Here is a 57,671-nt window from a genome sequence, read left to right as displayed (position 1 = left end):
GGGCTATGTTCAGGGGCTGTTGTGGGGTTCCGGATGGGTCTACCCTTGAAGCCATGAAGACCTTCCTCATCGCAGCAATGGCAGGGCTCATGATGTCACTCGGCCTCAGCCGGAACCTCCTGAATACTGGTGAAGGTCAGGACGGCTGGATCAGTCTCCTGGTGGCCGGGTTACTGGTTATCCTGATCGGGGTGATCACCGTGGCAATGTCCAAACCAGCGAAACCAGCTGGCTGAAGAACTCCCCGTCCAGACAGGGACGGCAGCAACTTTCAAGTCTGTCCCGACAGGAAGTTTCTGGTCTAAGATCCTGAGGTATGGATCTTCACCCGAATGTGCAGCCCTTTGAGTTCCTCATCGGCATCTGGACCGGCGAGGGGCGGGGAATGTATCCCACCATCAGCGAGTTCGCCTACTCCGAAACCTTGAATTTTGCCGCTGTCCCGGGCAAGCCCTTCCTCTCTTATGGACAGAAGACCATGGGCCCGCAGGGGCCGATGCACACTGAAGTGGGTTACCTCCGCCCAGTGAGTGAAAACCGCCTGGAGATGGTCCTGGCGCAGCCAACCGGGCAGACCGAACTGCTCGAAGGTGAGGTTCGTTCGGAGGGCCTGCTCTTTGTCTTTGAGAAGTCGGTGGTAGCCAGCTCATCCACTGCCAAGCAGGTGGAAGCCACGACGCGGTCCTACACCTTCAATGCGGAGCGCACCGAGGTGGTCACCAAGTTCGGAATGGCAGCCGCCGGGCAGCCGATGCAACAACACCTGCACAGCCGATTGGTTAAGGAAAAGTAGCGGCATTTGGGAAAACCGCGGGTCTTGGTGGGCGGGAAAATGCCTGAGGCCGACCCGCCACTATTTCCCTGAGATCAGCGGCATCGGTCTTGAGATGGACCCTCAAGCACTGCGGATGTCTCTCTGAGCTTCCCACTGGGGTGAGCTTGCCGCAGTGGGAAGCGTTTCTCCCCTAACTCAGCTCCAGGCCCTCCCGACTCACCGCGAAACTGTAGAAGTCGATCGCACACATCACGCGAACCTCACCTTCCGGGACGGCGCAGCTGACTGGGCCATGAACAAGCCGGGATCCGGGCTGGAGCACCTGGGTCCGCTCATGGGGAAGGAAGATCCGGTTGACGTTGTGGGTGGTCGCTGGCTCACCCTGGTGGACCGAGACCGCATTGATGTCCCCCTCACCCTCATGGGCACACATGGCGAGGGGATCCTCCTCGGCGTACATCTCGCAGTAGGTGCCGTCCGGGCCCTGGAACTGCAGGCCCGGTTGCTCGGGGAAGATCAGTGCGGAGGAGAAGGGGGCGGGATCGGTTTCGTGGACCTCGGTGATCTCCCCGACAAAACGGCTACCGGGGATTCCTACCCAGGTATCAGAGGTTTCCACCGGATCTCTTTCAGGGGTGGTGGCTGAGGTGGGACCTGCAGTGACGGTTTCGGTGGTCTCTTCGCTGGCGCAGCCGGCAAGGGCGGTGGCTCCCAGGATGAAGGCTGCCAAGGTCGTCTTGGTTGGGAAGGGTCGGAAGTATTTCTTCACGCTGATCACGCTCCTTGGGAAAAGCCTAAACCAGAGCTCGGGTGCTGCCGGCCCTGCTGGCCAATCGATATGACATCGTCATCAGCGCTCGGGGCACCTTCAGCACGACTTTCCAGTTAGCGAAGGACACCGGTTCTCACCTCAAGTACCGCGGCGCCGCACCGCCCCGGGAAGCCAGCATCACCGCGGTCGTCGATAAGCACCCCCGATCGGCGTATCCTGTGGGGTATGGCTTTTGCTGCTGAACATCCTGTGTTGTCCCATTCCGAACATCGCCCGGTCGGTGAGATTGAGCGCTCTGATGCGAAGTTCGAGGTCATCTCGGAGTTCCAGCCCGCCGGTGACCAGCCTGCCGCGATCAAGGAGCTCGATGAGCGGCTCAATCGTGGCGAGGAGGATATCGTCCTGCTGGGTGCCACCGGTACCGGTAAGTCCGCCACCGCTGCCTGGTTGATCGAGAAGCAGCAGCGGCCCACTCTGGTGATGGCACCGAACAAGACCTTGGCGGCACAGCTGGCTAATGAGCTTCGCCAGCTGCTGCCCAATAACGCGGTGGAGTACTTCGTCTCCTATTACGACTACTACCAGCCGGAGGCGTATATCGCGCAGACGGACACCTACATCGAGAAGGATTCCTCGATCAACGAGGATGTCGAGCGGCTGCGTCACTCGGCGACCTCCTCCCTACTTTCGCGTCGCGATGTCGTGGTGGTGTCCTCGGTGTCCTGCATCTATGGCCTGGGCACCCCGCAGTCCTACCTGGACCGTTCGGTGGTGCTAAAGGTGGGGGAGGAGGTCGACCGTGACCGTTTTCTCCGGTTGCTGGTGGATATCCAGTATGACCGCAATGACATCGCCTTCACCCGTGGTGCCTTCCGGGTCAAGGGCGATACCGTGGACATCATTCCGGCCTATGAGGAATTGGCGGTGCGGGTGGAGTTCTTCGGTGATGAAGTGGACGCGCTGTACTACATCCATCCGTTGACCGGTGACATCATCCGCCAGGTTGAGGAGATCCGCATCTTCCCGGCGACCCATTATGTGGCTGGTCCGGAGAAAATGGAGAAGGCCGTTGCAGAGATCAAGGCGGAGCTCGCCGAGCGCTTGGCCAGCCTGGAAAACCGGGGCAAGCTGCTGGAGGCCCAGCGGCTGCGGATGCGTACCGAATATGACCTGGAGATGATCGAACAGGTCGGTTTCTGCTCGGGTATCGAGAACTACTCCCGCCATATCGACGGACGTGGAGCGGGCACCTCACCGGCCACCCTGATGGACTATTTCCCCGAGGACTTTCTTACCATCATCGATGAGTCCCATGTGACGGTGCCACAGATCGGCGGTATGTTCGAGGGGGATATGTCGCGAAAGCGTAACCTGGTGGAATTTGGATTCCGGTTGCCCTCAGCCATGGATAACCGCCCGTTGACCTGGGAGGAGTTCGAGGAGCGCAAGGGACAGTGCGTGTATATGTCCGCGACCCCCGGCAAATACGAGATGGCTGCGGCCGGCGGTGAGTTCGTGGAGCAGGTGATCCGTCCGACCGGTCTGGTGGATCCGAAGATCACCGTCAAGCCCACCAAGGGGCAGATCGATGATCTGATTCACGAGATCCGTCAGCGAACGGAGAAGAATGAACGCGTGTTGGTGACCACGCTGACCAAGAAGATGTCGGAGGATCTCACCGAATATCTCATGGAGAATGGTATCCGGGTGCGTTACCTCCACTCTGATATCGATACCCTGCAACGCGTGGAGTTGCTGCGGCAGCTGCGCCTGGGCGAGTACGACGTGCTGGTGGGTATCAACCTGCTTCGCGAGGGCCTTGACCTGCCCGAGGTGTCGCTGGTGGCGATCCTCGACGCCGACAAGGAGGGGTTCCTCCGCTCGACGACCTCCCTGATCCAGACCATCGGCCGTGCCGCCCGAAACGTCTCCGGCGAGGTGATCATGTACGCCGATAAAATCACCGACTCCATGCAGAATGCCATCGAAGAGACCGATCGCCGACGCGAGAAGCAGGTCGCCTACAACACGGAACGCGGTATCGATCCGCAACCCCTGCGGAAGAAGATCGCCGATATCCTCGACCAGGTCTATGAAAACACCGGGGCGGGTGGGGAGACGTCCGCGGGTGGTGACGCCGCGGTGGCGGAGAAGGCCGATATCTCCAACATGCCCACGGAACAGGTCCAGAAGCTTATCGACGACCTGAGCGCCCAGATGGGCGCTGCCGCCCGGGAGCTGAAGTTCGAGCTCGCCGGCCGCCTCCGAGATGAGATCGTGGAGCTGAAGAAGGAGCTGCGCGGGATCAAGGATGCCGGTATCTAATCGCTCACACCAGTGACAGTCGGTCAGGCAAACCACCGGCACCGAGGGCCCTCGCGGCGCTAGGATGATCCAGAAGAAACTTCAACAACAGGAAATCAGAGGAACATGAAGAAGTACAGCACAATTGCAGTGGGCACCGATGGATCCGATTCTGCACTGGAGGCAGTCAAGACCGCGGCCAGCCTGGCCACTGTCTATGAGGCTGAGTTGGTTATTATCTGCGCTTACTTCAACAACACCGGTTCACTGCTGGGATCCCGCCAAGCTGATGCCACCTCCATCCCGGTGGTCAGTCAGGAGAACGCGCAGGAATTCCTGCGCGAGGCTCAGCAGGCCGCTGAAACTGAAGGCGCACAGCGGGTGACACTGCGCGACGTGTCCGGAGTTCCGGTGGAGGCGCTGCTCCACACCCTCGATGAGGTCAAGGCTGACCTTCTGGTGGTGGGGAACCGGGGTGTCAACTCACTGACGGGACGTGTCTTCGGAAGCATCCCGACGGGAGTGTCCCGTAAGGCACACGTGGACGTGATGCTGGTCAACACCTCTGATGGGCGTTAGTTGCGTCTATTCTCCGGTTGATTCTGAGGATACTTGATAGACTTATCAGCTAAAGAACACCCACCATAATTTCACGAGGGAAAGGGTCCCATGAGCGAGACTTACCGAAAGATTGTCGTCGGCACCGACGGCTCCAAGTCCTCCCTGCTGGCAGTTGAGCGTGCCGCCAAGATCGCCGCAGCATTTGATGCGACCCTCATTGTCGGCGTTGCCTTCTACGAGACCAAGGAGGATGCCTCCAAGACCCTGCGTCAGGATTCCATCACCGTGCTCGGTGATGAGGTCGCGAACCAGAACCTTGCGGCCGCCGCTGCTCATGCCAAGTCCTTCGGTGTCGAAAAGATCGAGACCGCCGTCCGCTCCGGCACCCCGGTGCAGGCGTTGATGTCGATCGTCAACGATCACCAGGCTGATCTCCTGGTGGTGGGCAATCGTGGTATCAATTCCCTGACCGGCCGTCTGCTGGGTTCCGTTCCGGCGGATGTCGCACGCCAGTCGGACTGTGATGTGATGATCGTTCACACCGTCAGCTAATTCATCCCCGGGGGGGGATCTGGTAGACAACCGCAGCTCCCGTGGCGCAGATGCCGAATTCGGTATCTGACCACGGGAGCTGCGGTATTTCGCGGGCGGGAGAAGTCAGGCGGCCCAGTCGCCGAGGGCGCCCTCGAGCGCGCCCAACGCGGCGTCGATAAGCGCCCAGCGGGCGTCTTCCGTGCAGCCCTGGGAAGCCCAGTGCGCACCGGCGCTGTTGAGAAAACCGAGGTAGCCATGCAGTGCGAATTCATGGCGCAGTTGTTGACTGGGGTTGAGCTCGGAGTGCAGCAGCTCGATGAGCTCAGCCTCGGATTCAGCACGGAGTTCAGTGGCACCAGTGGGTTCGGCTCCGGACTTATGGAGTGGGATCTGCCCCGGGATTCCGGCGAGGTGCTCGAGATGAACTGCGGTGACCACCTGGATCCGGTCCCGGATCGAGCTGCCCGCAGGTTGTTGGCTCAACGCCTGATCGCGATGTCGGGAAAGCTCCTCGAGTGCCTGCTCCAGCACTGATTCGTAGAGTCCTTCCTTGCTGCGGAAGTAGCGGTAGATCAGAGCGTCCGAGGCATCGGCCTGCTCGGAGATCGCGGCTATTTTCACCCGGTCATAGGGGGTGGTGGCGAACTGGGAGGCCGCCGCCTCGAGGATTGCGGCGCGTCGGGCATCTGGATCGAGGCGCTTTCTGGGGCGGCGGTCAGTGCGGGTCATGCTTGCCAGAATAGCACTAGTGAACTATTCTCACTAACGTTAGTGAACTGGATTCAATAGGAGGGGCTTCATGGACTGGAGCGAGCACACGATCTTCTGGCACGTCTATCCGCTGGGCTTTTGCGGCGCGCCCATCAGGGAAGTGGATGTATTTCCCCAGCCACGGCTGCGAAAGTTGCTGAACTGGCTTGATTATGTGGTGGATCTGGGCACAAATGCGCTACTTCTTGGCCCAGTCTTCACCTCCCAGACCCACGGCTATGATCTGCTCGATCAATTCCAGATCGATCCGCGCCTGGGGACCGAGGAAGACTTCACCGAACTAATCGCAGCAGCCAAACACCGGGGGCTGCGGGTGATCCTCGATGGAGTGTTCAGCCATGTGGGCCGGGAGCACCCTGATGTGCAGCAGGCGCTGCGAGAGGGTCCCGGCAGTGCCAAAGCCGCCCGTTTCGACATTGACTGGGAAGCCGATGGAGGACCTAAACCCCGGGTATTCGAGGGGCATGAGACCCTGGTTCGGCTCAACCACGACGACCCCGGAACCCGCGAGCATGTGGTTGAGGTGATGAACTACTGGCTTGATCGTGGCATCCACGGGTGGCGGTTGGATGCCGCTTACTCCGTGGATCCGGAGTTCTGGGCGGAGGTGCTCCCCCGGGTTCGGGAGAGCCATCCTGATGTCTGGTTTCTGGGTGAGGTCATCCACGGCGACTATGCAAAAATCAGCTGGGACGCCAAAATCGATTCCATCACCCAGTATGAACTCTGGAAGGGCATCTGGTCCAGCCTGAAGAACGCTAACCTCTACGAACTCGACCATGCGCTGCAACGGCATGACCACTTCCTGGAATCTTTTGTCCCGCAGACGTTCATCGGTAATCACGATGTCACCCGCATCGCCAGTAACCTCGGGCCGCAGGGTGCGGTGACGGCACTGGCGATCCTCATGACTGTCGGCGGGGTGCCCTCGATCTATGCCGGAGACGAACAGGGCTTCACCGGAGTCAAGGAGGAGCGTGTCGGAGGCGATGACGCGGTGCGGCCGGCTTTTCCGGATCATCCCTCGGAGTTGAGCCCGTTGGGCTCGGAGATCCACCGGGCACATCAGGAGCTGATCGCCCTGCGGCGCCAACACCCCTGGCTGCATGATTCCATGTTGGAGATGCAGGATCTGGATAACACCCAGTGCCGCTACCAGGTGGTGGGCACCGATCCCGCCGAGGTAATCGAGGTCTCCCTCAACCTCAAACCAGCCAAGGGTGAATCCCGGGTACTCATCCGGGATCACCAGGGAAAGGTGCTCTGGCGGCAGTCCGCCTCATAGCGGCAGGCTGAACCGGAGTGCCCACCCCAAGAGCCGGGGAGCCTAGAGTTCCGGAATATCGCCGATCAGGGTGAGCGTCTGCGTGGTACGGGTGACCGCTACATAGAGGTCTTGCCAACCCTGCGGGCTCTGTTCGATGAGGGCGAGGGGATCGACGACGATCACGTGGTCGAACTCCAAGCCCTTGACCTCGGAGACACCGAGCACCGAAATCGCGGGATCCACACCGGGGGGAGTGGCCTGGCGGCGCTCATCAGGGATGATGATCGCGACCATACGCTCGGCATCCTCTGCCAGGAGCCGGGCCGCCACCTCCCACGGATCGGTGCCCACCGGAAGCTGCTCCGGATGGCGGCCGGCCTCCCGGATCGCGGTTGCCGGCTGGGCCATCGGATCGATGACGGCCAGAATCTTATGCGCCACCGCCATGATCTCCGCCGGAGTCCGGTAGTTGACGGTGAGCTCATGATGCCGGAAACGGGTCTTGACGTAGGGCGCCAGGGCCTCATGCCAGGAATCGACCCCCGCGGGGGAGCCGGTCTGGGCGGTATCGCCCACCAGGGTCATCCAACGGGAGGGACTCCGACGCATGACCATCCGCCAATCCATGGGACTGAGCTCCTGGGCCTCATCAACGATCACATGACCATAAGCCCAGGTATGGTCGATCTTCGCCCGGTCAGCGGTGGAGCGGATATCGCGGACCTCCTGACGCTGGGCCAGGGTCTCGGCATCAATAACATCATGGGCACTGAGGATCTCGGCCTCGTACTGGTCATCATCATTATCGGTGGAGGCGGAACCGCTCAAGATATCCAGGGCGTCCTGAGCATCCTCGATCATCTCCCGGTGCCGACTCTCAGCCTGCACGCGGGCCTGCTCCGGATCAGGCATTCCGATCAGCACCGCCAGTTCATCGAGCAGGGCGGCATCCGAAGGTGCCCACGTCGAACCCTCATCACGGTGGAGCGCATCCTGGGTTTCCTCGTCATAATCACGGGCGGCACTGCTGATGGCATCACGATCCTCCAACAGTCCCCGGAGCACCTCGGTGGGCTCGAGTTCGGGCCAGAGCTCGTCGAGCAGGGATTCCACGGCGGGTTCCGCCGCCAACTCATCATGGAGCTCATCAATGTCGGCGCGGCTGAGCAGATTCTTACCACCCAGCGGGTCGGCGCCGATCTTCTCGGCCAGCTGCTGTGCCAGTTGCTCGAGCAGGTGCTCATTGAAGATCTTGCGGGCGTCATTATGGGGCTGGCGGGAACGCCGCGCCCGGGTGCGGGAGGACTTGACCATTGCGGCGTCGCACAGCAAGGTCAGGGAACCCACCCGCAGCTCCACGGGCTCATCGGGCAGGAGCTGGTGGTCCTTGACAGCCTCGCGCAGGATCTCGACCATCTCCAGTGATCCCTTGATCTCCCGGGCAAGGAGTGGCTCCTGGGCGGTACCGGACACCCCGGGATAGACCTCGCCGAGGGTGGCCAACACCACGCCGGTTTCCCCCAGCTCCGGCAGCACCCGGGAGATGTAGTCGAGGAAGGTGCGGTTCGGCCCGATGATGAGTACGCCGGACTTCGCGAGCTGATCGCGGTGGGTATAGAGCAGATAGGCAACCCGGTGCAGGGCGACGGCGGTCTTGCCGGTTCCCGGACCACCCTGGACGACCATCACACCGCGGGTGGTGTCGCGGATGATTTCGTCCTGTTCCCGTTGGATGGTCTCGACGATATTGCGCATATGGCCGGAACGGGCCTGTTGCATCGCCCGGAACAGTGCGGATTCAGAACCAACCCCACTGCGTTCCACACCGGCACCCTCACCAGCGAGAAACTCATCATCAATCCCGAGGACCTGGCGGCCCCGGGTGCGGAGATGCCGACGGATCTGCACACCCTCCGGGTTGGCGGTGGTCGCCAGATAGAAGGGACGAGCCTGATCAGCCCGCCAGTCCAGAAGGAGAGTGCGGTAGTTGTCTTCCCGGTCGAGCAGTCCCATGCGACCTATGTAGCGGCGCTCCAGCCCGGGATGCCCGGGCACCGGATTCTCGACATCAGCAGTTTCCACGTCAATGCGACCGAACACCAGACCCAGTTGGGCGATGTTGAGCCGGTCGAGCCGGGCATTGAGCCCGTGGTACTCGGTCTCGCGCTGCACCAGCGCCTCAGGATCCGGGTTCGAGGGATCGACCCGCAGCATCACTTCCTGCATCCGGGCATTAGCCTGGGTCACCTCATCATCAAGCCGGGTGAACAGGTCATCGACATACGCCTGCTCGACCTTCAGCTCTTCCTCCGCAGCCAAGTGGGATCCTCTCTCAAAGAAAATATTCGGGATGTGGAGTCCCGAATGTGGGCTATCAGTCTACAACGTTGCACCGGACCGAAGGATTCCTCGGCTGCCTTGAAAGGAAACCTGGCCCCAGAGACCTCCGGCGGTGCTGGACGGAAACAGCAGTCTGAATGGTGGAAGCGAAAAATACACCCCCTTTCCCGAGGCCCAATTCCAGGGCTTTCAGGGAAGGGAGTGCACTGTCCTTCGGCTGCTTCCGCGGACGTATCGCGGCTGCAGAAGTGTCAGATCCGGAAGCTAGAACTTGCCCTCGAGCTTGTTCTGGGCGAGCGAAATAACCTTGTCAGCCTGGACCTGGAGCTGGGTGGCTTTCTTATCGGCACGCTTCTTGGCGCGACCACTGGCATCCTCGGCCTGGGCCAGAGCGAAGTCGGCACGGTCCTGAGCCTTGGCAGCGGCCTTGACCACACCCGTCTTAGCGGTCTTGGCATTGTCCTGGGCGCGGGTGAGCCAGTCATCCTTGTTCTCGCTCCAGTAGTCCTGTGCCTTATGTGCGTAATCGGACACCGAATCGGAGACCTTGTGCACGCCAGCCTGCGCCGTGGTCAGCCAGTCTTCCTTGTTTTCCTCGTAGTAGCCCTGCGCCTTATCGGCGTAGTCAGTGACCTTGGTGGAAGCCTCATCGATCCAGTCGCGGGCGGTGCCGCTCAGGTTCTCGGCGGTCTTCTCGGACTCGGACTTGGTGGGCAGCGCAGCGTGAACCTTCTTGTTGGCGGTCTCGGCGGCCTTGGAGGCACGCCACTTCAGGCCCGGCTTGCCGGCGGTATCCACGCTGGTGATTGCGAGGCCACCCAGCAGCGCAACGTTGGTGATGAATCCATTGCGGCGGGCCTGCTTCTCATCCTTGTCCTGGGTCTCCCAGAACGCGTGGCGGGCGAGGATCGTCGGGACGGTCAGGATCGCCAGCGTGGAAGCAGCCAGACGCGGGGCCTTGCCCAGCGCCAGCAGAGCACCGGCGCCGACCTTGGAGCCACCGACGGCACGGGCAACCAACTCCGGATCGCGGGGCAGACGCTTGGCGTAACGGCGGGGCAGGACGGAGCGGACGCGCTTGAGGAGAACCTCGGTGCCCTCGACATGCGCATCGGTGTTCAAGAGGGTGTCCGCACCGTCAAGCACATAGACAGAGGCGAGCATCGGTCGGGCGACTTTACGGATCATAAATTTTGCTCCTTTAAATGAATTAGCTGCCTTATATCTTTTCAATTCTAACGACTTTGAGGCCACCACGAGTGGTGATCCACAAAGAGCACCGCTTACCAGCGACGCTGGAACCACTCATCCAGGTGCGGACGTTCTGCGCCGAGGGTGGTGTCCTTGCCGTGTCCGGGGTGGACCACGGCCTCATCCGGGTGCACCTCAAAGAGCCGGGACTTCACGTCATTGTAGAGCCGGATGAAATCTCCCTCGCTGGAGGTTTTGCCCAATCCCCCGGGGAAGAGGCTGTCGCCGACGAAGAGGTGGGGCATCCCGTCAATCTCCACGGCAATGGCCGCACCGCCCGGGGTGTGACCCCGCAAGATGCTCACCGGGAACTCATGGCCGGCGAAGGGCAGGACATCGCCTTCCTGCAGGTCCACGTCCGGGGCCACCGGAAGGGCAGGGGAGTCGAGGAAAGAACCGTAATGGGTGGCTCCGGTGGCGTCGAGGACCTCCTTGAGAGCGCGGACGTGGTCAGCGTGGCGATGGGTGGTCAGCACGGCGGTGATCTTCACACCGGCCTCCTCGGCGAGCTTCAGCAGAGCTGGAGCGTCAGCCGCGGCGTCGATAAGCAGTCCTTCCTCGCCAGCGGCGAGAAGGTAGCAGTTGTTGTCCATCTCGGAGACGGAGACCTGGTGCAGGGAGAGTTCATTGCTCATGTGACCCAGCGTACCGACGCCGCAGACATCCGGCGAGGGGATTGGCAGGGATAGGCTGTGGTGAGTAGCGGAACCCTCCCAATCGTTGATATGTTCGACTAGGTTTTCCGCTGTACATTCCCTCAGAAAGGTTGGATCCTGCCGTGGCTGATCGTCTCATTGTGCGTGGAGCACGTGAACACAACCTCAAGGGCGTCGACGTCGACGTGCCCCGTGATTCCCTGGTGGTGTTCACCGGCCTCTCCGGCTCCGGTAAATCCTCCCTCGCCTTTGACACGATCTTCGCTGAAGGGCAGCGCCGCTACGTCGAATCGCTCTCCAGCTATGCGCGTCTCTTCCTGGGGCAGATGGACAAGCCGGATGTGGACTTCATTGAAGGACTGTCCCCCGCGGTGGCGATCGACCAGAAGTCGACCAACCGCAACCCGCGTTCCACTGTGGGCACCATCACCGAGGTCTATGACTATCTGCGACTGCTCTATTCCCGCGCCGGGACCGCGCACTGCCCAGTCTGTGACGCCCGGGTGGAACGTCAGACCCCACAGCAGATCGTCGATCAGGTCATGCAGCTGGCGGAGGGGCTGAAATTTCAGGTCCTGGCCCCGGTGGTGCGCACCCGCAAGGGGGAGTTCGTTGACCTCTTCGCTGACCTGGCATCCCAGGGCTATTCCCGCGTCCGGGTCGACGGACAGGTGCACCAGCTCGCCGATCCGCCGAAGCTGGAGAAGCAGATCAAGCATGACATTGATGTCGTCGTCGACCGCCTCCAGGTCAAGGAGACCCAGAAGCAGCGACTGACCGACTCCGTGGAAACCGCGCTCGGTATCGCCGATGGTGTGGTGGTGCTGGAGTTCATCGACCTGCCTGCGGATGATCCCCAGCGGGTGCGCCGCTTCTCGGAGAAGATCTCCTGCCCGAACGGCCACACCCTGGCCATCGACGAGCTTGAGCCGCGCGCCTTCTCCTTCAACTCGCCCTATGGCGCCTGCCCCACCTGTGATGGGCTGGGCACCCGCACCGAGGTCGACATCGACCTGATCATCCCGGATCCGGATGCCCCGGTCACCGCCTCGGTGCAGCCCTGGAATTCCAGCCCGAACCACGGCTACTTCGAAAAACTCATCGAGGGTCTGGCCACAGCCCTGGACTTTGAACCCGATGCCTCCTATTCCTCGCTGACCGCAGTCCAGAAGAAAGCCCTGGTCTACGGCACCAAGAAGGAGGTCAGCGTCCGCTACAAGAACCGCTACGGCCGGGTTCGCAGCTGGACCGCCCCCTTCGAGGGAGTGATGGGCTGGATCGACCGCAAGCTGGAGGAAGCCGAATCAGAGAAGGCCAAGGAGCGTTTCCTCGCCTACACCCGCGAAGTGGCCTGCCCGACCTGTCAGGGCAGCCGCCTCAAGCCGGAGATCCTGGCCGTGCGCCTGGACTCCGGTTCCGAGGGTGAGCTCTCCATCGCCGGGCTGACCGATCTCTCCATCGAGAAGGCCGCCGATTTCCTGGACAGCCTGAAGCTGGGCCACCGCGAGCAGGTCATCGCCGGTGCCGTGCTCAAGGAGATTCAGGCACGGCTGCGCTTCCTCAATGATGTGGGACTGTCCTATCTGACCCTCAACCGGGCCGCCGGCACGCTCTCCGGCGGCGAGGCCCAGCGCATCCGACTGGCCACCCAGATCGGTTCCGGCCTGGCCGGAGTGCTCTACGTCCTTGACGAGCCCTCCATCGGGCTGCATCAGCGCGACAACAAGCGGCTGATCACCACCCTCGAGAAGCTGCGCGATATCGGTAACACCCTGATCGTCGTCGAGCATGACGAGGACACCATCAAGGCTGCCGACTGGCTGGTCGACATCGGCCCCCGGGCCGGCGAATTCGGCGGTGAAGTGGTCTACCAGGGTGAGCCTAAGGGGCTCCTGGAAGCCGAGAACTCCCTGACCGGTGACTATCTCTCCGGCCGCCGCACCCTCGGGGTCCCCGATACCCGCCGCGAGATTGATCCGGAGCGAGTGCTCAAGGTGGTCGGCGCCCGGGAGAACAACCTCCGCGATATCGATGTCACCCTGCCGCTGGGTGTGCTCACCTGCATCACCGGGGTCTCCGGTTCCGGTAAGTCCACCCTGATCAACCAGATCCTGTCCAAGCAGCTGGCCAACACCCTCAACCGGGCCCGCCAGGTCCCCGGTCGCGCCAAGCGGGTTGAAGGCCTGGAGCATCTGGACAAGCTGGTCCAGGTCGATCAGTCACCGATCGGGCGTACCCCGCGCTCCAACCCGGCGACCTACACCGGTGTGTTCGACAAGATCCGCAACCTCTTCGCTGAAACCACCGAAGCCAAGGTGCGTGGCTACAAGGCCGGACGCTTCTCCTTCAACGTCAAGGGCGGCCGCTGTGAAGCCTGCCGCGGTGACGGCACCCTGAAGATCGAGATGAACTTCCTCCCGGATGTCTACGTTCCCTGTGAAGTCTGCGGCGGTGCCCGATACAACCGGGAGACCCTCGAGGTGAAGTACAAGGGCAAGAACATCCACGAGGTACTGGATATGCCCATCTCCGAGGCCTCGACCTTCTTCGAACCGATCACCTCAATCCACCGCTACCTGGCGACGCTTGTTGACGTCGGACTCGGCTATGTCCGCCTGGGACAGGCGGCCACCACGCTCTCCGGTGGTGAGGCGCAGCGCGTCAAGCTCGCCGCTGAGCTGCAGAAGCGTTCCAACGGACGCACCATCTACATCCTCGATGAGCCGACCACCGGCCTGCACTTCGAGGACATCCGGAAACTGATGCTGGTCATCCAGGGCCTGGTGGACAAGGGCAACTCGGTCCTGGTCATCGAGCACAACCTTGATGTCATCAAGGCCGCTGACTGGGTGGTGGACATGGGGCCAGAGGGCGGTTCCGGTGGCGGCACCATCGTCGCGGAGGGCACCCCGGAACAGGTCGCCGAGGTTGCCGGTTCCTACACCGGGCAGTTCCTCAAGGAGGTCCTGGCACGCTCGGGGACTGCCGTAGCTTCTGTCTGAGGTGAGGTGGGGTGGCGCTCCTCGCGCTTTGCCGGAATACCGGCTGGATTTCCTTGATCGAGTGACCCGGTGCAGGGGGAACACTGCTCAACGTGAGGCTTCTCTTCCTCAGCGGTGGTGAACAACGTAGATGACCTGGGGGCCCCGGTGGCTTCGGCCAGCTGATCGTGGCGGGTCCAGCACCATCGGTATCGACGAACCGTGTGGCGATCGGCCACACCGTTTCTGGCGGGGGTCCGATGCGTGTTGAGCTCCGGGGTCGGCACAGTGTTCTCGGGAGCACCGTTATCCAGGGAAAAGGGGACTTTCGGCCGCATGATCATCGAGGCTGGCTGAGGGCGCTGACGGTGGTGATCTTGTCCCGGTTGCTCAGATCAGAAGCACTCACTGCGCTGAGGTTCCTCTTCTGCGTGGGCCTCGAAACACCAATCCTGATCTGGTGGAGCGTGAAGGAAGCCCTGTTCAGTCGACATCTCACTCCATGGTGCGCCGAAGAGCCATGGCGAGATCCATGGCGAGATCAAGGGCGAGATCAAGGGCGAGAGATTCGTTTCCGCCTGAACTGCCACCACAACTGGCGCGATACCAGGTGCCCCAGGAGGTAAACTCCGGAAGGCCGCCTGTGCGGCACTTTGATCGGGCGAGCCCCGAGCTTCTGTGTAGTTGTTCTGCGGAACCCAAATTGATGAGTGGAGGCCTTGAGTCCCTTGAAAATTGCTGTAGCTGGTCTAGGTTATGTAGGCATCTCAAATGCCGCTTTGCTCTCGAAGCACCATAGTGTTTTCGCAGTCGATATTGATCAATCGCGGGTGGATTCAGTGAACCGCTTCGAATCCCCAATTCAAGATGCTGATCTTGATGAGTACCTGGCAACCAAACCGTCAAACCTGAGGGCAACGACAAACCCGCAGGAGGGTTACGCGGAGGCCGAATTCGTCATTGTTGCGACGCCGACTGACTACGATCCCACCACCAATTTCTTCAACACCTCGAGTGTCGAGGATGTCATCACCACAGTTCTCAGCATTAACCCTGAGGCAAATATTGTGGTGAAGTCCACGGTCCCTGTTGGCTATACCGAAGACCTGCAGTCGCTCCACCCAGATGCAACGATCATTTTTTCCCCGGAGTTCCTTCGCGAGGGCAGAGCGCTCTTCGACAATCTCCATCCCTCAAGGATCGTCGTTGGCGACCGAACCGAAGTGGGGCAGAAGTTCGCGGAGCTTCTCCTCGAAGGAGCTGAAGAGGACAACGTTCCGATTCTTCTGACGAATTCCACCGAGGCGGAGGCCATCAAATTATTCGCCAATACCTACCTGGCACTTCGCGTGGCCTATTTCAACGAACTCGACACCTATGCCGCTGTCCGTGGTCTGGATACCAAGCATATTATTGAGGGAGTGGGCCTCGATTCCCGGATCGGAACACACTACAACAACCCGTCGTTCGGATACGGCGGCTACTGCTTGCCGAAGGATACGAAGCAGCTACTCGCGAACTACAGCGATGTTCCCCAGAACCTCATCTCAGCTGTGGTGGATGCAAATACCACGAGGAAAGACTTCATCGCCGAAGATATTTTGCGCCGCGATCCGAAGATCGTCGGAATCTATCGGCTCGTCATGAAATCGGGTTCCGATAACTTCCGGTCATCTTCGATCCAGGGAATCATGAAGCGCCTTAAGGCCAAGGGGATCCCGGTGGTCATCTATGAACCGAACCTCGATCAGGACGAGTTCTTCAATTCTGAAGTTGTCCGCGACCTCGAAGAATTCAAGGAGCGTTGCGATGTGATAGTGGCAAACCGTCCCACCAAGGAATTGGATGAGGTAGCAACCAAGGTCTACACACGCGATCTATTCCAGCGGGATTAGTCGGCCGGTGCCACTGGGTTGGCCGGGCAATCCCAGAGAACCGGCCAACAACGAGTTGATCGCACCCCATCGGGGCGGCTGAATGAACTTCGTGTAGGTTGCTACCCGCCCTGGCTCGGTCCAGGGGAAGTTCATTGATCCGAAGGAGCGAGAGGGAAGCGACACCATCTCGTGCCCCGGTCAAGAGTGAGGACAGTCCACCGGGTCCCGTGGCTTGAGTTTCGCGGGCCCTAAGCCCCGGGGTCCAGCTGCTGCGGGGGAGTCGGAGGGGTAGTCCCGGTCGGCTGGTTCTGGGGTGCAACCGGAGCCGTTGAGGGGTCACCTGTCAACGCCGGGGAGCGTCGACTGCGCATGGTGGCGATCACCAGCAGTGCCACACCACAGACCAGGAAGGCGCTGACCCGTGGCACCCCATCAAGGGCACTGAGGTCGAAGAAGACCAGCTTCAGCGAGGCCGCCGAAGCCAGGATCACACCGATGCCGAGGCTGGTGCGATCACTGAGCGAGGTATGCGCCAGCAGCATCCAGGCGGCCAGCACCATCCAGATGATCGAGATGACCGCATGGCCGATGAGATATCCGAGCCACATACCCTCGTTTCCACCGAGCAGCTCGCCGAGATAGGTGGCCAGCGTGACGATCACCAGCATGGACAGGAAGAGCGCAGCCACCCCGCCGAGCACCTGCTGCCAGGTGTCGAAGATGGTGAAGGAACCGGCGCTCATCAGTACCCGGGCGATCAACGCCGCCAGCAGGAGGGTGAGCACCAGGGCCGGGGTACCGGTCAACCACAGCGGGGTTTTCGCGACCACATCAAAGCCCCACCCACCGGTCATCAGCAGGAGGGCGAATAGCCAGGCGGCCCAGGGGGCCGCACCGAAGGTGTTCTTCGTCGACATCCACCAGACCATGCCGATCGCGATGACGAGGAAGACCGCCAGCACCGGGGAAGCACCCCAGGAACGCAGCGCTTCGGCCATGGTCGGCGGATTCCACCACAGCGGCAGGAAGCTCAGCGGTAGGGCACACAGGCCCACCAGGGTGGTGGCCCGATCCTTCAACTGCACTCCGAAGAGGATGAATCCTGCGGAGACCACAGGAGTCAGCCAGCTCCACAGGGTATCCGGCGCAGTGAATGCGAGGACCGCCAGGAGCACGGTGGCGAGTGCCAGCTGAACCAGGGAATGGTTCCAGGACGTGGTTTCCGCAGCCATCGCCCACCGGGAACTAGTAGCGCTCCGGGTGTCCTCTTCCGGAAGCGGGTCCAGGACATTGGCCGCCGCCAGGGCGAGCGCGGACACCGCAGCCAGGCCAGCTGCAAAGGCGGTCAGGCCCCCCGACCAGGGGTCGAGGAGGAATAGGTGCAGCACAACAATCGTCACCGAGGCGATCAACCGGGTCCAGTGCCACCCGGAACGAAGAGTCGCGGCCAGGCTGAGCAGCGGTAGCACCAGGATCGGCCAGGTCACGGGCTCCGGCTGGAAGTTGGCCATTGCCAGGAAACCGCCCACCACCGCCACCGCATAGGAGATCCAGACCAGGTCAAGTTTTCGGGATTGCGCCAGGTAGCAAATGTGGATCAGGATCAGCACCAGTGCACCGATGAGCTCCGGCCACCATTCCAGCCAGTGCACCAGGGCCACCACCAAGAGTGAAAAGACCAGGTAGGACGTGGTGATCAGGGCGGTGACACCAGTGGTGGCCTCATTTTTCCGGGTGCTCAGCCACAAGCCGATACCCAGCAGGGCCGCGCCAAAGATGGCCGTTCCGAGGACTCTTCCCAGCGGACCGAGCCAACCGTTCTGGATGGCCAGTGCGATGAGCAACCCCACTCCGATGACGGTGATCAGGGCACCACCGATGGCAATTCCGCGCACCACCTTCTGCTCCAAGGTCAACGGCGGGCGGCTGGAGATGCGCCGAGGAGGTGGAGGCTCCGGTCTATTTCCAGGGTAGGGAGTGGGCCAGGGGCGCACCGGGATGCCACCGTCTGCTGCCGAAGCCACCGCCGGCGTCGGCGTCGGGGCGGGCCAGCCCCCGGAAGGGGGCTGGATGGGTGGGGGCGCAGATAAGCGGGGTTCAGCCGGAGCTGCCTGCAGCGTCTCGAGCGTCTCCAGCGTGCGGCGGACATCTGCGATGGCATGTTCGGCGGCAGACAGTTTGGCAAGAGCGGTGCGCAACTCCAGACTGCTGATATTTTCCTTACTCATAATTCAGGACGCTAGCGCGAAAACCACCGGTCTGGGCCACATCCGTGGACATCTTTTCAGAATCGAGATGATATTCATTAGAATCGCGGTATGCCGATGAACCAGAATTTTCCGGAGGATGAGCTGCAGGGGCCAGAGACCTCCGATGCTCGGTTCCGATACTCGGTGGCCTCGCCACCCAATCCCTGGGATCAGAGCCCAAAAGCGCAGGCAGTGGGCGCTCGGGCCGGGGCCAGTCGCAGCATCGCACTGCTCATCCTCCTGCTTGGGGTCATCGTCCTGTCTACCGCCGTGCTCTATGGCAAATTCATCGGATTCTCCGGTGCCGCCGAGGACCTGATGTCCCGCGGAACGGAGGAGGTACAGGCCGCGCAGCCTCCCGCCCCGGCTCCACCGCTCAGCAGTGCGCCTGCCCCCTTGCCCAACGTCCCAGCCGCCACCGTGGAAAGCCGCGTATCGACGCCCACCTCAGCCGCGAGCCCGGCCCCCTCGAGCACCGCGGAAACGACCTCTCCGAAAACAACCGAGCCGGCAGCTCCGACCACTTCATCGGCAACAGAGGTCCCAGCTTCAGCTACCGTGCCCCGGGCTTCAGCCACTGTGCCCCCGGTGGAGGTGTTTGAGGCGCCTTCTTCGGCGACACAGTGTGCGGCAAATGTGAACTGGCGGATTTTCCAGGCCAGTGGGGCCACCAGCTGTCCCTTCGCTGAAAACGTCGCCATCGCCATGAAACCCAACGCCGGCACGACCAGTGTCCAGCAGGTGCAGGCCATCAGCCCGGTGACCGGTGAAAGCTATCAGATGAACTGCCGTCCGGTGGGGCAGGGGTCCTTCACCTGCGAAGGCGGGGAAGGCGCCACGGTAGTGCTCGAACACCGGCACGATCTGCGGCCCGGGCCGCAGGATTGAGACCCGTTCTGAGTGGCGATTTTGTGAATCAACAGCGGGGATGTTAAAGTGTGGGTCACTACCGCCTGGGCATTCTCTCCATTATCGCCTGGGCAGCAAGAGGAGATCTTCCCACCTTGAGCCGCCGGTGTGAATCGGTTGGACACAGGTCAAAGCCAGTAGTTGAGTTATCAGACCCAATGGTCTGGTTGATTCAGTTGACCGGCATAGATGGGATCTCCCGTGCACCTTGAGGTGTGCGGGATTTTTCTGTGGAGTCCTCCCTTGTGATGAGGTACGTGAATCTTATCCCGCTACTTGAGGAGTACACATCAGCGCTGAAGCTCGCATTAATGAGCGAATCCGAGTCCCCGAGGTCCGTCTGGTCGGACCGAATGGTGAGCAGGTTGGCATTGTCCGCACCGACGACGCCCGCAAGCTCGCATACGACGCAGATCTCGACCTGGTTGAGGTCGCACCTGACGCGAAGCCGCCGGTCGCCAAGATCATGGACTTCGGAAAGTTCAAGTACGAGCAGGCTCAGAAGGCCCGCGAGTCCCGAAAGAACCAGCAGCAGACTGTCGTCAAGGAGCAAAAGTTCCGTCCCAAGATCGACCAGCACGATTATGAGACGAAAAAGAGTAACGTGATCCGGTTCCTGGAGAAGGGATCCAAGGTCAAGGTGACCATCATGTTCCGTGGCCGCGAGCAGTCGCGCCCGGAGCTCGGTTACCGCCTCCTGGAGCGTCTGGGCAATGACGTCGCCGAGTACGGCATCGTCGAAACCCGGGCAAAGCAGGACGGCCGCAACATGACCATGGTTCTCGGTCCGGTGCGCAAAGGCAAGAAGTAAAATTTAACTACTACAGGGATTAAGGACTTAATTCTCATGAAGCAGAAGACCCACAAGGGTACCGCCAAGCGCGTGAAGATCACCGGCTCCGGCAAGCTTCGTCGCGAGCAAGCAGGTCGTCGTCACCTGCTCGAGGGCAAGCCTTCCACCCGTACCCGTCGTCTCAAGGGCACCGTCGATGTCGCTCCGGCCGACGTCAAGCGCATGAAGCGTCTTCTGGGCAAGGCTTAATAAAGCCGCTTGCCCCACCAACCCACCACCAACGTTTTAAGGAAGTATCACCGTGGCACGTGTCAAGCGGTCAGTTAACGCCCAGAAGAAGCGTCGTGAAATTCTAAAGTCCGCCAAGGGCTACCGCGGCCAGCGCTCTCGCCTTTACCGTAAGGCAAAAGAGCAGTGGCTGCACTCCATGACCTACGCTTACCGGGACCGTCGCGCTCGCAAGAACGAGTTCCGTAAGCTGTGGATCCAGCGCATCAACGCTGCAGCCCGTATGAACGACATCACCTACAACCGTCTCATCCAGGGCCTGCGCCTTGCTGGGATCGAGGTGGACCGCAAGATCCTCGCCGAGCTTGCTGTCAACGATTTCGCAACCTTCTCCACCATCTGCGAGGCAGCCAAGGCTGCCCTGCCGGAGGACGTTAACGCTCCTAAGGCTGCCTAAGACTCCAGTTCGCTACGGCGTTCGAGATCTTTCAGAAGACACCATGTGACCGGGAAACCGGAACACATGGTGTTTTTCTGTTCGGTTGAGGTTTCTAGGGTGTGGTGGGGGATGCCTCCCGAGGTTCCGGAACCGGGAATGACGGGTAGGTCTCGAGGATCGGCCCAATGACCTCTCCAGAGATGCAATCTGGCCGATCCTCGAGACCTACCCGTCAGGCCCCTGCGAGCCCTTCGGAACAATGCCTGGGCGGGTGATGTGCCTGCTATCACTTCTACTTGAAGCCAAGGGCTTGATAAGGCAGAGTTAAGTAGATTCTGAGTCTGGCCTCTGAGCTGTTGGAGGCCTCACCGGAGTGTGAGAGTAGTGAAAACTCAACAGCAACCGACGGGTGAAAACCCAGCCGGAAAGGACTATTTATGAGCAACCAGTACGGAAACCAGCAGTACAACCAGGATGGCCTGCCCATCACCGGCGGCCAGCCCTTCAACCAGGGCTACCCGTCCCCGCAGCCGGGCTATGCGCAGCAACCTTATAGTCAGCCGGCATATAACCAGCAGCCATATGCCCAGCCAGCGTACGGCCAGCCGCAGGGTTTTGTCGGCGGTCCCGTCAACTCCTACGGTCAGCAGATGCCCGCCCATGTTGAGCAGAAGTCCTGGGTTCTCACTGCGGTGCTGGCGTTCTTCCTGGGTGGCCTCGGCGTCCACAACTTCTATCTCGGCTACACCGTTCGGGGTGTGGCCCAGCTCGCCATGAACATCATCGGCTGGTTGCTGACCGCCACCTTCTTCGGTGCGGTCATCGGCCTTCCGTTGCTGAGCATTCTGGGTATCTGGGTGCTGGTCGAGCTCATCATGATTCTGGTCCGTAGCGGTTCCTACCGGTCAGATTCCCGCGGAGTTCCGCTCAAGTAGGTCGGAATCCAAGGGCCCCTCGGACAGCGCTTATCGACGATCGCGGTGGAGCACCCCGGATGGTCCGTGGGCAGGTCCCTCAGACTTTGCCGGGGGAGTGCCCCGCCCCTGCCGCCGGAGCGGCCGGCCCTGGGGGCTATCCTGAAGGCATGAATCTGGATTTCACCGAAGCCTTCACCGAGCGCACCCCGCGCATCGTCAACGCCGCCAAGCTACACCGCGCCGCCGCCCGAAAGAAGGCCGGAGTCTTCCTCGTCGAGGGTGAGAACAGTGTCGAGGCAGCAGTTGCTACCGGAGCGGCGAAGGATGTCTTCGTCACCGAGTCAGCTGCCGAGCGCTTCGATGAAATTCTCATCACCGCCGGCCACATGGGTGTCTACGTGCACCCGATCACCGAGAAGGCAGCGAGCCACCTCAGCGATACGGTCACCACCACCGGAATTTTCGCCACCTGCGAGCCGGTGCTCTGGACCGTGGGCAAGGCCCTGAAGGGCCGTCCGAAGCTGGTCAGCGTCCCAGTGGCCACCTCGGAGCCGGGCAACGCTGGCACTCTGATCCGGGTCTCAGATGCCATGGGGGCCGACGCTGTGGTCTTCGCCGGTGAGACCGTGGATCCGCTGGGCGGCAAGGTGTCCCGGGCTTCCGCCGGATCGCTCTTCCACATCCCGGTGGCCCGGCAGACCAATATCGATGATGTTCTCGGGCAGCTGCGCTCCAAGGGGCTGAACATTCTGGCCACCGCCGCTGACGGCGAAGTGGATCTTGATGATGCTGAGGAGCTGCTCGCACAGCCCACCGCCTGGCTATTCGGCAATGAAGCCCACGGACTGGGCGATGAGCTGCTGGCCAAGGCAGACTACCGGGTGAGAATTCCGATCCGGGGTCGCGCGGAGTCACTCAACCTGGCCACCGCAGCCTCGATCTGTCTCTATGAGTCCTCTCGCATCCAGAGTGCGGCGGCAGAAGCTGCACAAGCGGCGAAAGAAGCTGCACAGGCGGAGTAATGCTGCGTTGATCACCCAGGCACCGAACGGACATTATTCCGCTCGGTGCCTGAGTTCTGGGAGCCCGGTTGCCACGCAGGTGGTGGTGATAAAACCGGGTGTCCGGGGCGGTGGGTATGATGATCGGGTCAAGAGTGGGAATAATCGAGTAGTGAAGGGTCGGAAAAGACACGGTGTCTGAGAACAAGTCTGAGAACCCCGGAATCGAATTGACCGAGGAGGGGCTCAACGGCGCCGCCGAGCAGGCCCTGGCCGCCTTTGATGCGGCCGCCAACCTCGCGGACCTGGAGGAGGCTCGCCGGGCACATCTGGGCGAGTCTGCCCCGATCCCGCAGGCCCGTCGTGCCCTGGGCACCATTCCCAAGGCACAGCGCAAGGACGCCGGCCGCCTGGTGAACATGGCACGTGGCCGCGTCGAGAAGCATTTTTCCGAGGTGAAGGTGGTCCTGGAGGCCAAGCACCTTGAGGAGTCCCTGCGTGCGGAGCGGGTTGACGTCACGGTGTCCACCACCCGTCGCCAGACCGGTGCGCTGCACCCGATCACCACGCTGAGCGAACAGATCTCGGACATCTTCGTCGGCATGGGCTGGGAGATCGCTGACGGCCCAGAGGCGGAGGCTGAGTACTTCAACTTCGATGCCCTGAACTTCCTGCCGGACCACCCGGCCCGCACCCTGCAGGACACCTTCCACATCGGCACAGCAGGTTCCGGCCAGGTGCTGCGCACCCACACCTCCCCGGTACAGGTCCGCACCATGCTCGCCCGTGATGTTCCGCTCTACATCGCCTGCCCGGGCCGCGTGTTCCGCACCGATGAGCTCGACGCCACCCACACCCCGGTCTTCCATCAGATTGAGGGCCTGGCCGTGGACAAGGGACTGACCATGGCACATCTGCGTGGCACCCTGGATCACCTGGCCAAGACGCTCTTCGGCCCGGAGACCAAGACCCGGATGCGTTCGAACTACTTCCCCTTCACGGAGCCCTCCGCCGAAGTGGACGTCTGGTTCCCGAACAAACAGGGCGGCGCCGGCTGGATCGAGTGGGGTGGCTGCGGCATGGTCAACCCCAACGTGCTCACCGCTGTCGGCGTTGACCCCGAGGAATACACCGGATTCGCCTTCGGCATGGGCTTGGAGCGGACCCTGCAGTTCCGCAATGGTCTGTCCGACATGCGCGACATGGTCGAGGGTGACGTCCGTTTCACCCTGCCCTTCGGCGTTCGCGCCTAGCAACCCACTCGCATTTAAGGAGAAGAATCACCATGCACATTGCACAGAATTGGGTGACGGGACTGCTGCGGCACGCCAACCCTGACTGGGCCGTCTCCGCGCAGGAGCTGGACACCGGTTATGTTCGCGTCGGCTTCGAGACCGAAGGGTTCGAGACCATCCCCGAGACCACCGGCCCGTTGGTGCTCGGCCGGGTGGAGAGCATCGAGGAGCTGAGCGGCTTCAAGAAGCCGATCCGCCACTGCCACGTCAATGTCGGCGATGCCAACGGCACGGGCGAGCTGCAGTCCATCGTCTGTGGCGCCAGGAACTTCGCCGAGGGCGACCTTGTCGTGGTGTGTCTGCCCGGCGCCGTTCTCCCCGGTGATTTCGCCATCGCCGCCCGCGAGACCTACGGCCGCATGTCTGCCGGCATGATCTGCTCGGCGGCAGAATTGGGCCTGACCGACAAGCAGACCTCCGGCATCATCACCCTGGCCGAGGACTACGGTCAGCCCGGGGACGATGCCCGCACGCTGATCGGCCTGGAAGACACCGTCTTTGATGTCAATGTCACCCCGGACCGCGGCTATGCGCTCTCCGCGCGTGGTTTGACCCGCGAGGTGGCCTCGGCCTTCAACCTGAACTACACCGATCCGGCTCAGGAGACCGCTGTCGCCGGCCTGGAGCTCAAGGTCCCGGCGGTTTCTGGTCCGCTGCTTGAGGTCGACCTACGTGATGCGACCAAGGCGATCCGCTTCGGCCTGCGCAAGGTCACCGGAATTGATCCACTCGCGGAGTCCCCCTACTGGCTGCAGCGTGAGCTCATGCTCTCGGGCCAGCGGCCGGTCAACGCTGCCACCGATGTGACGAACTATGTCATGCTGCTGCTGGGTCAGCCGATGCACGCCTTCGATGCCGCCAAGATTTCCGGTGGATTGACCGTGCGCAACGCCGTGGCGGGGGAGAAGTTCGAGTCCTTGGATCACGTCAAGCGTGAGCTGAACGCCGAGGATGTGGTCATCTGTGATGAGCAGGGTATCCAGTCCATGGCGGGTGTCATGGGCGGGGTGACCTCAGAGATCTCTGGGGAGACCACTGATGTCTACTTTGAGGCAGCTACCTGGGATCCGATCACCGTGGCCCGCACCTCGCGCCGCCACAGGCTCAGCTCCGAGTCCTCCCGCCGCTTCGAGCGCGGCGTGGACCCGGCGATCGTCGAGGTATCCCTGGACTTCGCCGCTACCCTGCTGGTCGAGATCGCCGGCGGTACCATCGAGGCCGGTCGCACCCTGATCGGTGAGATCCCGGCGATGCCGACCATCACCATGGCCGCCTCCCACCCATCCAAGCTGGCCGGTGTGGAGTATTCCACCGAGACCGTGGTCGCCCGCCTCGAAGAGGTCGGCTGCACCGTCGTCGTTTCCGGGGAGACCCTGAAGGTCACCCCACCGACCTGGCGAAATGACATGAGCATGTCCGCAGATCTGGTGGAGGAGGTGCTGCGGTTGGAGGGCTTGGAAGCCATTCCGACCATCCTGCCGACCCCGGTCGGTGGCCGTGGCCTGAACCCGGCGCAGAAGCGTCGCCGTGCCCTCGGTCATGCCCTGGCCTATAACGGTTACGCCGAGATCCTCCCGACCCCCTTCATTGCCGATGACACCTTCGATGTCTGGGGCTTAGCCGCCGATGATGAACGCCGCAAGGTGGTCAAGGTACAGAACCCGCTGGAGTCCGACCATTCCATCCTGGGCACCACGCTGCTGCCCTCGATGCTGGATTCCCTGGGCCGCAATGTCGCCCGCGGACTCAAGGACGTCACGCTCTTCGGCCTGCAGCAGGTCTCCTTCGACCGTGGCGCCACGTCCCCGATGCCTTCGGTGGCCCAGCGTCCCGATGATGCCACCGTCACCGAACTCCTGGCGACCCTGCCGGTCCAGCCGCTCTACGTGGCCACCGTCGGAACCGGAGATCTGGAGCTGGCCGGCCCCGGCGGGCAGAGCCGGGCCTACACCTTCGCCGATGCCATTGAGTCCGCCCGCATCGTGGCCCGCGCCGCCGATGTGGAGCTTGAGGTAGCCAACGCGGAGCACCTGCCCTGGCACCCCGGCCGCTGCGCGGCACTGCTTGTCGACGGCCAGGTGGTCGGCCATGCCGGTGAGCTCCACCCCCAGGTACTCGAGGCACTCGAGTTGCCGGCGCGTACCTGTGCCATGGAGCTGAATATCAGCGCACTGCCGATGCAGGAATCCCTGCCGGCCCCGGTGCTCTCGGCCTTCCCGGCCCTGCACCAGGACATTGCCCTGGTCGTCGAGGAGTCCGTACCTGCCGAAACCGTCCGCAAGATCGTTGCAGAAGGCGCCGGTGAACTCCTGGAATCTGTCGAGCTCTTCGACGTCTACCGCTCGGAGCAGCTGGGCGAGGGCAAGAAATCCCTGGCTTTCTCCCTGCTTTTCCGGGCCACCGATCGCACGCTGACCGATGAGGAGGCCAGCCAAGCCCGCCTCAAGGCCGCTGAACTGGCCAAGGAGGCTTTTGCCGCTGAGATGCGGGCTTAGCTTTAAGACTGCGCAATGATTGAATGACCCGGATTTCTTCCCCAGTGGGGGAGGGATCCGGGTCGACCTATCTCAGGTGCCCGGCAGCTCAGGAACTTCTAGGGGATCCTGACTCGATGGTAGGGCTGGCGCTGGGCCCGTCGCCTCAATCTCCGCTTTGATCCAGGTCAGCTCCTTGACTGCGATGGGTGGGTGGCGCCTTAAGCAGCAGGTTCTACTCACTTCGGGGCGTGCGCTGTAGAGCTCCGTATGTTTATGCTCTGCCTTGCGCCCGTGATGGTAGGAGCCACGACCAAGAAGATCAGCCCAGTTTGCTGCCACCGGAGTAATTCATAGCGAAAGTGGAATCAGTGCCCTGACTGGCGCCGTACACGTCACTATGGAAGATTTTCAGGGCCGAAGCTTCTTGGGAGAAGACAAAGCGGCCGTCGGGCCTTTTGGCATCGACGGATGTTCCCGGCGAGATGGAACGCGGACGGAGACGAAAGCTCTGGGGTATCTGGGGGTCTGGGGTTGAAATTACCGGCTCCGACTGAAGGCTGATCCCACCCTGGACCAATTGACCAGAATGCCCGTAAATCAGAGTTGCGGAGATCGGCACAGATAGTGCCAGTGGGATCCTTCGACCCTGCCATTACGGTGTTCTCTCAGCCGATGTTATGCGAACCGCCGACGAGCCGGGTTCAGGCCATTAGCTGGGAGACAGCGAGAATTACCGCTGCTTCATGGGGGAGGCTGTGGGGCGTATCCATGAGCAGACAATCCGCACCGTGGCAGGGGAGCTGACCCTGCGCATCCGGAAAGGTTAAGTGGCTGCCAGTAGTCAGTCGCTCTTGGACGTCAATCAGAAAAGGGTAATAGGGGATCGCGCGGAGAACAAGGTTTGACAAGGGGTTCTGAACGGGCACAGACACGAGGTCTCGGAGATCGGATTCGATCAGGAAAGCGTAGTAATCCAGGAGTACTCGTGCCTGCCGCACCACGATTCATCCTCGACTATCTCGCCGCGTTGATCTCCACCCGAATAACTGTGACATTCTCCACCGGTCCGGGATCAATCGGCCCGGGAGAATCACGAAGTACCTGCATTCCGGTGCCTATTGGGCCCTTAAGCGGATACTCTCCCGATACCACCGAGGCTCATGAACTCCCTGGTGCGCCTTGAGCATCGTGACCCGGGTGGTGGAGGCGTTGACATCCCTGGCGAAGGAGATCATTATCCGCCGGCGTGTCCGGGAAACTGGACCGCCATCCGAAACATAATTAAACTAGTGCCCCAATTAATGGTGGCTTGACTTTCAAGGCTGAGAAAGAATGCCAGCATTTTAAGTTCAGACTTCTTTCAGGTAGTACCTTTCTTATAATGTCTCTATTGATAAACGTTTTTAGAGAAAAGGGCTACCTGAATAGGTGAGGTCTAGTCCGTCACTTGCAGGTTCTATTTAAGCCTCGCCCCCGACGAAAGTGGGTGAATACTAAAACCTGTCATTTATCTTCTGCCTATGTTTTAATGTCGAAGAAGAGGGAGTGACCCGAGCCAGCGCAGCTAATGCGTTAAACATTTGGTGCTGGTAAGGCCATATTTCTCCGTCAAGGATAAGTGTTTCACGGTGGGACCAATTAACATTTCGTCTTTCATGAAAGGTTAGCGCGAATGGAACTACGCGACTATCTAAGAATCGCTCTCAGGCACTGGGTCCTCATTTTATCGATGGCGATCATTGGCATGGGTGTCGGGGCTTCGGTCTCCCTGCTAATGACGCCCAGGTATCAATCTCAAACTCAGCTATACGTTTCCGTTGGTCCGGGAACCGGCGATACTGGAGATCTTGTTATGGGAGCTAGTTTCGCCCAGCAAATTGTCACCAGTTATGTTGATGTGATCGAAACCAGCGGCGTCCTTAACCCAGTGGCGGAGGAGCTCCAGCTCGAAATGACGGGCAATGATCTCGCCAAATATGTTGAGGCATCCTCTCCGTTGGATTCGGTGCTGATCAACATCACCGCCACGAGTCCTGCGCCCGAGCAGGCCGCACAGATCGCAAACGCGGTGGGAGAGAGCTTCAAGGAATTTGTTGGAACGCAGCTCGAATTCCGAGAGGGTTCCGCTGCGAACCTGGTGAACCTCACCACCACCCAGACTGCCTTCGTACCGGCGGCGCCGGAGACCCCGAACCTGATCAATAATCTTGTGCTTGGACTTTTCGGTGGATTAGCTCTGGGATATGGAATTGCGATGCTCCGAGGTGTCTTTGATAACCGGGTTCGCAGCGCCAGTGACGTTCAGGAGGTCACCGACAAACCCCTTCTCGGGGAGATCTTTGATGATTCGGATTCTTCGAAGAGTCGTCTGATTTCCGAGAATGAATGGCAGAGCCCACGTGCGGAAGCTTACCGGGCACTGCGGACCAACCTGCAGTTCCTCGATGTCAATTCGTCCAACCGCGTTTTTGTGGTGACATCACCAAGTCCCGGTGAAGGCAAGACCACAACGGCAATGAATCTTGCTTTCACGATCTCGCAGAATGGTGCTCGGGTGGTGCTCATCGAGGGAGATCTCCGCCGTCCCAAGATTGGCAAATACCTTGGAATTGAAACCGGTACAGGCCTGACAGATGTGCTCATCGGCCGAGCCAAGTTGGAAGATGTTCTCCAGCGGTGGGGCCGCACTGACCTCCATATTCTCCCCGCCGGCCGCATCCCTCCCAATCCGAGTGAGCTTCTCGGCTCCGATGAGATGAAGGAGAACTTGAAGACGCTCCAGTCGCAGTTTGATTATGTGATTATCGATGTGCCCCCGATTCTCGCGGTCACCGACTCCGTTGTGGTCGGCAAATTTGCGGCAGGAATTCTCCTCATCGCAGCTTCAGGTCGCACCACAAGTCAAGACCTAGAGAAGTCTCTTCTTGCAATTGAAACGGCAGGGACGGACGTGCTCGGGATGATTGTGACCATGGTGCCGAGCAAGGGCGCGGACCGTTATAGCTACTCCTCTGACCAGCAGGGGTTTTTCACAACGACGGCATCAGAGACCAGCAGCCGCAGAAAGTCCACGACCAGCAGCCGCAGGAAGTCCTCGCTCACCACAACCGCGGTGCCTGTGAAGGTCGACCGTATGAAGTCCGTGAAGGACAACGACGGGACACCAGAGATAACCACGACCGCGGTGCCCGCGATGGCTGAGGATGTCTGACATGTCTGAGTTGCAGAGTAGTTTCAGGATCCTCACTGTTTGTACCGGCAATCTCTGTCGATCTCCGTTGGCCGAGCAGCTACTGTCTCAGCAGCTGCGGCATGTTCCCGAAATCAGCATCAGCTCCGTTGGCACACATGCTTTAGTTGGTCAGCAGATGCCAGAGTTAGCCCAAGAGAACGCCCGCTCGTTCGGAATTGAGAACCCAGAGCTTCACCGGGCGCGAGCGATGACTGCAGAGTCGCTTGACTCATCGGACTTGATTCTTGCGATGTCACGGGAACACCGTAGAGCCATTGTGGAGCTAAACCCTCGAGCGCTGCGAAAAGTATTCACTGTGCGTGAGTTCGGCCGCCTTGCAGAAAGGACCACCGATAACGATCTCAGATCCGAACTGGCTGGAAAAACCGCGACACCACTGGAGCTACTTCGGGCAGCAACCCGAGGAGTCACGAATGCACGCGGCTCCGTACCTCCCCTGAACAGTCCAACTGATGACGATGTCATCGACCCGTATCAACGCAGCAAGAAGACCTACAACGTTTCGACGTGGCAACTCCTGCCCGCGCTAGATGCCACGACTGATCTTCTTCTCCGGGCTTTGGCAGGTGTTTCCTAATGCGCGCGCGAACTGAGGCTAATAATCATCCGAGGAGAATACCAATGTGGCTGCTCCTAGGTCTGCTCGCAATGCTGTCCGCAGTTTCACTTGTTCTTTCCTACGCCGCCTATACGCAGATCTACAAGGGAGAGAATGAGGGGTTTCCACTCAATCCCGAATCCTCTGCCATCCCAGCAGGGACCTATCAGGCTGGAAGCAAAGTGCTCGCTGAGTCGCCGCGAACCTCAGCCGGAGGTGATCGGTTCGCCACCTTGTTGGTGCGTCATAAAGCGCCCTCAACCGATACCGGACAGGATGCTGCACTGAAGTGCGAAGCCAGCTCATTTCAAGCAGCGACTGGCCACGGACTCCCGTGGTCCGGGGCGACGGATCCTGCCGATGCCCTTGCTTTCAATCATCTCAACAACTTCTACGTTATGACGTCGGCTACTGACCACAAACTTGGCGGCCTCGATTCGGGAATCCCAAGCGCGTCAGAGTTGGCGGGGCAAATTGACTGCCTCGATGGTGGCACCTCCTTAGAGGCAATCAGTACTGCTAACAAAACACTCGCAACTTCAATCGATGGAGGATCGACATGGCTCTGATACCGGAAACATGGACAAATCAACGACAACTGAAGTGGCTGCTCAGCGGCGGGATTGTGTTCCTTGTCGATGCGTTGGCCTGGATGACTGCCATTTACCTGGCCGCAATCCTTCGCTATGAATTTGAGATCGACCAGATTAGTACGGAGATGTGCCTGACGTTTTCGCTGGCTGCGGCGCTTCTGCAACTCTTCTTCGGCACCGCATTCCACCTGTATCGACGAAAGTTGAGATTCTGGTCGGGAACTTTCGAAGAAGTTTATACAGTGGCGTTGGTGATTGGCTCTGTCGGAACGGTGCTGTTCATCGTTTCACTGGTCTTCGGCTCCGAATGGCAGGTGTCCCGTGGAAAGATGCTGATTGCCACGCCACTGGCACTCATGATGATGCTCGGGGTTCGCTATATCGCACGGGTTATGTCGGAACGTGCCAGCCGACCCCACCCCGGCTCCACCCGGGCGCTCATTCTCGGCGGCGGTTTTGTTGGAACGCATCTGATCCAGTGGATGATGTTGGATCCTTCGTCTGTCTACCGTCCGGTTGGAGTTCTTGACGATGACCCAAAGCTTAATCGGGGTCGAATCCGTGGAATTCCTGTGCTCGGCAATCTTGATTCCATCGAGAGCGCCGCGAAGCTTACTGAAGCGGAAGTTCTGATCGTCGCAATTAGCGCAGCGGATTCGCAGCTATTGAGCCGGGTCCAAGATCAGGCGAGCAAGCTTGGACTGTCTGTAAAGGTGATGCCTCCAATTGGGGAGGTAGTCACCCATGGTGTGAGAGTTAACGACCTTCGAGATCTGTCAATCGAGGATTTGCTCGGACGGCAGCCAGTGGAGACTGACGTGGCTGAAATCGCAGACTACCTGATGGGCAAACGAGTCCTGGTTACCGGTGCCGGTGGCTCGATTGGTGCTCAGCTTTGCGTGGAGATCGCCAAGTACGCACCCGCTGAGCTGATAATGTTGGACAGAGATGAGACAGGACTCCAAGGCGTCCTGATCAACGTCGAAGGCAACGGTTTGTTGGACACAGATGCGGTTGTACTCGCAGACATCCGTGATTCCGAGGAACTCCAGCGGATCTTCCTCAACCGTCGTCCCGAGGTTGTGTTCCATGCCGCGGCATTGAAGCACCTGCCAATGCTCCAGCAGTACCCCGATGAAGCATGGAAGACCAATGTGCTGGGCACCCTCAACGTTTTGCAGGCTGCCGAGGTTGCTGAAGTCGAGACATTCATCAACATTTCCACTGATAAGGCGGCAAACCCAACCAGCGCACTGGGGTATTCGAAGCAGCTAGCAGAAAGGCTGACTGCCTGGTTTGGCCACCGAACTGGAAAGAGTTATCTTTCCGTTCGCTTCGGCAATGTGATCGGAAGCAGAGGATCGATGCTGCCCACGTTCATGCGGTTGATTGAAGAAGATAGGCCGCTGACGGTGACACACCCCGAGGTAACCCGCTATTTCATGACTATTCCGGAAGCGTGCCAACTGGTGCTGCAAGCCGGCGGTATCGGACGTGCGGGTGAGGTGTTGATCCTCGATATGGGAGAACCCGTAAACATCCTCGGAATAGCACAGCGGATGATTGCGCTTTCGGGCAAAAATATTGAGATCGTCTACACCGGGCTCCGGGAGGGCGAGAAACTACACGAGGTCCTCGTGAGCGAGGGGGAGCGGCAAGAGCGGCCCTTCCATCCGAAGATCTCACACGCACTAGTTGACGGCATGCCGCCACTTGACCTGAACAAGAATGAGTTCATAACCTCTCTCGGCAAAAAGGACAGTCAAGAAAGTGCGGTCACGAGGTGAGCGGAAAATGTATCTCCCGCCAGCTTCCCGATGTCGTTGAAATTGAGATCTTCAGTTACTACCGTCGAATCCCCACATGGAGACAGCGGACTGTACTGAGCAATCCTTCGACAACCACAGCTCCCACCAAGGAATGGAACTTGACCATGGGTATGTCACTTCAAGAGGGATCCGTCCCGGACACTGAAAAATCCGAGAACCTCTTTGTTTTGATCGAAAGTTTCCCGAAGGGACAACGATGAACATCCTATTATCCTCCGTGGGCCGGCGCCCCTACCTGGTGCGATGGTTCCAAGAAGCTTTGACGGCGAATGGTCTGGATGGACGTGTGATAGCTGCAGACCTGGATCCACTTTCACCGGCCCGTGCTTTCACCGAAGATTTTGTGACTGCGCCAGGTGTGGACAGCCCCCGTTATCAAGACTGGTTGAGGCAATTATTGACTGAACGGGAAATTGACCTGGCAATCTCAATCAACGACTTTGAGCTCTCGGAGTGGGCACTATTGCCGAGAACCGAGGAGTGGGGTCCGCTAGTAAGGCTTACCTCTGAGACTCAGATTCTGGTCGAGGATAAGCACGCGATGGGCGTAGAGCTTGACCGACTCGGGATCCGCAACCCTGCCACATGGCTCGGGGGAGAAATCGCCCAGCTGAGTGATTCTGGGGTGAATTATGTGACCAAGGGCCGATTCGGCAGTGCCTCGAGGGGGCTAAGATACGCGGATACCGCAGGACTGAAGACAGCGATAAAGGAAGCAACCCATGAGGTTACGACGCGTCAGGGTCTGCCAGCTCTTGATCAGCAGGAAACGAAACCCGAAAACCTGGTTATCTTTCAAGAACAGATCGTGGGCGATGAATATGGCCTAGATGTGGTTTGTGACCTTCATGGACGATTTGCGGGTGTACTTGCTCGGCGAAAGATCTCGATGCGATCGGGGGAGACAGACCGGGCGGAGTCGGTTAACTCGAGCCAATTCGAAGATATAGCTCGTAGCATCGCGGAAGCTGTCCCGCATCCTGGAACCTGCGATGTTGATGTCATTGTCGACGCTGACGGTCATGCCTACGTCATCGACATCAACCCGAGGTTCGGAGGTGGGTATCCATTCTCGCACCTGGCTGGAGCGCGTATTCCGAATGTCTATGTAGCGTGGATTGCCGATCTGCCAGTACACGAGGAGTGGCTGAGATGTGATCCCGGAGTAATCGGGGGAAAACTGGTGGAAGCAGTGATGGTCTCATGAGCACAACACCGCAGTATCCATCCGGGCAGGACTTGGTCACCAGACGCAAACACATGGCCCTCAAAAGAGTGTTCGACACCGCTTTGATCGTCGCGTCTGCCCCGCTCACCATTCCGGCAACTGTTCTAGCTGCCCTCCTAGTCCGTATCAACATGGGGAAGCCGATATTCTTCCGTCAGCAGCGTGTGGGCCTCGGCGAAGAAACCTTTGAGCTTCTGAAGTTCCGCTCAATGCTCCCGGAGACGGATCTCCAGGGCAATCAACTCTCCGAAGTCGAGCGGTTGACCGCATTCGGTCGGTTGCTCCGTCGATCCAGTATGGATGAGCTGCCCCAGCTACTGAATGTTCTCCGTGGGGAGATGTCGCTTGTGGGGCCTCGACCTCTGAAGGTTGAGTATGTTCCTTCTTATACACAAAGTGAACGTCTCAGGCATTCGGTACGACCCGGTATCACCGGTGCAGCGCAAGTTAGCGGACGGAATAACCTTGATTGGGATATGCGCTTAGGGCTGGATACCGCTTATGCACGAACAGGATCACTGTTTGACGATGTGAAAATCCTCTGGCGCACGTTCGCCAGTCTGTCGGGGAGTAAGGATGCTTTCCCGGACTCTTTCGATCATGAGGAGGATTTCGATGAATTCCGCAGTTATCCCGCGGATGGAAGCTACGCCTTGCGAAGAATCGAACCCCGTGATGCGGAAGCCTTCGTGCGGTGGTTCGATGTGCAGCCCTTACCGGAGATCATGGCCCTTGATGAGCACGATAATCCCGAGGGTATCCACGCTTGGCTGAAGTCGGCAAGGTTGGACCCCTACCGGAAGGATCTGGTTCTTTATGACCTGCAAACTCGGCAACCGGCCGCGATTGCGGGCTATCGGTCAATGGCAGGTAGTTTCTGCCCGGATATCTACATCGTGGTAGATCCAGAGCGGAACGAACACCAGACAGAAAGTGTGGCCTTGAGCCTGCTGCTGGAGTACGTGAAGATGCAGGGCGATGTGGACAGTGCGGCAGTTGAATTACCGGGTGAGCGCGAGAAGTCGATCACTCTGTTTCAGAGTCACGGTTTCACTGTCATAACAGATGGTTCCCTTGAGGATGGGGTCCGAATGGAAACAAAATGGTAGATCAGAGCTTCTCCTCAGGGACACCCTCTGTGCGGAACCTCCCATACGAAGTACAAGATATAACACCGTACCCGCGGTGAAGGTAACCAGGAGTATTTTCTACGGAGATATAGAAGCCAGGAATAATAACGAGATATTGCCTGGAAGAATAACTAATCACCCTGAAGGGAATCAATTTAGTTTTATCCAGATACATATTTCTGAGACTGATTTATTCAGTGCCAATTAATCTACGAAATCGAAAAATAAGCGCGTGTGGAAGTTCATTTAATTCGGTCACAATGCGAATTATGGAGTAACTGATAAGAAGGCGAGGAGGGTTCATGTACAAGGCAACTGTTCCTGAAATTAATGCTAGCGTCTGGGCCTTCCCAGTCTCCTGCGCTGTCCAGCGGCAGGGGATGCGTGTGTGGCATCTCCGGTCGCCAGGTCGACCACTGCTGGCGAAGTCCCCTGGCTTTAGGGGGCTGGCTCAGTTATCTGTTTCGGCTGGAAAGATCGGGGCCCGATGTAATGAGTGAGTCGGAAGAGACAACCGGCGACGCGCAGCACGCGCGGATAGCCGCCATTGTTCTCGTTGGCGGGCAGGTGTTGGCAGCTGTTGGTGCGTTGTTGGTGAATCTGCTTGCCAGTCGGGTTCTTGATCCTGCTCCCCGTGGAGATCTGGCTTATGCGCTCCAGATGTCCTACTTCTTCTCCGTCATTGCGGTAATGGGACTCGAACGGCCATACATGGCTTCCAGGGTTGGGCGGTTCAACTCTGAATACCGAACCTTCACCCGAATGGTGATTCCGGGAACCCTCGTTGTTATCCCGGTTATCTTTTTTGTGACGGCGATATCACCGTTCAGCGTCAGCTGGATGTGGATGGGAGCTCTGGTCCTGGCTGCCTATGTCGCGCTAAACTCCCTGGTCCTGTCCGTTCGGGTCGCATATGTGGCCAGTAGAGATTGGAAGCGCTTCGGGGTAAACGCTTTTGGATCTCAACTGACCATTGTGGCAGGAGCAGTGTTGCTCACTGTCCTTGAAGTGTCTGACCCTGTCCTTTGGATGGGTGTCTACGCGCTTTCTGGAATTCCAGCTGTGGTCCTTCTGTGGCTTGCGTTACGGGGTGGTTCCGAGTCGAGCCTGCCGACACCCCCCGAGCGGAAGTCTCTTCGGCGACGTGGCTGGATTCTGCTGCCTTCAGCATTTAGCAATATGGCGATGCTCCGTTCCGACCGTCTGTTGCTACCGGCCTTAAGCACTTCTGCCGAGCTGGGACTATATATCACCGTGGCCACGGTCCTGGAGATGGCGACCTGGCCCGTTGAACAGTGGGTGGATGCCTCGCTTCGCCGGTGGGCGAGGTCGCCGGGAATGCCTTGGCGGTTCATCGGCAGCCTGATCGCTCGATCGTTGCTGTTGCTCATGGTGCTGTCTGCGCTACTTGGGGTGGCGGCCTACTTGATGATCGTGATCGTTCTGCCGGAGTCCTATCGGCCGGCAATTGCGGTCATTTTCCCACTCTCTGTAGCCGCGGTCATTTATGGGATTACGCGCGTGCAGCAAGGTATTCTTATTGCCTTTGCTGCTGAGGTGAGAGTTTCGATAATGGAAATCTCTGGAGCCCTAATCTCAGTCATTGCTTATGTTATATTAATACCAAACTTCGGAATGCTTGGCGCCGCTTATGGGTCAATCATCGGATACGTAGCGTGTGCCATCGTTGCGTCAATTCTCCTTCTCGGAGTGAGTAAAGAAAGAGGAAAATCGTGAAACCAATCGACATCTTGATTATTGCGCACTTCTCTGGGCCTACACATGCTTCCAATGATCGCTTCCGGGAACTTGCCCGTATTTTGAGCAAACGGGGGGCGACTATCGAGCTGGCCACATCTTCGTTTGTACATGAGAGCAAAACTCAACGAGATCCTTCCGTGGAATTGGCTGAGCCTTTCCGGACAACCTACATTCCCGAACCGGACTATTCTGCGAACGTCTCTGTGGGACGGATCCTGAGCCACCGCGCGATGTCTCGGAATCTTGTGGAATACCTCAATCAGCGTGAAGTTCCTGATGTCATCTACTGTGCTATGCCCTCGAATGATGTGGCCGCCGTGGTTGCCGCTTATGCGAAACAGCACGGTGTGCGTTTTGTTCTCGATGTGCAGGACCTGTGGCCCGAAGCATTTGAATTAGTGCTTAAACCGAAGCGGTTAGCCAGATATGCACTCACTCCGCTTCGAAGTCACGCAGATCGTATTTATCGTGCGGCGGATGCGGTAGTTACGGTGTCTGACACGTACTCCGAGAGAGTGCGGTCATCACGAAGCGGGGATGTCTCTACTACTTACCTCGGCACAAATCTCAAATCCTTTGACAGACATGAAGCAAAGTCATGGGATGCATCGGACAAGGCTATACAGCTGGCTTATATCGGAACGCTGAGTCATAGTTACGACCTTCCCGTTGTCTTCGAGGCCATTCGGATATTGAAGCGCCAGCATTATGAAGTCAGATTGCATCTGATGGGAGCGGGGCCGCTCGCGGAGAAGTGGCGAGAAAGCACTCAAGATCTGCGGGACGAGGTCCTCTTCCATGGGTTGCTCAGCTACCCGGAGATGGTTGCGAGGTTGCGGTCCTGTGATATTGCGTTGAACCCGATCGTCCCGGGTGCAGCTCAGAGCATTGTGAACAAGGTTTGCGACTACGCAGCGGCCGGATTGCCGGTGGTGAGCACGCAGGAGTGCGAAGAATACCGCAATATGCTGGTCGAGTTTAATGCAGGTATTAACTGTGCCCCAGAGCCAACAGCGGTCGCCTCTGCTCTGATTCAATTGGCGGACAATCAGAAGATCCGACAGGAGATGGGACACGGATCCAGGCGGCTGGCAGAAGAACACTTTGATCGGGCGGTGACTTATGAGCGACTTGCGGATCTAGTCGTTAATCACGCCTCGTAATTCAGGTGCTGCTCATTACGGTTTCGGAGATGTTCTATTCATACACAACATTGAGGAAATTCTCGCCCCTGCCTGTGGTTTTACACTGCTAAGTCCATCCTCGAGACCCGTGGGGCTGGTTAGTACTACTGCATGGGGCTCCGCAAGCCACAACCCTGATGATCGCCGCTGTTGTGTTCGGCTCAACAGGAGCTGAGTTCCTCGACTGGGGAGTTGCCATCACTGCGGTTTCCCGGAGATAGCTATCTCAACCCCAAGTTTCGGTATACACAACGATCTGATCAAGATAACGTACTCAATTCCTAAAAAGGAGAAGTCCCATGACCGCACCGAGGATCCTGCTTTCTCAAGCGACTATCACTGAAACTGAGGAGAACGCTGTTCTGCGGGCTCTTCGTTCGGGGTGGGTGGCACCGCTCGGCCCTGACATCGACGCCTTTGAACGCGAGATTGCCGAGCGTGTGGGTGTTGACCATGCCCTCGCCCTGACCTCGGGTACCGCAGCTCTACATCTGGCACTGCTGCGTCTATCGGTGGGACCTGGTGATTTTATCCCGGTCCCCACGATGACTTTCGCTGCCACCACCAACGCCATCGCCTATACCGGCGCCACTCCCATTTTCGTCGACTGTCTACCGGATGGCAATGTCGATCCGGAGCTACTGTTGGAAACCGTCGACACGCTCCAGGGAGAAGGGCATAGTGTTCCCGTGGCCATGACCGTGGATCTGATGGGACGGTGCGTCAACTATCACGAATTAGAGACGGGACTGGCGGAACGCGGTGTAGAGCTGGTGGCTGATGCCGCAGAGTCCCTCGGTGCTACCCTCAACGGCCAGGCTGCCGGCTCCTTCGGTCGGGCCGCCGTTTTTTCCTTCAACGGCAACAAGATTATGACCACCTCTGGGGGAGGAATGTTGGTCAGCAATGATTCTGAGTTGATTGACGGAGCTCGTTACCTATCGACTCAGGCTCGCCAGCCAGCGCCCTGGTATGAACATACCGAAATCGGTTACAACTATCGCATGTCGAATATCCTCGCGGCACTTGGACGTGCTCAGCTCAGCAGACTCGATGAGCTGATTGGCCGTCGTGCAGAGATCCGCCAGATGTACGCCCACGTCGCTGAGGATCTTGGATTTCGATTACTCGGAGATGTGGCAGGCACTGGTGTGCACGAGGAGAACTCCTGGTTGAGCACCATCGTCATCGATGATGACAGCCCAGTCACACCGTCAGCAGTGATCCAGGCGCTGAGTGCCGAAAATATTGAGGCCCGCTACATCTGGAAGCCGATGCATCTGCAACCGGTCTATTCCGGAGCCCGTGGGTTCTACACAGGTCAGTCGGAGAAACTTTTTAGTCGGGCAGTGACCCTTCCCAGCGGCGCGGGCTTGTCCGACTCCGATATCGAGCGAGTGGTCGATGCGCTGAGAAGCGTGCTAAAAGTTGGTGTCAGTCCGGTGCTTAAAGTGAGTCCGTAGCTGTTGTGGTTCCTTGGTCGAGCATCGTCAGGGCTTGAGTTTGAACTCCCGAGAGTATCGAGCTGACATGAGAGGTAAGCCCTTGCTTCCCGTCGAGGCAGGAAAGTCGGGCTACTAAGCAGGGGCCCACTAAATGTCCGCACTCCCTTTTCCCTTAACCCATGATTGAGTCCAAGGGGAGTCGCTACCGATAAAACAAAGCGAGAGTGTTCAGGATTGATGTTGTGGACAACAATCTAAACACTCTCGCAATAGCAGTCTATGTCACCGCCGATGGCTTAATCAACACCCACCCCTACCTGGCCCTCTACCGGCCCGTCGTGGGGATCCGGCCCCGGATCGCCGACACGGAGTTGATCTGCCTGGCGATCATGCCAGTATTTTCCCCTACATTCTGCAGCAATCCGGCTACAACAAACGCCAACGCCATCTCACAACCCTCATGCAGCACGTCATGGGCCATCTGTCGACCTCGACCGGTCTGCTCCATGATGATGTCTGGGTTGTAGATTCCACCCCGATCGTATGCGGTCACTCACGGGAAACCGTGACACGCTCCGAGTTAGCCGGCTACGCGGAAAATGGTTACTGTGCCTCCCACTCCCGGTTCTTCCGGGGTCGGGCCCCATTTCCCAGCGTCTTTCAACCAGACTGATGGGCAGACGACCAGTCCACCTTGGAGGTATTGAGTCAGCTCCTCGCAGGATAGCTCTGCGCATCATGACAAATGACTGAGAACGGTAAATTCCTCCCGTCGAGCGGTCGTAACACCGTGCTCATAATCCAACAGCGATGGAATTTCATCCAGGCCTGCTGCCGATCGGATGAGAGCGGACGGGAGGTCCGCCCCCGCGCGGTGACAGAACGGATATCCGCCGCCCAGGCGAGGATTAATATCGATTACCAGCGGCTCTCCCTCGGCAGTTTCCCGGAAGTCAACATCGATGGCGCCAGTAGGGCAGAACAGATTCCCAATCCCGAGTATTGCTTCGCGGAACGGCGTGGCAGGTACCGTCGTGGCAATATCTGTGTCCCCGCTGCGCATCAAATCTTTACGTCGGGCGAGCACCCCGAGTAGCCGAGAATTCCCGTCCACTGAGAACACGCCGTCCACCCCGTACTCCGTCCCGGGCAATCGTTCCTGCACTACGACGGAGGTGAGAGAGTTGTGCGAGGGGTATCCATCTTCGCCAAGAGCGGTTACTGCCGACTTTGCGACCGCGTTGTCGAGCTCTGCGGCAGTGGTGAACAACAACCCGCTTGAGCCGCTTCCGAACCGATGCTTCACTACGAATTCGGTGTTCTCCGCGGCTGACGCCACGATCGAGGCTGCGTCGGTACCCAGGTAAGTAGCGGGGGTCGGGATGCCTTGTTCCTGGAGTGTCGTCGACATGCGATATTTGTCCAGTACGATTGACTGAGCAGCGCTACCGAGGACAGTGACGGCACAGCCGAGTTCACGGAGCTCGTCGGCCAATCCGGCCGACATGATGTGGAGTTCATAGTCGTTGAGCGAGAGAAAGAGATCCGGCCGTTCAGCCGCGACCCAGCTCCGGACTGCCTGCGGGTAGTCGGGACTGTTGTAGGCAGGGTTTGCGACGCCCCGATCCGCGAGGCTGAGGCTTGGACTGGTCGTGCGATACTCCATAGCAATCACTTCGCCGCGGATGCCTTGTTTTTTTAGCGCCTCCCGGAACCACTCGATGTAGTGAGCACGCCGACCAGCTGACGCGATCACAATCTTCAAGCTTTTCTCGTTACCCATCTGAGACTCCTTAGGTTCGCACCAGCCCGTACGGAGGGGTGTTTTTTACTATGAGTTTTTTAACAGCTTATCGAGGAATCCATGAGCATGAGCTGAACTTTTATGAAGTAGTTGGAAAATTGGGAAGCACCTCAGTCGTTAGCGGGGAGAATTTCGCGCCGATGTATGAGTAGGGGAGAGCATTGAACCTGCTGTCGGGGGATGAGTGCTAGTCAGCTTCCTAAGGTGAACTTCCTCTCCACCTGCACGATGATCATTTGTGCAGGTAACCCCAGGTGGGGTATCGGCATAACATGACCGCGTACAACAGTTTCGAGTCTGCTTCTGTAATTAGCGGACACCGGTTTACACCTGCTTTATGCAGCTCAACAGCCGGAGAGTGGTGAAATGGCCAATCTGCGGTAGCGCTTGGGCGCTGGTAAGCCGCGAGGAGATGGAGGGATTGTTCACATCACTTTCCCTTAACTCTTTCTTAGCCTGATTCAGGATGCGATACTTCGGGAGAAGCAGTCTTCATCTTCATCTAAGGAGAGAGTTACATGGAGCGTCTCAACCATTCTCAGGATTTGGTCCCCCCTGCACCGGCCTTCGTTATCGATGTCCCGGTACTGGAGGGTTTCCTCAGTCGATTCCAACAAGCTCTGAACACGCATTGGCAGAACTCGATCCTGTCATATTCTTTCAAGACGAATTCCCTGCCTTGGCTGATCACGTTCATGCGGGATCGGGAGGTGTGGGCAGAGGTGGTGTCGGACACCGAATACGAGCTAGCCCTCGCGCTGGGGTACGCCCCCGACCGCATCGTCTACAACGGCCCGATTAAGAGCCGTGAACGGCTACGCTTCGCACTGCAGGAGGGGTCGATCATCAACCTCGACGCCAAGCGCGAGGTCACCTGGGTCGCAGAGCTCGCCGGCGAGATGCCGGAGATGGAGTTCGGGGTCGGATTGCGGATCAATTGGGATCTTGAGGCGCACTGTCCCGGGGAAAGCACCACGGGGGATGAGGGTAGTCGTTTTGGATTCAACGCCGAAAATGGTGAGCTTGATCAGGTAATTTCAGAGCTGCTTGCTGCGGGCGTACGGATCGCAGGGCTGCACATGCACCGAAATTCCCGTACTCAGAGCCTAGAAGTCTATCGGGCCTCGGCAACGGTGACCGCAGAATTGATTCGATCCCGAGGTCTGGTCCTGGACTGGATCGACATCGGCGGCGGTTTCTTCGGCAGTGAAGATCGAAGCCCGACGTTTGATGATTATATTGCTGTCATCAAGGAGGTGCTGGACCCGGTGGTTGATGTGGAGAAAACCTGTTTGATCGTTGAGCCGGGTGGCTCCCTGGTGGCTGTTCCCGTGGAGTTTCATGCCAGCGTTCTCGACGTGAAAGAGGTGGGTTCCAGCACGGTCGTGGTGACCAATGCCAGCCGAACCAACATTGATCCGCTTTTCCGGCGCAAGCGCCCCTTTGAGATTCGCCTGGACACCGAGGCGACCGAACTCCGCCGGGATCAGATCATCAGTGGTTTCACCTGCATGGAAGATGATCGATTGACCAGGATACAGGATGCGCCTGCCCTCCAAGTCGATGATCGGATCGTCTTTTATAAGGTCGGCGGATATACGATGTGCTATCAGTCAATGTTTATTGAGTACCTGCCGGCGGTATACGTACGTACCGCGGATTCGCTGACGCAGGTTCGCCGGAAATGGGGTATCGAAGATTATCTGCAGGGCAATCAGTGGGACGTCAACGATGAAGTTCCCGTCGATGCCTCAACTTTGAACGTCCCCGCTTTCCGCCCCACTTGATGTCTCTCGGTACCTGAACCGTGCTCCGGGCGTTGGGGGCACCTCTCGACAAGCCAAGCGGGCACCGGATGATCCCCTGAGCTTGTTGTTTAACCTGTGGGGATCTTCGGTAGGAAGACTGCTCCCAGAGAAGAGTGAATTTTTTCAGCTGTTGAGTCTCTGTGGGCAGGTCCAGCCGAGTTTTTCCTGCTGATGTGCTCGGCTCTAGCAGGCACTTCTTGGCGTAATCCTTCAATGACTTTGGTCAGTTAGGGAGTTCCACCGGGGAGTGCCACTCGCCGGTGATGTGCCTTTGAAGTGCCCACCTCCGGAGTTCGACAGCAGCGCTGGAAAGTGTGATCCATCAGATAGAAATCTGCATACTTTCCATCTGACTGCATAATTGCTACACTCGTCTGCATGACGATCAAGGTTGCAGTTGCCGGTGCCTCGGGCTACGCGGGTGGGGAGATCCTGCGCCTGCTCCTGGGTCACCCGGCCTATGAATCCGGAGAGCTCCAGATCGGTGCTCTCACCGCGAATTCCTCCGCCGGCAAGACGTTGGGGGAGTCCATGCCGCACCTGCCTCAGTTGGCGGACCGCGTGATGGAGGAGACCACCCAAGAGGTTCTTGCGGATCATGACGTGGTCTTCCTGGCGCTGCCACACGGCCACTCTGCCGAAATCGCTCGGCTGTTGGGGGAGAAGGTCACGGTCATTGACTGCGCCGCGGACTTCCGTCTCAAGGATTCCGCTGCCTGGGACCACTATTACGGTGGTGAGCACGCCGGTTCCTGGCCCTATGGCATCCCAGAGATGCCCGGCCATCGGGAGCAGCTCCTCGGCGCCAGGCGGATCGCTGTCCCGGGTTGTTTCCCCACTGGGGCTACTCTGGCGCTGATGCCTGCCGTGGCCAAGGACCTCATCGTTCCCGATGTCACCATCACCTCAATCACCGGAGTCTCCGGTGCGGGCAAAAAGGCTGCTGTGCCGTTGCTCGGTTCTGAGGTTATGGGCTCACTCAAGGCCTATAACACTGCAGGTAAGCACCGACATACCCCGGAGATCGCTCAGAACCTGGGTGAGTACTCCGATCAGAAGGTCTCTGTCAGTTTCACCCCGGTGCTGGCTCCGCTGCCCCGCGGCATCCTCACCACCGCCACCGCGCCGTTGCGCGAGGGCGTAACCGAGGAGCAGGCTCGCGCGGTCTACGAGGAGTTCTACCAGGATGAGCCCTTCGTTTTCGTCCTGCCTGCTGGCCAGCAACCCCAGACCCAGAACATCGTCGGCTCGAATATGTGCCACGTCCAGGTTGAAGTGGATCCTTTCGCTAACAAGCTGCTCGTGACCTCCGTGATCGATAACCTCACCAAGGGCACCGCTGGTGCCGCCGTCCAGTGCATGAACCTTGCGTTGGGACTGTCTGAGGGCGCTGGCCTACCGCGCGCCGCGGTCGCCCCCTAAGCCCCGCCCAATCCCAGCCACCTTTTTAAGAAAGGCACCACACATGAGCAGCATTGGTATCACTGTGCCCGCTGGCTTCCGGGCCGCAGCATTAACCGCTGGAATTAAGGCATCCGGCAACCCGGACATGGCCCTGGTGGTCAATGACGGACCCGAAAATATCGCGGCAGGTGTGTTCACCCGCAACCGCGTCGTCGCATCCCCGGTCAAGGTGACCCGCGCGGCGCTGCAGACCGGGACCCTCAAGGCCGTCCTCTATAACGCCGGCAATGCCAATGCCTGCAATGGTGTCCAAGGTGATGCCGATGCCGCTGAGCTGGTGGCACAACTGGCGGAGAACCTCGGAGTCGCACCCACCGAGATCGGGGTCTGCTCCACTGGCCTGATCGGGGAGTTGCTTCCCATGGACATCATGCGCAAGGGGGTCGACGCCCTTCCGCACAAACTCGGCGACCATGGCAATGCCGCAGCCGAATCGATCATGACCACCGACACCGTCTCCAAGGAGACCGTGATCAAGCGCGGGGGTTGGAGCATCGGCGGTATGGGTAAGGGAGTGGGCATGATGGCCCCCTCTCTGGCCACCATGTTGGTCTGTCTCACCACCGATGCCAAGATCACCGCTGAGATGGCCGATGCAGCATTGCGCGCAGCCACCGCTGTCACCTTCGACACCCTCGACATCGATGGTTCGACCTCCACGAATGACACTGTGCTGCTGTTGTCCTCTGGGGATTCCGGCGTGGCGCCGAGCCAGACTGAACTTAACGAGGCTGTCCACGAGGCCTGTCTCGACATCGCCTCCCAGCTGCAGGCTGATGCAGAGGGTGTCACCAAGCGGGTGAGCATCACCGTTACCGGCACCGCTGACAATGTCCAGGCGCTCAACGCCGCCCGTACCGTCGGACGCGACAATCTTTTCAAGTGCGCCATGTTCGGCTCTGACCCGAACTGGGGTCGGGTGCTGGCTGCCGTCGGAATGGCTGAGGCTGACATGGAACCGGAACACATCTCGGTGTATTTCAATGATCAGCCGGTATGTCTTGACTCAACCGGTGCCCCAGGCGCCCGCGAGGTGGATCTCAGTGGAGCAGACATCGATGTCCGCATCGACCTGGGTACCAGGGGAGAAGGTACCGCCACCGTGCGGACCACAGATCTCTCCCACGCCTATGTGGAGATCAACTCCGCCTACAGCACCTAGAACACCGCGAACACCGCACCCCGAAACCACAACGCAAGGACCCCACCATGGATGACTCACTCAACCAGCTGAACCCGGAGGTCAAGGCTGCCGTTCTCGCCGAGGCACTGCCCTGGCTACAGCACTTCCGTGACCGCATCGTCGTGGTCAAGTACGGCGGTAACGCGATGGTCGACGAGAAGCTCAAGGCCGCTTTCGCGGCGGACATGGTCTTTCTCCGTACCGTCGGTGCCAAGCCTGTTGTCGTCCACGGCGGCGGACCGCAGATCTCCGACATGCTCCGAAGGGTCGGCCTGGAAGGTGAGTTCAAGGGCGGATTCCGGGTTACCACCCCGGAAGTCATGGAAATCGTGCGCATGGTGCTCTTCGGCCAGGTCGGCCGCGACCTGGTCGGGCTGATCAACTCCCATGGCCCCTATGCCGTGGGTACCTCCGGCGAGGATGCCAACCTCTTCACCGCCACCAAGCGCTATGTCCAGGTCGATGGTGTCCCCACTGACATTGGTTTGGTTGGCGATATCGTCGACGTTAACCCGACGGCTCTCATGGACATCATCGAGGCCGGCCGGATCCCGGTGGTGTCCACCATCGCTCCGGGCGAAGACGGCGAAGTCTACAATATCAACGCTGATACGGCCGCTGGTGCGCTGGCCAGCGCGCTGAACGCGGAGCGACTTCTGGTGCTCACCAATGTCGCCGGTCTCTACACCGATTGGCCTAACCAGGATTCGCTGGTCTCGAAGATCACCGCCAGCCAGCTTGAGAACCTGCTCCCGGCCCTCGATTCCGGCATGATCCCGAAGATGGAATCCTGCCTCCGGGCGGTACAGGCCGGCGTCGCCGCCTCACATGTCATCGATGGCCGTATCGCCCACTCGGTTCTTCTTGAATTGCTGACTATGGGTGGTATCGGCACCATGGTGTTGCCCGATAACTATGACCGCAATGATTACCCCGAAGGCACCGTACTGCGAAAGGATGATGAGAAATGAGTGACACCCTCGATAAATGGCCCGAGGTGCTGATGAACAACTACGGCACCCCGCCCGTGGAACTGGTTTCAGGAAGCGGTGCAACTGTCATTGACGGCGAAGGTCGCCACCTCATTGACATGCTCGCCGGTATCGCAGTCAACGCTCTCGGCCACGGCCACCCGGCGATTGTGGAGGCCGTGAGCGAGCAGATCAGGCAACTCGGTCACACTTCCAATCTTTTCGCCCATTCTCAGGTGGTCACCCTCGCATCCCGCTTGAAGGAGCTGCTCGGGGCAGGGGAATCCACCCGGGTGTTCTTCTGTAACTCCGGGGCTGAGGCCAATGAAGCCGCCTTCAAGCTTTCCCGCTTGACCGGTCGTTCCCGGATTCTGGCTGCGGTCAACGGTTTCCACGGCCGCACCATGGGTTCCCTGGCCATGACCGGTCAGGCGGACAAGCGTGCGGCTTTTGAACCCATGCCTGCCGGTGTCGAGTTCTATGAGTACGGTGACATCGACGGTCTCCGTGAGCTGGTCGAGCAGGATCCCCGGAACACCGCTTCCATCATCCTCGAGCCGATCCAGGGTGAGACCGGTGTCATTCCGGCCCCTGAGGGATTCCTCAAGGCGATCCGCGAGCTCTGCGATGAGTACGGCATCCTCATGATCGTCGATGAGGTGCAGACCGGTGTCGGACGTACCGGCGACTTCTTCGCCCACCAGCATGACGGGATCATCCCGGATGTGGTGACCATGGCCAAGGGCCTCGGCGGCGGACTGCCGATCGGCGCCTGCCTGGCCACCGGCAAGGCAGCCGGACTCTTCGCTCCCGGCTCCCATGGCACCACCTTTGGTGGTAACCCGGTGGCCTGCGCCGCTGCGAATGCGGTCCTGGATGTCATCGATGCTGAATTCTGTGCCGAAGTCATCGCGAAGGGGCAGTACTTCATCGATGAGCTGGAGAAGTTGGACACCGTCGAAGAGGTCCGCGGACGTGGTTTGATGCTCGGTGTCGTCCTGAAGAAGCCGGTGGCCAAGCAAGCCGTGACTGAGGGCTTCGACCACGGCCTGATTCTCAACGCCCCGGCAGAAGATATCATCCGGCTCACTCCGCCGCTGGTGATCAATGAGCAGGAAATTGAACAGGCCCTGACCGGTCTGCGCGCTCTCATCACTGAACTGTCCCGCTAACGATTCCTGGGGTATCGCCTAGGAGAACCTTCCCAGAAAAAGAGGAATGATGACCACACCCGCAGTACGGCACTTTCTCGCCGATGATGATCTGTCACCGGCGGAGCAGGCCGAGGTACTTGCGCTGGCAGCAGAGCTGAAGAAGTCGCCGCTGTCCCGTCGCCCGTTGGAGGGGCCGCTTTCAGTGGCGGTGCTCTTCGATAAGACCTCCACCCGCACCCGTTTCTCCTTCGACGCTGGGATCGCCCACCTGGGGGGACACGCCATCGTCGTGGAGACTGGGAAAAGCCAGATGGGTAAAGGGGAGTCCTATCAGGACACCGGCGCCGTGCTGTCCCGCTATGTCGAGGCCATTGTCTGGCGAACCTACGCCCAGACCAACCTCAGCGATATGGCGGAGACCGCCACTGTGCCGATCGTCAATGCCCTGACTGATGACCTGCATCCCTGCCAGATTCTCGCGGATCTGCAGACCTGCGTGGAAAATCTCAGCCCGGAGCAGGGACCTGCCGGTCTCCAGGGCCGCAAGGCCGTTTATCTGGGTGACGGCGACAACAACATGGCCAATAGTTACATGATCGGCTTCGCCACCGCCGGCATGGACATTTCCGTTATTGCGCCGGAGGGCTTCCAGCCGCAGCCGGAGTTCGTTGAGCGGGCGCGCCGTCGGGCGGCGGAGACCGGTGCCACCGTGACTGTCACCTCCGATATCGCCGAGGTCGCCGGTGCCGATGTGGTCATCACTGACACCTGGGTGTCGATGGGGATGGAGAATGACGGTCTGGACCGTCGTACCCCGTTCCTGCCGTACCAGGTTTCTGCGGAGGTCATGGCTGCAGCCGCTGAGGATGCGATTTTCCTGCACTGTCTGCCGGCCTACCGCGGTAATGAGGTCACCGCCGAGGTGATCGATGGCCCACGCTCCCGCGTTTTCGATGAGGCTGAGAACCGGCTGCACGCCCAGAAAGCACTGCTGGTGTGGCTGCTGGAGAACCAGCCCGCTCAGCAGGATTAATATTGTCCTGACCTGATGAACATCCCACCCAACCGAAAGGCACCAACCTGCCATGAGCGGTGAGAAGAACCACGGCGCCGCCCAGGTCACCCGGACCGCACGACAGGCCCGCATCCTCGGAGTCCTGGAGAAGACCCGGGTCTACTCCCAGGTCCAGCTCTCGGAGCTGTTGCTGGATGAGGGGATCGATATCACCCAGGCCACGCTTTCCCGGGACCTGGATGAACTCGGGGCGAAGAAGATCCGCCCGGAGGACGGGGGACGGGCCTTCTACGCCGTTGGCCCGGTGGAACAGGCCTTGGCGGAGTTGTTGAGTGGACCCCGGGAGAAACTGCGCCGGATGCTCGATGATCTGGTCGTCTCCGTGGACCACTCAGGAAGCATGGCGGTGCTGCGGACCCCACCGGGAGCCGCACAGTACCTCGCCAGCTTCATCGACCGCGTCGGTATGAACGAGGTTGTCGGCTGTATTGCCGGCGATGACACCATTTTTGTCCTGGCCCGACATCCGATGACGGGCCGAGAGCTGGGGGAGCTTCTCAGCAAGCGTTAGACCCCCGGTAGAGTAATCAAAAGAACATGTCTGGGATTCCGCTGCATACGGGATCACCAACCCTGATAGGAGACTTTCATGACCAACCGCATCGTGCTCGCGTATTCCGGTGGACTCGACACCACTGTCGCCATCCCCTACCTGAAGAAGATGATTGAGGGCGAAGTTATCGCCGTGTCCCTGGACCTGGGCCAGGATGGCGAGGACATGGAGTCCGTGCGCCAACGCGCCATCGATGCCGGCGCCGCTGAGTCCATCGTCATTGATGCCAAGGATGAGTTCGCCGATGAGTACTGCCTACCGGCCATCAAGGCCAACGGCATGTACATGAAGCAGTACCCGCTGGTCTCCGCGATCTCCCGTCCGCTGATCGTCAAGCACCTGGTCGATGCCGGCAAGCAGTTCGGCGGCACCCACGTCGCTCATGGTTGCACCGGTAAGGGCAATGACCAGGTCCGCTTTGAGGTCGGTTTCATGGACACCGACCCGGACCTGAAGATCATCGCTCCGGCCCGTGACTTCGCCTGGACCCGCGACAAGGCCATCGCCTTCGCCGAGGAGAACAACGTCCCGATCGAGCAGTCGGTCAAGTCTCCCTTCTCCATCGACCAGAACGTCTGGGGTCGTGCCATTGAGACCGGCTACCTCGAGGATCTGTGGAATGCCCCGACCAAGGACATCTACGCCTACACCGAGGATCCGGCCCTGGGCAACGCTCCCGATGAGCTGATCATCTCCTTCGAGGGCGGTAAGCCGGTGGCTATCGACGGCCGTCCGGTCACCGTCTTGCAGGCTATTGAGGAGCTCAACCGTCGCGGTGGCGCCCAGGGCGTCGGCCGTCTCGACATGGTTGAGGATCGCTTGATCGGCATCAAGTCCCGCGAGATCTACGAGGCACCGGGTGCGATGGTCCTGATCACCGCCCACGAGGCCCTGGAGGACGTCACCGTCGAGCGCGAGCTGGCCCGTTACAAGCGTCAGATCGACGCTCGCTGGTCCGAGGAGGTCTACGACGGACTCTGGTTCGGTCCGCTGAAGCGCTCCCTCGATGCGTTCATCGATTCCACCCAGGAGCACGTCACCGGCGATATCCGCCTGGTGCTGCACGCCGGTAAGATCACCGTCAACGGTCGTCGTTCCAGCCACTCGCTCTACGACTTCAACCTGGCAACCTACGACACCGGTGACACCTTCGACCAGACCCATGCCAAGGGCTTCGTCGAGCTGCACGGTCTGTCCTCCAAGATCGCCAACCGTCGCGACCGCGACGCCAAGTAATTCTGCAGCTGAAGTTCTAGGGAAGGGGAGTACCCAAATGGAAAAGCACGGAACCAATCAAGGTGCGTTGTGGGGTGGCCGGTTCTCCGGCGGGCCTTCGGAGGCGATGTTCGCATTGAGTGTGTCCACCCATTTCGACTGGGTGCTCGCCCCCTATGATGTGCTGGCCTCCACGGCCCACGCCAAGGTTCTGCACTCGGCGGAGTTGCTCAGCGATGCGGATCTCGAGACCATGCTCAGTGGTCTTGCCCAGCTCGGCGCGGCGGTCGCCAGCGGTGAGTTCAAGCCGCTGCCCAGTGATGAGGATGTCCACGGCGCTATGGAACGCGGCCTGATCGACATCGTCGGCACCGAGGTCGGTGGCCGGCTGCGCGCCGGTCGTTCCCGCAACGACCAGGTGGCCACCCTCTTCCGTATGTGGGTGCGCGATGCCATCCGGGATACCGCTTTCGGTGTCACCGAGCTTGTCGATGCCCTCGTGGCACAGGCGGAGGCTCACCCGGACGCGATCATGCCGGGTAAGACTCACTTCCAGGCTGCTCAGCCGGTGTTGCTGGCGCATCAGCTGCTGGCCCACACCCATCCGTTGTTGCGTGACGTCGACCGGCTGCGCGATCTGGACAAGCGGCTGGCGATCTCGCCCTATGGCTCCGGCGCATTGGCGGGGTCCTCCCTGGCGCTGAACCCGGAGGCTATCGCCGAGGAACTCGGTTTCGATGCTGCCGCCGATAACTCCCTGGACGCCACATCCTCACGCGACTTCGCTTCGGAGACCGCGTTTGTACTGGCCCAGATCGCCGTGGACATGTCCCGGCTGTCGGAGGAGATCATCGCCTGGTGTACCCCGGAATTCAGCTACATCAAGCTGGCCGACCAGTGGTCCACCGGTAGCTCGATCATGCCGCAGAAGAAGAACCCGGATATTCCGGAGCTCACCCGCGGCAAGACCGGTCGTCTGATCGGTAACCTCACCGGTTTGATGTCCACCTTGAAGGCACTGCCGCTGGCGTATAACCGCGACCTGCAGGAGGATAAGGAACCCATCGTTGATTCGGTGGCCCAGCTCCGGCTGCTGCTGCCGGCGATGACCGGCCTGATCTCCACGTTGACCTTCAACGAGGAGCGGATGAGGGAGTTGGCTCCGGCCGGCTTTACACTGGCCACTGACTTGGCTGAATGGATGGTCCGCCAGGGCGTGCCCTTCCGTGAGGCGCATGAGGCCTCGGGAGCGTGCGTGCGCATTGCCGAGCAGCGCGGGGTCGATCTGATTGACCTGAGCGATGAGGAGCTCGCGGGCGTCGATAAGCGTCTGACCCCTGAGGTGCGCAAGGTCCTGACCATCGACGGCGCCGTCGCCTCACGCTCGACGAAGGGCGGCACCGCTGGCGTGCGGGTCGTCGAGCAGCGTGGGCGGGTGGCTGCGGCTTCCGCAGCGGCCAAGGAGTGGGCGGGCACCCCGGTGCGCGCCAACTAACCTGCGCCAGCGAAGATCGCCGGGGGTGGACCACAGCGTCCACCCCCGGTTTTCCTGTTGCGGGTCCTCACCGGCGGTTTTAGGATCAGGCCATGGCGGATCCTTATTCTCCTTCCTCCACGACGCAGCGTTCGCGGGGACGCGGCCGCGGAGTGATCATCGGCCTGCTGCTCCTCATCGTCGCGGTGGTCGCGGTGCTTGTCGGCCGGGGTGGGATCCCGAACCCCTTCGCCAGCGGGGAGGAGAATCACCGCTTCGTGGGCGGGACGACTGAGATCCGGGCGATCATCGGCTCCGAGAAGCGGGATTTCTTCGAGGATCCGGCGGTCCAGGAAGTGCTCGCCACCCATGGCTACAGCGTGAAGATCGATACCGCAGGCTCCCGGAAGATCGCCACCGGTGCCAACCTTGACGAGTATGACCTGGCCTTCCCCTCATCGGGACCGGCGGCGCAGAAGATCGCCGAGCAGGTGGCTTCGAGCGTCAGCTACATCCCCTTCCACTCGCCGATGGCGATTGCGTCCTTTGACACCATCCTCATGGTCCTGGAGAAGGAAGGGGTGGCCACCCTGGACGGTAATGCCTGGCGTCTTGATATGGCAGGACTAGCGGAACTCGGGCTCGAGAGCACTCGCTGGCGCGATATCGCGGGGGATCAGTTCCCTTCACCGCGCACTGTTCAGGTCGCCACCACTGATATTCGCACCTCAAACTCGGCGGCCATGTATCTGTCCCTGATGTCCTGGATTCTTAATGAGAATAAGGTGGTCAGCACCGATCAGGAGGTGACTCAGGTGGTGGACTTGGCCACCCCGCTGTTCGTCGGGCAGGGATACGCTGAATCCACCTCCGCCGGCCCTTTTTTCGACTATCTCTCCCAGGGGATCGGTTCCAAGCCGATGGTCATGGTCTACGAGTCCCAGTATCTGGGAGAAGTCGCGGCAGATGAAAGCCGCATCACCGCGGACATGGCCCTGGCCTACCCTTCGCCGACGATCCTCAGCGCGCACACCGCGCTTGGCCTGAGCGAAGCCGGGACGGAGGTGGCCCGGTTGCTCACTGAAGATCCAGAACTGCAGGAACTGGCCGGTCAGCATGGCTATCGGCCCCACGAGCAGCGCTATTTCGATGAGGTCCGCGAACTTCTGCCGGCGGGAGAGGTGGCACCGCCGAACCTGATCGACTCGGTGGACCCGCCGAGCTATGACCGGCTGGAAGACCTGATCAATGGGGTCGCCGCCGGATACGGCAGCCCACCGCCCCCTGCAGGAACCCACGAGGAATGAAGGCCCGAGGCATGAACATGTCCATGAATGGCACCGCCACGCAGTTCTTGTCCGGCAGCGCAGCCCGCTTTCTGATTGTGCTCTTCGCACTGTTGATCATGCTTTTCCTCGCTGCCTGCGGCGGCGCTGGGACTGGCACCTCCGGCACCGGGGTGCCGGATGCTTCGGATACCGCCGGTGCCGGTTCCGGCGGAGAGTCGTTGAAGATCGCGGCGGCCACTGAATTGGCGGATATTCAGCCGCTGATCGACCGGGCCTCGACCGACCTCGGTTTCGACATTGAACTCAGCTTCCCGGACGGCACCCTGGCCAACAGTCACGCCCTGAAAGCCGGTGAGTTCGACGGGCAGTTCGATGCCACCTGGTTCGCCACGAACCGTTATGTGAACCTGCTGGGAGCCTCGGACAAACTGGGGGAGAGCATCCAGATCGCCACTTCTCCGGTGGCTTTCGGGGTCCGCTCGGACAAGGCCGAGGGGCTGGGCTGGGTGGCTAGCCCGCCAACCTGGTCCCAGATCGCGGATACCGCCGCTACGGGGGATCTCAGTTATGGGATGACTGATCCCGCGACCTCAAACTCCGGTTTCTCCGCAGTGGTGGCGGTGGCCACCGCGCTGGCGGATACCGGGAATGCGCTGAGTATCGCGGATATCGATGCCAATGCTGAGGAGCTGACCGACTTCTTCTCCGGTCAGCAGCTGGCCTCGGGTTCTTCAGGCTGGCTCCGGGATGCTTTCATGGCGGATCCGGACCGGGTGGATGCCCTGATCAACTATGAATCCGTTCTCCATGGCATGGCTGCGGAAGGCGCGGATATCGAGGTCATCGTGCCCAGCGACGGTGTCATCAGCGCGGACTACCCGCTCAGCACCTTGGCCAACCCGGCGAATGAACAAGCCCCCACACAGGTTCGCGCCCTGGGGGACTGGCTCAACGAGAATCCCGCCGCCATCGTGGACACTTATCGACGCCCGGCAGCCACCGCGCAGCTGCCCCCGGAGATGAGCGAGCAGATCCTCATCGAGTTGCCCTTCCCCGGAGACATCACCGTCACCGACCGCCTCATCGCCGCCTACACCAATGAACTGCGGGTTCCCGGTGAGATCATGTTCGTGCTGGACACCTCCGGATCGATGGCTGGTGGACGGATCGCCGATCTGAAGGAGACCATGAATCAGCTGATCGACGGGAGCGCGAGCACCACCACCGGCACCGTGGGACTGCGCGAACGCGAGCAGATCACCATCCTGCCCTTCTCCTCCGAGGTACACCTCGCAACCACGGTGACCTTCGGCGAAGGGGAAGCCGCCCAGCAGCTGAAGTCCGCGGTGGATGGCCTGCAGCCGGGAGGCGAGACCGCGCTCTACGCAGCACTCCAGGAGGCCTATGGCGAGATCAACGAGGCCGGGGGAGGCTCAATTCCCTCGATGCTGCTGCTCACCGACGGTGAAGTCACCGCTGGGCCGAGTCTCGATACCTTTTCCGCCTGGGTTCAGGATCAGTCGGGCAAGCTGCCACCGACCTTCGTGATCCGCTACGGCGAAGCCGACCCACGGGAGATGCAGCGCGTCGCGGAACTGACGGGTGGCCGCTCCTTTGAAGCCGGTGAAACCAACCTCAACGAAGCTTTCAAGGAGATTCGTGGCTACCAATAGCGGAAGCTTCTTCAACAGCCGCGGCAATCTCATCGGGATGGTCCTGGCTATCCTCGTCATTCTCGTACATCTCATCGTCGGTCTCGGTTTCCTGTGGCCGGTGGTGGCCATTGCCGCCTGGGGAGCCTCGGCGGCGCTGATCCCCACCGGGAAACCGCAGCCGGAGCTTGCTGCACCTCAGCAGCTCTCCCTTAATCCCGCGGAGCTGGGGAGCAGCCTTTCAGCCACCACCGGCAAGCTGCGCGATTCGAAGCCGGCTGGGCCGTTGGGCCGGGCGATGTGGGATCTGGATCAGTCACTCCGTGCGATCCTCAGGGAATGGCACTACTTGAGTGCCTATCCCGAACAGCAGGTGATCCTGGCCAGCATGATCGAGGACTACCTTCCGGGAATCATCGATTCCTATTTGCAGGTCCCGCATTCCGCCCGCCATCGGGCGGTCAGTCCCACCATTGACTCCCTCGAGGTGCTGTACCGGGAGAGTGCGGAGATCCGGGCCGCCATTGGTGAAGATAATGTCCGTGCCCTGGAAAACCACCGCGATATGCTGCAGCTGCAGTTCGGTCAGGATCCCGGATTTGCACCTGAGGTGTCCTTCACTTCGGATTCGGAGAGCCCAGTGCTTGGGGATGCCGATAGTAAGGACCCTGAAAACGGTGGCGATACCGGGAAGGTAAGATAAGGCACCATGAGTCTTGATCCGAAGTTGCTGGATGTCCTCGCCTGTCCCCGAGACAAGGGGCCGCTGGAATATCTGGAAGATGAGCAGGTCCTGGTCAACAATCGGCTGAATCTGGCCTATCGCATCGACGATGGAATCCCGGTGCTGTTGATCGACGAGGCCACCCCCTGGCCTGCCAGCACCGCTTAAGCAGCTTAGCGACGCCCCGCGGGAACCGCGAAGATCGCCGCCCAAGGTTGGGCTGGTGGTACTGGGCCCAATATTTTCCAAGACGCACTTTTCCTAAGGACATAACTCTCTCAATGAACATCATCGAAGAACTCAGCTGGCGCGGCCTGGTCAACCAGTCCACCGATATCGAAGCACTGCAGCAGGCCACCGAAGCTGGTCCCATCACTCTCTACTGTGGTTTCGACCCGACCGGCCCCTCCCTGCATGCCGGCCACCTCGTTCCGCTGCTGATGCTTGCCCGATTCCAACAGGCTGGCCACCGTCCGCTGGTCCTCGCCGGTGGTGCCACCGGAATGATCGGTGACCCGCGTGATGTCGGCGAGCGCAGCATGAATGACGCGGACACCGTCAAGGACTGGGCTGGTCGTATCTCCGGTCAGCTGCAGCGTTTCGTCTCCTTCGAGGGAGAGAACTCCGCCGAGCTCGTCAACAACAACGACTGGACGAAGGATCTCTCGGCGATCACCTTTCTCCGGGACATCGGCAAGCACTTCTCCCTGAACACCATGCTCGGCCGCGATACCGTCAAGCGTCGCCTGGAGGGCGACGGCATTTCCTACACTGAATTCTCCTACATGCTGCTGCAGGCCAATGACTACGTGCAGCTCCATGACCAGTTCAACTGCACCCTCCAGATTGGCGGCGGTGACCAGTGGGGCAACCTGATCGCAGGTGTTGATCTGGTGCGTCGTACCCGCGGGGAAAACGTCCATGCGCTGACCGTCCCGCTGGTCACCGACTCCGAGGGCAAGAAGTTCGGCAAATCCACCGGTGGCGGAAGCCTGTGGCTGGATCCCGAGATGACCAGCCCGTACACCTGGTACCAGTACTTCATCAATACTTCGGATGCTGATGTCATCCGGTACCTGCGTTGGTTCACCTTCCTCAACCGCGAGGAGCTCCAAGAACTCGAAGTGGAGGTCGCCGAGCGGCCCTTCAAGCGTGAAGCGCAGAAGCGACTCGCCCGCGAGATGACCAACCTGGTCCACGGTGAAGAAGCCACCAAGGCTGTCGAGCTCGCATCCCAGGCACTTTTTGGTCGCGCGGAACTGTCCGACCTGGATGAGAGCACCCTGGCGTCTGCCGTCTCCGAGACCGAGATCGTCAAGATCGGTGCCGGCGAATCCCGTGGCATCATCGATCTGCTGGTGGCTACCGGACTGAGCAAGTCCAAGGGTGAGGCGCGACGCGCCATCAAGGAAGGCGGTGCCTACGTCAACAACCAGCGCATTGAAGATGAAGCGTGGGAGCCAGCTGAATCGGATCTGCTTCACGGAAGTTGGCTGGTCCTGCGCCGCGGCAAGAAGAACTTCGCGGGCGTGCAGATCACCGGTTAGCAAGAACTCTTCCTATATAGCGGGCGAGGGGAGCGGTGAATACCGCTCACTAGTGCGCCCAGATGGAGAAACCCTCCAGGCGAATCCCCCGAACACCAGATGGTGTTCGGGGGATTCGCCTATCTACCTGGTGATTTGTGGGTGCTGCTGGGTGTGTGTAGATTTATCCCAGTCGCCGCAACGAGGTGTAACACCGAGTTGAAGTGAAGATGAACCTGAAGTTGACTTTTTACGAACGTCAGACGTAGGGTATCAATACAGCCGCAACAGTTGATGCTCCGCTTAGGTGGGGTTGATCGGGTGTGTGCGAATGTTGTGTGAGAACTCAATAGTGTGCCAT

At 59.9% G+C, this 57,671-nt stretch carries 46 protein-coding genes and 1 pseudogene; 40 read left to right on the top strand and 7 right to left on the bottom strand.

The window, feature by feature from the left end; all coding sequences use genetic code 11:
• Positions 1-53: 53 nt before the first annotated feature.
• Positions 54-236 carry a hypothetical protein gene (locus tag ACTU46_RS12225; protein ID WP_443382067.1) on the top strand — a complete coding sequence of 61 codons (183 nt, stop codon included), beginning with the start codon at positions 54-56 and terminating at the stop codon, positions 234-236.
• A gap of 80 nt (positions 237-316) precedes the next feature.
• Entirely contained in the window at positions 317-793 is a 477-nt protein-coding gene (locus ACTU46_RS12220; RefSeq protein WP_443382065.1) for an FABP family protein, read from the top strand.
• A gap of 172 nt (positions 794-965) precedes the next feature.
• Here the strand turns inward: ACTU46_RS12220 and ACTU46_RS12215 are convergent, their stop codons facing one another.
• Complete coding sequence (locus ACTU46_RS12215; RefSeq protein WP_443382063.1) at positions 966-1,544, bottom strand: hypothetical protein; 579 nt, start codon at positions 1,542-1,544, stop codon at positions 966-968.
• Positions 1,545-1,772: 228 nt separating this feature from the next.
• On the opposite strand from ACTU46_RS12215, the gene uvrB reads away from it, so the two are divergent.
• The 3 genes from uvrB to ACTU46_RS12200 all read left to right on the top strand — a co-directional run bounded on the left by uvrB (position 1,773) and on the right by ACTU46_RS12200 (position 4,964).
• On the top strand, positions 1,773-3,872 hold the full coding sequence (gene uvrB / locus ACTU46_RS12210) for an excinuclease ABC subunit UvrB (RefSeq protein ID WP_443382061.1): 2,100 nt from the start codon (positions 1,773-1,775) through the stop codon (positions 3,870-3,872).
• Positions 3,873-3,977: 105 nt separating this feature from the next.
• Complete coding sequence (locus tag ACTU46_RS12205) at positions 3,978-4,430, top strand: universal stress protein (RefSeq protein WP_443382059.1); 453 nt, start codon at positions 3,978-3,980, stop codon at positions 4,428-4,430.
• A 90-nt stretch (positions 4,431-4,520) separates the two neighbouring features.
• Positions 4,521-4,964 carry a universal stress protein gene (locus ACTU46_RS12200; RefSeq protein WP_443382057.1) on the top strand — a complete coding sequence of 148 codons (444 nt, stop codon included), beginning with the start codon at positions 4,521-4,523 and terminating at the stop codon, positions 4,962-4,964.
• A gap of 105 nt (positions 4,965-5,069) precedes the next feature.
• Here ACTU46_RS12200 and ACTU46_RS12195 read toward each other — a convergent pair whose 3' ends face one another.
• Positions 5,070-5,675: a TetR/AcrR family transcriptional regulator gene (locus tag ACTU46_RS12195; RefSeq protein ID WP_443382055.1), complete on the bottom strand. Its 606-nt coding sequence runs from the start codon at positions 5,673-5,675 to the stop codon at positions 5,070-5,072.
• Between the two features lie 70 nt (positions 5,676-5,745).
• On the opposite strand from ACTU46_RS12195, the gene ACTU46_RS12190 reads away from it, so the two are divergent.
• Entirely contained in the window at positions 5,746-7,002 is a 1,257-nt protein-coding gene (locus ACTU46_RS12190; protein ID WP_443382053.1) for an alpha-amylase family protein, read from the top strand.
• A 42-nt stretch (positions 7,003-7,044) separates the two neighbouring features.
• On the opposite strand, the gene ACTU46_RS12185 is transcribed toward ACTU46_RS12190, so the two are convergent.
• The 3 genes from ACTU46_RS12185 to ACTU46_RS12175 all read right to left on the bottom strand — a co-directional run bounded on the left by ACTU46_RS12185 (position 7,045) and on the right by ACTU46_RS12175 (position 11,210).
• On the bottom strand, positions 7,045-9,336 hold the full coding sequence (locus tag ACTU46_RS12185; RefSeq protein ID WP_443382145.1) for a HelD family protein: 2,292 nt from the start codon (positions 9,334-9,336) through the stop codon (positions 7,045-7,047).
• 252 nt (positions 9,337-9,588) lie between these two features.
• Positions 9,589-10,512, bottom strand: coding sequence for a DoxX family membrane protein (locus ACTU46_RS12180; protein WP_443382051.1), 924 nt, complete (start codon positions 10,510-10,512; stop codon positions 9,589-9,591).
• A gap of 95 nt (positions 10,513-10,607) precedes the next feature.
• The gene (locus tag ACTU46_RS12175; protein ID WP_443382049.1) at positions 10,608-11,210 is read right to left on the bottom strand and encodes an MBL fold metallo-hydrolase; all 603 of its coding nucleotides are present in this window, start codon (positions 11,208-11,210) and stop codon (positions 10,608-10,610) included.
• Positions 11,211-11,353: 143 nt separating this feature from the next.
• On the opposite strand from ACTU46_RS12175, the gene uvrA reads away from it, so the two are divergent.
• Both uvrA and ACTU46_RS12165 read left to right on the top strand, forming a co-directional pair.
• A complete protein-coding gene (gene uvrA / locus ACTU46_RS12170; RefSeq protein WP_443382047.1) occupies positions 11,354-14,233 on the top strand; it encodes an excinuclease ABC subunit UvrA in 2,880 nt (959 codons plus the stop codon).
• A gap of 707 nt (positions 14,234-14,940) precedes the next feature.
• Positions 14,941-16,107 (top strand): nucleotide sugar dehydrogenase, encoded by a 1,167-nt coding sequence (locus ACTU46_RS12165; protein ID WP_443382045.1) that lies wholly within the window; start codon positions 14,941-14,943, stop codon positions 16,105-16,107.
• A gap of 230 nt (positions 16,108-16,337) precedes the next feature.
• Here ACTU46_RS12165 and ACTU46_RS12160 read toward each other — a convergent pair whose 3' ends face one another.
• Positions 16,338-18,317 carry a hypothetical protein gene (locus ACTU46_RS12160; RefSeq protein WP_443382043.1) on the bottom strand — a complete coding sequence of 660 codons (1,980 nt, stop codon included), beginning with the start codon at positions 18,315-18,317 and terminating at the stop codon, positions 16,338-16,340.
• Positions 18,318-18,407: 90 nt separating this feature from the next.
• Here ACTU46_RS12160 and ACTU46_RS12155 point away from each other — a divergent pair, with 90 nt between their 5' ends.
• The 18 genes and pseudogenes from ACTU46_RS12155 to ACTU46_RS12070 all read left to right on the top strand — a co-directional run.
• Positions 18,408-19,226, top strand: a complete 819-nt coding sequence (locus ACTU46_RS12155; RefSeq protein ID WP_443382041.1) for a hypothetical protein — start codon at positions 18,408-18,410, stop codon at positions 19,224-19,226.
• A 310-nt stretch (positions 19,227-19,536) separates the two neighbouring features.
• Positions 19,537-20,058 carry a translation initiation factor IF-3 gene (gene infC / locus ACTU46_RS12150; protein ID WP_443382143.1) on the top strand — a complete coding sequence of 174 codons (522 nt, stop codon included), beginning with the start codon at positions 19,537-19,539 and terminating at the stop codon, positions 20,056-20,058.
• Positions 20,059-20,094: 36 nt separating this feature from the next.
• The gene (gene rpmI, locus ACTU46_RS12145; RefSeq protein ID WP_040085755.1) at positions 20,095-20,289 is read left to right on the top strand and encodes a 50S ribosomal protein L35; all 195 of its coding nucleotides are present in this window, start codon (positions 20,095-20,097) and stop codon (positions 20,287-20,289) included.
• Between the two features lie 52 nt (positions 20,290-20,341).
• On the top strand, positions 20,342-20,725 hold the full coding sequence (gene rplT, locus ACTU46_RS12140) for a 50S ribosomal protein L20 (protein WP_443382039.1): 384 nt from the start codon (positions 20,342-20,344) through the stop codon (positions 20,723-20,725).
• A 419-nt stretch (positions 20,726-21,144) separates the two neighbouring features.
• Complete coding sequence (locus ACTU46_RS12135; RefSeq protein WP_443382037.1) at positions 21,145-21,642, top strand: NINE protein; 498 nt, start codon at positions 21,145-21,147, stop codon at positions 21,640-21,642.
• A gap of 149 nt (positions 21,643-21,791) precedes the next feature.
• Positions 21,792-22,646: a TrmH family RNA methyltransferase gene (locus tag ACTU46_RS12130; protein ID WP_443382035.1), complete on the top strand. Its 855-nt coding sequence runs from the start codon at positions 21,792-21,794 to the stop codon at positions 22,644-22,646.
• 173 nt (positions 22,647-22,819) lie between these two features.
• Complete coding sequence (gene pheS, locus ACTU46_RS12125) at positions 22,820-23,878, top strand: phenylalanine--tRNA ligase subunit alpha (protein ID WP_443382033.1); 1,059 nt, start codon at positions 22,820-22,822, stop codon at positions 23,876-23,878.
• A gap of 32 nt (positions 23,879-23,910) precedes the next feature.
• Positions 23,911-26,415 carry a phenylalanine--tRNA ligase subunit beta gene (gene pheT, locus ACTU46_RS12120; RefSeq protein ID WP_443382031.1) on the top strand — a complete coding sequence of 835 codons (2,505 nt, stop codon included), beginning with the start codon at positions 23,911-23,913 and terminating at the stop codon, positions 26,413-26,415.
• 1,654 nt (positions 26,416-28,069) lie between these two features.
• On the top strand, positions 28,070-29,608 hold the full coding sequence (locus tag ACTU46_RS12115; RefSeq protein ID WP_443382029.1) for a polysaccharide biosynthesis tyrosine autokinase: 1,539 nt from the start codon (positions 28,070-28,072) through the stop codon (positions 29,606-29,608).
• A 1-nt stretch (position 29,609) separates the two neighbouring features.
• A complete protein-coding gene (locus ACTU46_RS12110) occupies positions 29,610-30,227 on the top strand; it encodes an arsenate reductase/protein-tyrosine-phosphatase family protein (RefSeq protein ID WP_443382028.1) in 618 nt (205 codons plus the stop codon).
• A gap of 44 nt (positions 30,228-30,271) precedes the next feature.
• A complete protein-coding gene (locus tag ACTU46_RS12105; protein ID WP_443382027.1) occupies positions 30,272-30,817 on the top strand; it encodes a hypothetical protein in 546 nt (181 codons plus the stop codon).
• Positions 30,808-32,628 carry a polysaccharide biosynthesis protein gene (locus tag ACTU46_RS12100; protein WP_443382025.1) on the top strand — a complete coding sequence of 607 codons (1,821 nt, stop codon included), beginning with the start codon at positions 30,808-30,810 and terminating at the stop codon, positions 32,626-32,628. The genes ACTU46_RS12105 and ACTU46_RS12100 overlap by 10 nt, the downstream gene beginning before the upstream one ends.
• Positions 32,629-32,866: 238 nt before the next feature.
• A complete protein-coding gene (locus ACTU46_RS12095) occupies positions 32,867-33,877 on the top strand; it encodes an ATP-grasp domain-containing protein (protein ID WP_443382023.1) in 1,011 nt (336 codons plus the stop codon).
• On the top strand, positions 33,874-35,007 hold the full coding sequence (locus ACTU46_RS12090; protein ID WP_443382021.1) for a sugar transferase: 1,134 nt from the start codon (positions 33,874-33,876) through the stop codon (positions 35,005-35,007). The genes ACTU46_RS12095 and ACTU46_RS12090 overlap by 4 nt, the downstream gene beginning before the upstream one ends.
• Before the next feature lie 513 nt (positions 35,008-35,520).
• Positions 35,521-36,765 (top strand): lipopolysaccharide biosynthesis protein, encoded by a 1,245-nt coding sequence (locus tag ACTU46_RS12085; protein WP_443382019.1) that lies wholly within the window; start codon positions 35,521-35,523, stop codon positions 36,763-36,765.
• Positions 36,762-37,952 carry a glycosyltransferase family 4 protein gene (locus ACTU46_RS12080; protein WP_443382018.1) on the top strand — a complete coding sequence of 397 codons (1,191 nt, stop codon included), beginning with the start codon at positions 36,762-36,764 and terminating at the stop codon, positions 37,950-37,952. Before ACTU46_RS12085 ends, ACTU46_RS12080 begins: the two co-directional genes overlap by 4 nt.
• Before the next feature lie 320 nt (positions 37,953-38,272).
• The gene (locus ACTU46_RS12075; RefSeq protein WP_443382016.1) at positions 38,273-39,436 is read left to right on the top strand and encodes a DegT/DnrJ/EryC1/StrS family aminotransferase; all 1,164 of its coding nucleotides are present in this window, start codon (positions 38,273-38,275) and stop codon (positions 39,434-39,436) included.
• Between the two features lie 224 nt (positions 39,437-39,660).
• A pseudogene (locus ACTU46_RS12070) lies at positions 39,661-40,055 on the top strand (IS982 family transposase); the annotation flags it as partial.
• A gap of 99 nt (positions 40,056-40,154) precedes the next feature.
• Here the strand turns inward: ACTU46_RS12070 and ACTU46_RS12065 are convergent.
• A complete protein-coding gene (locus ACTU46_RS12065; protein ID WP_443382015.1) occupies positions 40,155-41,201 on the bottom strand; it encodes an ATP-grasp domain-containing protein in 1,047 nt (348 codons plus the stop codon).
• Between the two features lie 539 nt (positions 41,202-41,740).
• Between ACTU46_RS12065 and ACTU46_RS12060 the strand changes: the two genes are divergently transcribed.
• The 14 genes from ACTU46_RS12060 to tyrS all read left to right on the top strand — a co-directional run bounded on the left by ACTU46_RS12060 (position 41,741) and on the right by tyrS (position 57,331).
• Entirely contained in the window at positions 41,741-43,009 is a 1,269-nt protein-coding gene (locus tag ACTU46_RS12060) for a hypothetical protein (RefSeq protein ID WP_443382013.1), read from the top strand.
• A 399-nt stretch (positions 43,010-43,408) separates the two neighbouring features.
• Positions 43,409-44,452 (top strand): N-acetyl-gamma-glutamyl-phosphate reductase, encoded by a 1,044-nt coding sequence (argC, locus tag ACTU46_RS12055; RefSeq protein WP_443382012.1) that lies wholly within the window; start codon positions 43,409-43,411, stop codon positions 44,450-44,452.
• Between the two features lie 43 nt (positions 44,453-44,495).
• Positions 44,496-45,656: a bifunctional glutamate N-acetyltransferase/amino-acid acetyltransferase ArgJ gene (argJ, locus tag ACTU46_RS12050; protein WP_443382010.1), complete on the top strand. Its 1,161-nt coding sequence runs from the start codon at positions 44,496-44,498 to the stop codon at positions 45,654-45,656.
• Between the two features lie 47 nt (positions 45,657-45,703).
• On the top strand, positions 45,704-46,648 hold the full coding sequence (gene argB, locus ACTU46_RS12045; protein ID WP_443382008.1) for an acetylglutamate kinase: 945 nt from the start codon (positions 45,704-45,706) through the stop codon (positions 46,646-46,648).
• Positions 46,645-47,820, top strand: a complete 1,176-nt coding sequence (locus ACTU46_RS12040) for an acetylornithine transaminase (protein ID WP_443382006.1) — start codon at positions 46,645-46,647, stop codon at positions 47,818-47,820. The genes argB and ACTU46_RS12040 overlap by 4 nt, the downstream gene beginning before the upstream one ends.
• 46 nt (positions 47,821-47,866) lie before the next feature.
• Positions 47,867-48,835 carry an ornithine carbamoyltransferase gene (gene argF, locus ACTU46_RS12035; protein WP_443382004.1) on the top strand — a complete coding sequence of 323 codons (969 nt, stop codon included), beginning with the start codon at positions 47,867-47,869 and terminating at the stop codon, positions 48,833-48,835.
• A gap of 52 nt (positions 48,836-48,887) precedes the next feature.
• Positions 48,888-49,388, top strand: a complete 501-nt coding sequence (locus ACTU46_RS12030; protein ID WP_443382002.1) for an arginine repressor — start codon at positions 48,888-48,890, stop codon at positions 49,386-49,388.
• A 78-nt stretch (positions 49,389-49,466) separates the two neighbouring features.
• Positions 49,467-50,666: an argininosuccinate synthase gene (locus tag ACTU46_RS12025; protein ID WP_443382000.1), complete on the top strand. Its 1,200-nt coding sequence runs from the start codon at positions 49,467-49,469 to the stop codon at positions 50,664-50,666.
• 37 nt (positions 50,667-50,703) lie between these two features.
• Positions 50,704-52,140 (top strand): argininosuccinate lyase, encoded by a 1,437-nt coding sequence (gene argH / locus ACTU46_RS12020; RefSeq protein WP_443381998.1) that lies wholly within the window; start codon positions 50,704-50,706, stop codon positions 52,138-52,140.
• Positions 52,141-52,232: 92 nt separating this feature from the next.
• Complete coding sequence (locus ACTU46_RS12015) at positions 52,233-53,426, top strand: hypothetical protein (RefSeq protein ID WP_443381996.1); 1,194 nt, start codon at positions 52,233-52,235, stop codon at positions 53,424-53,426.
• 11 nt (positions 53,427-53,437) lie between these two features.
• Positions 53,438-55,081, top strand: coding sequence for a VWA domain-containing protein (locus ACTU46_RS12010; RefSeq protein ID WP_443381994.1), 1,644 nt, complete (start codon positions 53,438-53,440; stop codon positions 55,079-55,081).
• Positions 55,068-55,763: a hypothetical protein gene (locus tag ACTU46_RS12005; protein ID WP_443381992.1), complete on the top strand. Its 696-nt coding sequence runs from the start codon at positions 55,068-55,070 to the stop codon at positions 55,761-55,763. Before ACTU46_RS12010 ends, ACTU46_RS12005 begins: the two co-directional genes overlap by 14 nt.
• Positions 55,764-55,769: 6 nt before the next feature.
• Positions 55,770-55,952: a Trm112 family protein gene (locus ACTU46_RS12000; RefSeq protein ID WP_443381991.1), complete on the top strand. Its 183-nt coding sequence runs from the start codon at positions 55,770-55,772 to the stop codon at positions 55,950-55,952.
• 113 nt (positions 55,953-56,065) lie between these two features.
• Complete coding sequence (gene tyrS, locus ACTU46_RS11995; RefSeq protein ID WP_443381989.1) at positions 56,066-57,331, top strand: tyrosine--tRNA ligase; 1,266 nt, start codon at positions 56,066-56,068, stop codon at positions 57,329-57,331.
• The last annotated feature ends 340 nt before the right edge of the window (positions 57,332-57,671 follow it).

The sequence above is a fragment of the Corynebacterium sp. A21 genome, assembly GCF_052266655.1.
Classification (GTDB): domain Bacteria; phylum Actinomycetota; class Actinomycetes; order Mycobacteriales; family Mycobacteriaceae; genus Corynebacterium.
This window is presented reverse-complemented; position numbering and strand designations above follow the sequence as displayed.

Coding starts and splice junctions, on each gene's coding strand:
- ACTU46_RS12225 (WP_443382067.1), top strand. CDS start 54: ATGAAGACCTTCCTCATCGCAGCAATGGCAGGGCTCATGATGTCACTC.
- ACTU46_RS12220 (WP_443382065.1), top strand. CDS start 317: ATGGATCTTCACCCGAATGTGCAGCCCTTTGAGTTCCTCATCGGCATC.
- uvrB (WP_443382061.1), top strand. CDS start 1,773: ATGGCTTTTGCTGCTGAACATCCTGTGTTGTCCCATTCCGAACATCGC.
- ACTU46_RS12205 (WP_443382059.1), top strand. CDS start 3,978: ATGAAGAAGTACAGCACAATTGCAGTGGGCACCGATGGATCCGATTCT.
- ACTU46_RS12200 (WP_443382057.1), top strand. CDS start 4,521: ATGAGCGAGACTTACCGAAAGATTGTCGTCGGCACCGACGGCTCCAAG.
- ACTU46_RS12195 (WP_443382055.1), bottom strand. CDS start 5,675: ATGACCCGCACTGACCGCCGCCCCAGAAAGCGCCTCGATCCAGATGCC.
- ACTU46_RS12190 (WP_443382053.1), top strand. CDS start 5,746: ATGGACTGGAGCGAGCACACGATCTTCTGGCACGTCTATCCGCTGGGC.
- ACTU46_RS12180 (WP_443382051.1), bottom strand. CDS start 10,512: ATGATCCGTAAAGTCGCCCGACCGATGCTCGCCTCTGTCTATGTGCTT.
- ACTU46_RS12175 (WP_443382049.1), bottom strand. CDS start 11,210: ATGAGCAATGAACTCTCCCTGCACCAGGTCTCCGTCTCCGAGATGGAC.
- ACTU46_RS12160 (WP_443382043.1), bottom strand. CDS start 18,317: ATGAGTAAGGAAAATATCAGCAGTCTGGAGTTGCGCACCGCTCTTGCC.
- ACTU46_RS12155 (WP_443382041.1), top strand. CDS start 18,408: ATGCCGATGAACCAGAATTTTCCGGAGGATGAGCTGCAGGGGCCAGAG.
- rpmI (WP_040085755.1), top strand. CDS start 20,095: ATGAAGCAGAAGACCCACAAGGGTACCGCCAAGCGCGTGAAGATCACC.
- ACTU46_RS12135 (WP_443382037.1), top strand. CDS start 21,145: ATGAGCAACCAGTACGGAAACCAGCAGTACAACCAGGATGGCCTGCCC.
- ACTU46_RS12130 (WP_443382035.1), top strand. CDS start 21,792: ATGAATCTGGATTTCACCGAAGCCTTCACCGAGCGCACCCCGCGCATC.
- pheT (WP_443382031.1), top strand. CDS start 23,911: ATGCACATTGCACAGAATTGGGTGACGGGACTGCTGCGGCACGCCAAC.
- ACTU46_RS12115 (WP_443382029.1), top strand. CDS start 28,070: ATGGAACTACGCGACTATCTAAGAATCGCTCTCAGGCACTGGGTCCTC.
- ACTU46_RS12110 (WP_443382028.1), top strand. CDS start 29,610: ATGTCTGAGTTGCAGAGTAGTTTCAGGATCCTCACTGTTTGTACCGGC.
- ACTU46_RS12105 (WP_443382027.1), top strand. CDS start 30,272: ATGTGGCTGCTCCTAGGTCTGCTCGCAATGCTGTCCGCAGTTTCACTT.
- ACTU46_RS12100 (WP_443382025.1), top strand. CDS start 30,808: ATGGCTCTGATACCGGAAACATGGACAAATCAACGACAACTGAAGTGG.
- ACTU46_RS12095 (WP_443382023.1), top strand. CDS start 32,867: ATGAACATCCTATTATCCTCCGTGGGCCGGCGCCCCTACCTGGTGCGA.
- ACTU46_RS12090 (WP_443382021.1), top strand. CDS start 33,874: ATGAGCACAACACCGCAGTATCCATCCGGGCAGGACTTGGTCACCAGA.
- ACTU46_RS12085 (WP_443382019.1), top strand. CDS start 35,521: ATGAGTGAGTCGGAAGAGACAACCGGCGACGCGCAGCACGCGCGGATA.
- ACTU46_RS12075 (WP_443382016.1), top strand. CDS start 38,273: ATGACCGCACCGAGGATCCTGCTTTCTCAAGCGACTATCACTGAAACT.
- ACTU46_RS12065 (WP_443382015.1), bottom strand. CDS start 41,201: ATGGGTAACGAGAAAAGCTTGAAGATTGTGATCGCGTCAGCTGGTCGG.
- ACTU46_RS12060 (WP_443382013.1), top strand. CDS start 41,741: ATGGAGCGTCTCAACCATTCTCAGGATTTGGTCCCCCCTGCACCGGCC.
- argC (WP_443382012.1), top strand. CDS start 43,409: ATGACGATCAAGGTTGCAGTTGCCGGTGCCTCGGGCTACGCGGGTGGG.
- argJ (WP_443382010.1), top strand. CDS start 44,496: ATGAGCAGCATTGGTATCACTGTGCCCGCTGGCTTCCGGGCCGCAGCA.
- argB (WP_443382008.1), top strand. CDS start 45,704: ATGGATGACTCACTCAACCAGCTGAACCCGGAGGTCAAGGCTGCCGTT.
- ACTU46_RS12040 (WP_443382006.1), top strand. CDS start 46,645: ATGAGTGACACCCTCGATAAATGGCCCGAGGTGCTGATGAACAACTAC.
- argF (WP_443382004.1), top strand. CDS start 47,867: ATGATGACCACACCCGCAGTACGGCACTTTCTCGCCGATGATGATCTG.
- ACTU46_RS12030 (WP_443382002.1), top strand. CDS start 48,888: ATGAGCGGTGAGAAGAACCACGGCGCCGCCCAGGTCACCCGGACCGCA.
- ACTU46_RS12025 (WP_443382000.1), top strand. CDS start 49,467: ATGACCAACCGCATCGTGCTCGCGTATTCCGGTGGACTCGACACCACT.
- argH (WP_443381998.1), top strand. CDS start 50,704: ATGGAAAAGCACGGAACCAATCAAGGTGCGTTGTGGGGTGGCCGGTTC.
- ACTU46_RS12015 (WP_443381996.1), top strand. CDS start 52,233: ATGGCGGATCCTTATTCTCCTTCCTCCACGACGCAGCGTTCGCGGGGA.
- ACTU46_RS12010 (WP_443381994.1), top strand. CDS start 53,438: ATGAACATGTCCATGAATGGCACCGCCACGCAGTTCTTGTCCGGCAGC.
- ACTU46_RS12000 (WP_443381991.1), top strand. CDS start 55,770: ATGAGTCTTGATCCGAAGTTGCTGGATGTCCTCGCCTGTCCCCGAGAC.
- tyrS (WP_443381989.1), top strand. CDS start 56,066: ATGAACATCATCGAAGAACTCAGCTGGCGCGGCCTGGTCAACCAGTCC.